We start from the raw sequence: 57,516 nt of genomic DNA on the forward strand, positions 1-57,516 counted from the left end.
ACGGCATCCATGTCCCACTTCGTGCGACGCCGCGACCTCAAAGCCGCACAAAGTGGGACACGCCCCGCCCACCGCCGCCCGCACGGCATCCATGTCCCACTTCGCGCTGCCAACGGCAGCCCAGAACCGCACCTTTCGGGACACGCCCCGCCAGAAGTGGGACGAGACGCCCGAACGCACGAATGCCCCGGATCCGCGGGCGTCCCACCACCGACGCGGACCCGGGGCACGGTTCGTGCGCCGGAGAACCGGAGCACGGGACGCGCCCCGAAGGGGACGCGTACGTGCCGCACCGCCCCGGGGCCGGCGAAGGGCGCCCGGGACGGCGGGGATCAGAGGCCCTGGGCCAGGCGGTAGTACGCCTGGTTCCAGCGCAGTTCGCTCTGGAAGCCGCGGACCGTGGTGTCGTCGTCGATGACGACGAGCTCGGTCTTGGCGATCTCGGCGAAGTCGCGGAACACTTCGATGCCCACGGCCGTCGTCATGACGGTGTGGTGGGCGGCGCCGGCGGCGAGCCAGCAGCCGGCCGAGGTCGCGAAGTCCGGCGCCGGCTTCCAGACGGCGCGGCCGACGGGGAGCTTCGGCAGGTCGGGGGCGTCGACGTTCTCGACGACGTTGGCGACGAGCCGGAAGCGGTCGCGCATGTCGCTCATCGCGACGACGAGCGCCGGACCCGCGTCGGCGGTGAAGACCAGGCGCACCGGGTCGTCCTTGCCGCCGATGCCGAGCTCGTGGATCTCCAGGCGCGGCTTCTTCGTCGTGAGCGACGGCGACACCTCGAGCATGTGGGCGCCGAGGATGCGCTCGTTGCCGGGGACGAGGTCGTAGGTGTAGTCCTCCATGAGCGAGGCGCCACCGGGGAGGCCCGCGCCCATGACGTTCGCGACGCGCACGAGGATCGCCGTCTTCCAGTCGCCCTCGGCGCCGAAGCCGTAGCCCTCGGCCATGAGGCGCTGCACCGCGAGACCCGGGAGCTGCTTGAGCGCGCCGAGGTCTTCGAACGACGTGGTGAAGGCGCCGAAGCCGCCCTCCTCCAGGAACGAGCGGAGGCCCAGCTCGATCGCGGCGCCGTCGCGCAGCGACTGGTGGCGCGCGCCGCCGGGAAGGAGCTCGTCCACGACGTCGTAGCTGTCGATGTACTCCTGCACGAGCGCGTCGATGTCGGCATCCGCCGCCTGCTCGACGGCCTCGACGAGCTCGTTGACGCCCCACGTGTTGACCTGCACGCCGAAGCGCAGCTCGGCCTCGGTCTTGTCGCCCTCGGTGACGGCGACGAAGCGCATGTTGTCACCGAACCGCGCGAGCTTGAGGGTGCGGGCGGCAGTCCACCCGGCGGCGGCGCGCTCCCAGTCCTCGATCTGCTGGCGGACGGCGGGGTTCGACACGTGGCCGACCACGGTCTTGCGGGCGACGCCGAGGCGCGTCTGGATGTACCCGAACTCGCGGTCGCCGTGCGCGGCCTGGTTGAGGTTCATGAAGTCGAAGTCGATGTCGTTCCACGGCAGCTCGACGTTGGCCTGCGTGTGCAGGTGCAGCAGCGGCTTCTGCAGCGCGTCGAGCCCTGCGATCCACATCTTCGCGGGGCTGAAGGTGTGCATCCACGCGATGACGCCGATGACGTCGTCGCGGCCGTTGATCTCGAGGGCCATGCGGCGGATGCTGTCGGAGTCCTTCAGCACGGGCTTCCAGACGACCCTCACCGGGAGGCCGGCGAGGCCCTCGACGACGGCCTGCGACTGCTCGGCGACCTGCTTCAGGGTCTCCTCGCCGTAGAGGTTCTGGCTGCCGGTGACGAACCAGACCTCGTAGCCGTCGAGGTCGTTCTTGAGCTTCGTGCGGGTCATGACTGTTCCTTTTCGGGTGATCAGAGGGATGCCACGGCGGCCGCCTCGACGGCGAGGCCTGCGCGGTAACGGTCGAGGTAGGCCGAGAATCCGGCGACGTCCGCCGGATCGGGGTCGGCGGTGATGATCGGCGCGTCGGCGAAGACGGCCTCGGCGAGGTACGTGTCGAGGTCGCGGCCGGCGCCGTCGGCGACGTATGCCGCGAGCACGGCCATGCCCCACGCCCCGCCCTCGGACGCGGTCTCGGCGACGGCGACGGGCGCGTCGAGCGCCGCCGCAAGGAAGCGCTGCGCGACCCCGGCGGTGCGGAACATGCCGCCGTGCGCGTACATCTTGTCGAGGCCGACGCCCTCGCGGTGGAGGACGTCCATGCCGAGCGCGAGCGTCCCGAAGACGCCGTACAGCTGCGCGCGCATGAAGTTCGGCAGCGTCAGGCGACTGTCGGGGGTGCGCACGACGAGGGGGCGCCCCTCGTCGAGCCCCGCGATGGGCTCCCCGGCGAGGTGGTTGTACGCCAGCAGCCCGCCGGCGTCGGCCTCGCCCTCCAGCGCCGCGGCGAAGAGCGCCGCGTAGGTGGCATCCGGGGTCTGCGTCACGCCGGCCGCGGCCGAGAACGCGGTGAACATGTTCGCCCACGCCGCCAACTCGCTCGCGCCGTTGTTGCAGTGCACCATCGCCACGGCGTCGCCCGAGGGCGTCGTCACGAGGTCGAGCTCGTGGTGCACCTCGCTGAGCGGACGCTCGAGCACGACCATCGCGAAGATGCTCGTGCCGGCGCTGACGTTGCCCGAGCGCGGCGCGACCGCGCCGGTGGCGACCATGCCGGTTCCGGCGTCGCCCTCGGGCGGGGCGAACGGGATGCCGGGACGCAGGGCTCCGGTCGGGTCGAGCAGGGCCGCCCCCTCAGGCGTGAGCGCCCCCGCGGCCGCCCCCGCGACGAGCACCTCGGGCAGCAGATCGGCGAGCGCGGGGACGCGTCCGGCGGCGAGGCCGTCGTAGCGCGCGACGAGGTCGGCGTCGTAGTCACGGGTGGCGGAGTCGATCGGGAACACGCCCGACGCGTCGCCGACGCCCAGCACCTTCTCGCCGGTGAGCTTCCAGTGGACGTAGCCGGCCAGCGTGGTGAGGAAGCGGATCTCGGGCACGTGGGGCTCGGCATCCACGACCGCCTGGTGCAGATGCGCGATCGACCAGCGGAGCGGGATGTTCACGCCCAGGAGCTCGGTGAGCTCGGCCGCCGCGACACCGGTGTTGGTGTTCCGCCAGGTGCGGAAGGGGGCGAGCAGCTCCCCGTCGGCGTCGAACGCGAGGTAGCCGTGCATCATCGCCGACACGCCCATCGCGGCGTACCGCTCGGGGGTGACGCCGTGCTTCTGCTGCACGTCGGCGACGAGCTCGGCGTAGGCGGCCTGCAGGCCCGACCACACGGCATCCAGCGAGTAGGTCCACAGCTTGTCGGTGTAGACGTTCTCCCACTCGTGGGAGCCGGTCGCGAGCACCTCGGCGTTCGGGCCGATGAGGCAGGCCTTGATGCGGGTGGAACCGAGCTCGATGCCGAGCGAGGCGCGGCCTTCGGTGATGTGCGCGTTCATCGGCGGTCGTCCGTGCTCTGTCCGTAGACGTTCTGGTAGCGGTTGTAGAGGGCGTCGATCTTGTCCTGCGGGATCGGGATGAGGGGGCCGGCCTCGCGCGCGATGTGCACCGTGCGGGCGACGTCCTCGAGCATGACGGCGGCCTTCACGGCATCCTTCGCGTTCGTGCCGATCGTGAAGGGGCCGTGGTTCTGCATGATCACGCCGCGCGAGCGGTGGCCGCGCAGGGTCTCGACGATCCCGCGACCGATCGAGTCGTCGCCGATGATCGCGAACGGGCCGACGGGGATGGGGCCGCCGAACTCGTCGGCCATCGCCGTGATGACGCAGGGGATCTCTTCGCCGCGCGCCGCCCACGCGACGCCGTAGGTGGAGTGGGTGTGCACGACGCCGCCGACCTCGGGCATGTTGCGGTACACGTAGGCGTGCGCCGCGGTGTCGCTGGAGGGGCTGCGCTCGGAGCCGGGGGTGCCGGGGAGCGCGGTGCCGTCGAGGTCGCAGAGGATCATGTTCTCGGGGGCGAGGTCGTCGTACGAGACGCCCGAGGGCTTGATGACGAACAGGTCGGCCCCGGGGACACGACCCGAGACGTTGCCGCCGGTCCAGACGATGAGGTTGTAGCGCACGAGCTCGGCGTGCAGTTTCGCGACGTCGGCGCGGACGGCGTCGATCGCCTCCTGCACCTCGGGCGTGAACGTGACGGCATCGGACACGCGGGGTCTCCTTCGACTCTGTCGGTGGCGGGTTCGCGTGTCATGTTACCGGTAACATGGCGCGTTGGCGAGAGATGGATGCCTCGCAGCTGTCACCCCGAGGATTCGGGGCGCGATTCTGCGTTCGGGGCGTGAAACGAGCGCCCCGAACGCAGGAATCCGCCCCAAACCCCGTGAAGGGGATGCCACGACCTGGCGGCGCGACGGGGCCGGACCGGCGCGGGCCGCGTAGCATCGGCGGGTGCTCGGCTTCGACGGCTCCCTCCCGCACCGCCCGCGGCGGATCGCCGTCGCGGGAGTCTCGGGCGTCGGCAAGACGACGCTGTCCCGACGTATTTCGGCCGTCACCGGCGCTCCGCACGTCGAGATCGACGCGCTGTTCCACGGGCCCGGTTGGACGCCCCGACCGGAGTTCCTCGACGACGTCCGCGCGCTCGTCGAGGAGGATGCCTGGGTGACGGAGTGGCAGTACTCGGATGCCAGGCCACTCCTGACGGCGCGCGCCGATCTGCTCGTATGGCTCGACCTGCCGTTCACGACGGTCACGCTCCCCCGCGTCGTCGCCCGCACGCTCCGCCGCCGCCTCGGCCGCGAGCCCCTGTGGAACGGGAATATCGAGCCGCCGCTGCACACGTTCTTCACCGACCCCGAGCACATCGTCCGCTGGTCGATCTCCACGCGCGGGAACTACCGGGAACGCCTCCCCGCCGTCGCGGCCCAGCGCCCCGAGCTGCCGATCGTGCGGCTGCGCTCGACGCGCGAGGTGGAGCGATGGCTGTCCGGCCCGCTCGCGGCATCGGTGCACTGAAGACGGGCTCGACTCCGGCATAACGGACCCGAGGAGGCCGCCTCGTCCGCCTCCACCCGGGTTTGGGGCGCGATTCTCCGTTCGGGGCGTGAAAGCGACGCCCCAACCGCAGGAATCCGCCCCAAACCCCGAAGGGATGCCACGCCCTGGACGCGCGCGCCCGAGCGTCAGCGCGGTGCGGCGGTCGACGCCCGCGGGACCAGAACCGGATCCGCCGGAGGAGCGGCGTCCTCGCCGAGCACGGTCGCCACGGCCTCCGCCGCCTCGCCCTCGACGTCGAGGCGCACCGTGGTGAGCGAGGGCGCGTAGAAGGCGGCATCCGGGTTGTCGTCGAAACCGGCGACGGCGACGTCGGCCGGAACCGCGAGCCCCCGCGCGGCGAGCCCCGCCATGAGCCCGAGGGCCATCTGGTCGTTGGCGACGGCCACCGCGGTGGCGCCGGCGCGCACGTGCGCGGCGACCGCGGCGGCGGCGACCGCACCGGACGCCGCGCTCCAGTCCCCCTCGACGCGCCCCTCCCGCGAGAGGTCGCGGCGCGTTATGGCGTCGGCCACGCCGGCCGTGCGGGCGAGGGCTTCGCGCCAGTCCGCGGGACCGGCGACCTCGACGATGCGGCGATGTCCGAGGTCGGCGAGATGATCCACGACGAGGGCGGCCGCGTGGCGTTGGCGGATTCCCCGCTCGCCGTACAGCGGCACGATCGGAACGTCGTACCCCTCGAGAGGAGTGGCGCGGTGCGCCGCGACGAGCACGATCCCGTCGACACCCTGGTCGAGCAGGTGGCGGACGGCGGCGTCGATGTCGGCCGGGTCGTCGGAGTCGGTGTACGCGGTCGAGATCCACCGACCCCGCGCCCGCGCGGCCCGCTCGAGCGCCGCGATGCCCGCCGACGGACCGTGCAGGACGGCATCGGATGCCACGACCCCGACGGTCCGGGTGAGACTCGTGCCCAGGGCGCGCGCGGCGTTGTTGACGCGGTAGTCGAGGGCGGCGACCGCCGCGAGCACGCGTTCGCGGGTGGCATCCCGGATGCCGGGATACCCGTTCAGCACCCGCGAGACGGTCTGCGTCGAGACGCCGGCGGCGTCGGCGACATCGCGCATGCCCGTGCGCTTGATCCCGCCGTCGCCGCTCATGGTCCTTCACAGTAGCGGCGCGATTCGATCCCGCAGGGGGCTATACTTGTATATACATGTTGACCTCCCGGCGATGACGCCGGTGGAGAGGAGCGGCCATGAGCGCCACGAAACGCCCCGCGACGACCGAGGAGCAGCCGTGCGCATCGGCCTCCTGACCAGCGGCGGCGACTGCCCCGGCCTGAACGCCGTCATCCGCGGCGCCGTCCTGCGCGGTTTCGCCGCGGGAGGACACGACTTCGTCGGATTCCGCGACGGATGGCGCGGAGCGACGACGGGCGAGCACGTCGTCCTCGATCGCGAACGCATCCGCGGCATCGCCAAGCAGGGCGGCACGATCCTCGGCTCCAGCCGCTTCAACCCGTTCGACAACGGCGGCGTCGAGCGGGTCCGAGAGAACTTCGCCGAGCTCGGCGTCGACGCCCTCATCGCGATCGGCGGCGAGGGCACGCTCGCCGCCGCGCAGCGCCTCGGCGACGGCGGCATCCACGTCCTGGGGGTACCGAAGACGATCGACAACGACCTCAACGGCACCGACTACACGTTCGGATTCGACACGGCCGTGCAGATCGCCACGGACGCGATGGACCGCCTCCGCACCACCGGCGACTCCCACGGGCGGTGCATGGTGGCCGAGGTGATGGGGCGGCACGCGGGATGGATCGCGTTGCACTCGGGCATGGCCGCGGGAGCGCACGCCATCCTCATCCCCGAGCGACGCACGACCATGACCGAGATCACGACATGGGTCGCCGACGCGCGGGCCCGCGGCAAGGCGCCGCTGGTCGTCGTCGCAGAAGGATTCATCCCCGATCAGGCCGATGATCCGCACTCGGAACGTGGACTGGACGCCTTCGGACGCCCGCGCCTCGGCGGAATCGGGGAACGGCTGGCGCCGCAGATCGAGGCGCTCACCGGGATCGAGACTCGGGCGACGACGCTCGGCCACATCCAGCGGGGCGGCGTGCCGTCGGCCTTCGACCGCGTGCTCGCGACCCGCATGGGCATGGCCGCGACCGAGGCCGTCCTGCGCGGAGAGCGCGACCGCATGGTGTCCCTCCGCGGAACCGCGCTCACGACCGTGCCCTTCGCCGAGGCGCTGGACGAGCTCAAGACCGTCCCCGCCGAGCGCTACGCGGAGGCCGAGGTGCTCTTCGGCTGAACAGGGGTGCGCAGAGGGGGCCCGGACCGTGCTGGTCCGGGCCCCCTCGGCATCCGTCGTCAGAGCAGGATCGTGAGCGGCGACTCGATGAGGGCCGCCAGACGGTCCAACCACCGCGCGGCGATCGCACCGTCCACCGGACGATGGTCGACCGACAGCGTCACGGTGACGACCGTCGCCGCCTCGAGCGAGCCGTCCGCTCCCACGACCGGACGCGCGGTGGCGGCGCCGACGGCCAGGATCGCCGCCTGCGGCGGGTTGATGATCGCGGCGAACTCGTCCACCCCGAACATGCCGAGGTTCGAGATCGAGAGGGTTCCGCCCTCGAGCTCGGACTGCTGCAGACGCCCCTCGTTGGCGCGGGCCACGGCATCCTTGATGGCGAGCGAGAGCGCGGTCAACGGCATCGACTCGATCGAGCGGAAAGTGGGCGTGACCAGGCCTCGCTCGCTCGCGACGGCGACGGAGACATCGGCGGTGTCGAACCCGACGACGGCGTCCTCCGTCCAGATGACGTTCATCTCCGGCACGTCGACGAGAGCGCGCGCGGCCGCCTTGACGAAGAAATCGTTCACCGAGACCCGGACCGACGACTGCTCGTTGATCTGCGCCCGCAGCGACAGCAGAGCATCCACGCGCAGGTGACGCGTGAGGTAGAAGTGCGGCGCGGTGCGCTTGCTCTCCTGCAACCGATTCGCGATGAGGCGGCGCAGCTTGGTGTGCGGCGTCGCCGTCCCCCCGGCCGGCACCGCCGCGGGAGCGGCCGCGGGGGCGGGTGTCGCCACCGGCGCGGCAGCCGGAGCGGGAGCCGCGGCGGCCGCCTCGACGTCGGCGCGGACGATCCGGCCGCGCGGTCCCGACCCCGTGACGCCGGACAGGTCGACGCCCTTGTCCGCCGCCACCCGACGCGCGAGCGGGCTCGCGAGGATGCGTCCCGCGGACGCCGACGACGGGGCGGAGACCTCGTCGGTGACGAGCGCGGGTGCGGCATCGGCCGGCGGCGCGGCGGGGGCCGCCATGTCCTCCGCGGCGAGGTCCGCCGACGGTGCCGTAGCCGAGCCGCTCGACACCGCCGGGTCTGTGTCCGCCGACTCGGACGAGGGAGCGGATGCCGCTCCCCCACCGAGCTGGGCGAGAAGCGCTTCCGCCTCGGCGGGGTCCTCGCCCGGGGCGAGGAGAATAGCGATCGGGTCACCGACGGGGACCATCGACCCGGATTCCGCCACGAGGGCGTAGATCACGGCATCCTCGTCGATCTCGATGTCGACGACGGCCTTCTCGGTCTCGACCGAGGCGACGGTGTCGCCGGCGGAGACGGTGGCGCCCTTCTCGACCGTCCAGAATTCCAGTGCCGCCGCGTCCGAGTCGGCGGACACCCCGGGCATGCGCAGGTAACGAGCCATGTCAGTGGTCCTCTCTCGCGGCTCAGACGATCGCCGTCAGCGCGGCGACGATGTCATCGGTGGTGGCCAGCGCGGCCGCCTCGAGCACCTTGGAGATGCTGGGCGACGACTCCGCGCCGGTGACGCGCTCGACGGGAGCGTCGAGCCAGTCGAAGTAGCGGCGCTGGATCTCGTCGGCGAGCCAGCCGCCGTACGACGTTCCCGTCGAGCCCTGCTCGACGATGACGACGCGGTTGGTCTTGCGGATCGATTCGCCGATGGTGTCCCAGTCGACGCTGGCCTTGTCGAGCCAGCGCAGGTCGATCACCTCGCCGTCGACACCCGCCTTCTCGACGGCCTCGACCGCGCGGTGCACCATCGACAGGTAGCTGATGACCGTCACCTGCGCGCCCTCACGGCGCACTGCGGCCTTGCCGAACGGCAGGCAGTAGTCGAGGTCCTTGGGCGCGTCCCCGACGGACTTGTACAGGTCGGCGTCGTGCTCGAGCACGGCGACGGGATCCTTCAGGCGCATCGCGGTGTTGAGGAGACCGACGTAGTCCAACGGCGACGACGGGGCGATGATGCGCCACCCGACCGAGGTGGCGAGGATGCCGGCGGGATCCATCGAGTGCTGCGACCCGTAACCGGTGTTGGTGCCGATCTTGATGCGCAGCAGCAGCGGCATGTCGTGGTCGCCGCCGAACATGTGACGGGCTTTGCCGATCTGGTTGAAGAGCTGGTCGGCGGCGACCCAGAGGAAGTCGGCGTACATCAGCTCGATGACCGGGTAGTAGCGGCCGTCGAGGGCGAGGCCGCCACCGAATCCGGTGAACGCGTTCTCGCTGATCGGGGTGCCCAGGGTGCGGTCGGGGAAGTCGTCCGAGAGGCCCTTCGTCGCGCCGCGGGAGCCGCCGTTGAGACGGTGCACGTCCTCGCCGAGGACGACGATCGAGGAGTCCTGCTCCATCCGGCGATGCATGACCTCGGCGATGACGTCGACGAACTTCTTCTCTTCGAGCTCGGACGCGGCGAACTCCGCGTTGTCCTTGACGGCCACGTCGGTGATCGCGGGGATCTCGCCCCGGATGCCGAGGTTGATGGTGTCGGTCGACGGCCACAGTTCGGCGCGCAGCCGCAGCTGCCCGGGCTTGCCGTTCGGGTCGGCCTCGACGACGGTCGAGCCGACCTCCTGCATGATCTTCTTCGCGCGGGTGCGCACGGCCTGCGCCTCGTCCGCACTCAGGATGCCGCGGCGCACGAGGTGCGATTCGACCAGGGCGATCGGGTCGCGGTCGCGCCAGCCCTTCTCCTCCTCCTTCGTCCGGTAACCGAACGCCGAGCCCGGGAAGGGGCCGTTCTGGTGGAAGAAGCGGTAAGTGTCGGCCTCCACGATCGTGGGACCGCCGCCGGTGCGCATGAGCTCGACGGCCTGCTGCATCGCGAGGTAGACGGCGAGGGTGTCCTGTCCGTCGACGCGCCAGCTCGGGATGCCGAAGCCGAGGCCGCGTCCCGACAGGCGCGCCTCACCGGTCGCCTCGGTGACGGTCGTCGACACGGCGTACTGGTTGTTCTCGATGAAGAAGCACGTGGGCGTCTTCCACGCCGAGGCGAGGTTGAAGCTCTCCAGCACCGAGCCGATGTTGACCGCGCCGTCGCCGAAGTACGTCACGGCGACGTTGTCGGTGCCCGCGTGCTGGTCCGCCCAGCCGAAGCCGACGGCGAACGGCACGGCGCCGCCCACGATCGCGTTGGTGCCCATCGCTCCGGCTTCGGTCCACTGCAGGTGCATCGACCCGCCGCGGCCCTTGCAGTACCCGTCGCGCAGTCCCGCGATCTCGGAGAGCGCGCGGTACAGGACCTCCCGCACCTCGGGCGAGAACTCCGCGGTCGCGTCGAATCCGCCCGGCTGGACGTGGCCGAAGGCCTTCGCCAGGAACTGGTGGTGTCCGCGGTGCGACCCGTTGACCTGGTCGGCGCTGACGAGGGGGAGGGCGGAGCCCACCGCGCCGCCCTCCTGTCCGATGGAGGAGTGGGCCGGGCCGTTGATCAGCTTCTGCCCGGCGAGCTCGAGCACGTACTCCTCGAAAGACCGGATGAGGTGGAGCTGCACCAGCATCGTCTGCAGGAGCACCGGGTCGGCGGCATCCCAGTCGGCCTTCGTCGTTCGCAGTTCGACCCACGGCGCCGCGGGCTCCAGCTTGATGGTCTCAGCCATGATCCTCATCCTCGATGAATCATCCGGCGCGCGTCGGCCGGACTGACGTCGGGACGACGCTGTCGGATAGGCTTTCGCGAAGCCGAGCGGACGTCGTCGTACCCGTTGTAAAAATACAATACAAGTATATACAAGGTTAGACGAGTTTGTCTCACTTGGCGACGACCACGAACGGCGACGCGCACACGGGCGATGTCGCGACCGCCGCACGGAAGGGGCATGGGGATGACCGAGAAGCTGGACCGCGACTCTGCGACACCGCTCTACATCCAACTCGCGGACGTGATCCGCGACAAGATCACCCGCGGCGAATGGGTACCGGATCAGAAGATCCCGTCCGAGAACGAGCTCAACCAGATCTACGGCATCAGCCGCATGACCGCGCGCCAGGTGCTGGCCCGGCTGGTCGACGAGGGCCTGCTCTTCCGCGTGCAGGGCAAGGGCACGTTCGTCTCGCGGCGCAAGATCAGCACCCGCTCGCCGTCGTACCAGGGCATCCGGGAGCAGCTCGAGCAGCAGGGCTACGCGACCGAGACCGAGGTGCTCGCGAGCGCGCTCGTGGATGCCGATGCCCGCGCGTCCACCGCACTGTCGGTGCCGGAGGGGACGCCGGTCTACAACATCCGCCGCCTCCGCCGCGTCGAGGGGCACCCGATCAGCCTGCACGAGTCGTTCGTCCCCCGGGCGCTCGCGCCCGAGATGCTGGACCGGGATCTCGCCCACGAGCAGCTGTGCACGGTGCTCGACCGCGACTTCGGCCTCCGCATGGCCGGCGTGACCGAGACCCTCGAGACGACCACCGCCTCGGCGTCGGTGGCGAAGCTGTTCGGTACGCGCGCCGGCACCCCCCTGCTCCTGCTGGAGCAGCGCATCGCGGCACCGGACGGCACCCCGTTCGAGTTCAGTCGCATCAGCTTCCGCGGCGACATGATCCGGCTCGAGTTCCACTACGACCTGACCTGAGACCGCGCATGACGAAGGCCCCGCCGCGGCGGGGCCTTCGTCATGTCGATGTTCAGGAGCGTGCGGCGAGGATCTTCTCGAGACCGTCCACGCCGATGACGCCGCGCCCGTCGCGCACGTCCAGGCCCGAGCGGACCGTGGCGGGGGTCCGCGCGTCGCCGACGACGTCGACGATCACCGCGGCGGCCGGGAACTCGTCCTCGGCGGTGAAGTGGCTCACGGTCACCACGTGGGCCATGCCCGCGGCTGCGGCGGCCGCGGCACCGGACTGCGAATCCTCGATCACGACGATCTCGTCCGCGGTCCGACCGAGCGACTCGGCCGCCAGGAGGTAGATGTCGGGTGCGGGCTTCTTCGCCGGCACGACGTCTCCGGCGAACACCCCGGCCATGCGACGGCGCGTCTCAGGGCCGACGACCGAGGCCAGCACGGCCTCCACGCTCTTCTCGGCGGACGTCGAGGCGCAGGCGACCTGCCACCCCGCATCGAGGGCCTCGGTGACGATGCGCGCGATCCCGGGCCGTCCGGGAAGGGCGCCGCCCTCGACCAGCTCGACGTAGATCTCGGACTTGCGCTTGTGCGCGCGGACGACGAGATCGTCGACCTCCTCGGAAGTGCCGAGATCGATCTCGGGATGCTGCGCCAGATACGCGCGCAGGCGCTCCTTGCCCCCGCCGATGCGCAGGAGCGGACCGTACTCCTCCGCGCTCCAGCGGAACGGCATCCCGAGCTCCTCGAAGGTGCGATTGAAGGCGACGAGGTGGCCGTCGAGTTCGGTGTCGGCGAGCACGCCGTCGCAGTCGAGGATGAGGGCGCGCCCGGTCATGCGGACACCGCCTGACGCGAGCCCGAACGGAACAGCGCGATGTGCTCGGTGACGACGTCCTCGACCGCGGCCCCGATCTGATCGAACAGGCGGACCGGCTCCCACTTGCCGGAACGCTCCGCGTCGGCGAGGTGGTCACGGGCGGCGTACATGTACGCGAGCTTCAACGCGGTCGAGATGTTGATCTTGGAGACTCCCGCGTCGATGAATCGCGCGAACTCCTCCCCCGACAGCCCCGTGCCGCCGTGGAGAACGATCGGGATGTCGGTGAGCGCCGCCAGCGCGGACACCCGATCGAACAGCAGGACCGGCGAGGCCTTGTAGAGACCGTGCGCGGTCCCGAGAGCGGGCGCGATGAGATCGGTGCCGGTCTCCTCGGCGACGGCGACGAGCTGCTCGTCGGGGTAGAAGTGCACGTTCGGGTCGTCCGACCCCACGCCGTCCTCGACACCCACGATGTTCTCGATCTCGCTCTCGACGTCGACGCCGGCCGCGTGCGCCTCCTCGACGACCTCAGCCGTTTCCTGGCGCGCGACGTCGAACGGGCGGTCGGACGCGTCGAAGAGCACCGACGACCAGCCGTGCGCGATGGTCTCCGTGATGACCGCGCGATCGGGGCAGTGGTCCAGATGCAGGGCGACGGGCACGTCGGCCGCGTCCGCGGCGGCGCGGGCGAGACCGGCGAGGACCTCGGCCCCGAAGTACTTCACGGTCTTGACCGACGTCTGCAGGATGATCGGCGATCCGGCGCGGTCGGCGGCGCGCACGACGGCGGCGATCGAGATGCCGTCCACGATGTTGACGGCGGGGATCGCGTAACCGTTCGCGCGCGCTTCGCGGGCGAGAAGCTTCGTGCTGGCGAAAGTCATTGGGGGTTCCCTCCTCGGGATCGGAGCGGCTCTGCTGCGATCGGTCAAACTAACAGTACAAGTATAGCCAACCCTATACAACTAGCTCGTCGCGACGCTTCCGACGGCGCGATCCGCGCGGGCGAGGACACGGTCGAACAGCCCGTCGTCCCAGCGCCCCGCGAGGACCAGCACGTCGGCGAGCGTCAGGCGGTCCCGCATGAACGGCAGCGCGCTCAGGGCCCACCGCGCGCGCTCGGCGGATACGGCGGGGCGCAACTGGGCGAACGTGGACGGCGCACCCCACGCGCGGAGAGCCGCGACCGGGAGCGCCGGGTCGGCCGCGAGGGCGCGCAGCGTCGTGACGTGCTCGTTCCGGCGCCCGAAGAAGTCCTCGATCGCCGGTGCCGCCGCGCCCCACCGGCGCATCTTGGCATCCACTGCCCGCCAGCACTCGTCGCCGAGCGCCCCCGACGGATCGACCGGATGCCAGACCGCCCGCACCCGCTCCTCGAGGTCGGCCGGGACGGCGAGATCGTCGGGATCGAGATCGAAGACGCGCTCATCGGTCAGCGCCACGTCCCACAGGGCCGCGGACAGGATGCTCGCGACGCCCACCTGAGCGCCGTGCAGATCGTGCGCCGCGCCCTCGGCCAGCGCGGACATGTCCAGGACGTGGCTGAACAGGTGCTCCACCCCCGACAGGGGCGCAGTGGTGCCGGCGTCGCCGATGACGAGTCCGCCGACGGTCAGCACGTCCACGAGCGCGGACAGACGATCCGCCGCGGTCGACGACGCGTCCGACAAACGCGGCGCGAGGTCGCGCACGGGGTCCACGAACCGGCCGTCGTACCGCCCATCGTCCATGCCGAGGGCGCACGCGAGGTACCAGTCGGCGGGCGAGGACCAGATGGCCACGGCATCCCCCACCCCGGCACGCGTCAGCTCGCTGGGCGCGTCCGCCACGATGTCGTGGTCGATGAGCAGGATGTCGGGCCAGCGACTGGGCACGGTGCGCTTGGCGCCCTTGCGCACGAGGACCGAGAGCGGGTCGGCGAAGCCGTTGACGCTCGCGGCGGTCTGCACGGCCACCAGAGGCACCTCGAGCGCCGCCGCGACGACCTTGCCCAGATCGCTCACGGTCCCCGACCCCACGGTGACCACCACGGCCGCGCCCGTCGCATCGGCGGTCACCGCGTCGACGGTGGCCTCGTCGAGCGTCACGCCGTGCGATCCGGACGGCACCCGCACCGTCCGACGCGGCCGGCCCGGTGACACGGCGGCCGCGACCGCGGCATCCACGTCCCCGCCGGAGAAGGTCTTCGGCACGCCGTCGGTGACGAGGACCACCTCGCCGGACGGAGCGAGCTCGTCGACCAGGGCCCCGAGACGACGGAGCGCGCCGGGTTCGGCGACGAGGCGCATCGCGCCGCCCGAGGAGGACGAAGCCCGTTCGGTGGGACTGAGCGAGGTCATGGGGGATCCTTTCCGGCGCCGCGGGCGGCGCGTCGGCATCAGTGGACGGCGAGGTCGACGTCGAGGAGGTCGTCGATGCGGTCGAGGACGAAGTCCGGGCGCTGCTCGAGGGGAGCGGCATCCAGGAGGGCGAGGTCGGTCTCGCCGGTGAGGACGAGGGCCGACCGCATCCCGGTGTTCTTCGCGAAGAGCATGTCGGTGGCGAGTCGGTCCCCCACCATGACCGAGGTCGCCGGGTCCAGGCCCGTCTCGGTCGCGATGATCTCCAGCAGGTCGCGGGACGGCTTGCCGAACACCGCTTCGCACTCGATCTGCGTCCCGGCGGTGATCGCCGCGGTGATGCAGGCCGCGTCCGGCTCGCCGCGCCCGCCCGGGAAGGGGCAGAAGCGATCGGGGTTCGTCGTGACCAGGCGCGCCCGCCGGTGGAACCACAGGGCGTCGAAGGCGATCTGCAGCTTGCGATAGTCGAAGGTGCGGTCGTACGACGACACGACGAGGTCGATGCGCTCGGGGTCGTCGCTCATCCGGATGCCGGCCTCCGCGAGCGCTTCGACCAGCGGGGTCTCCCCGATGGGGAAGACCGCCGCGTCGGGCATCGTGCGGCGGATCCACGACACCGTGGCCGCGAGACTCGTGTAGACGTCCGACACCTCGGTCGGGAGCCCGAGCCGGGTCAGCTTGCGGGCGTACTCGTCCGGCCGCTTCGTGGGGTTGTTGCTGCAGAAGATGACGCGCTTGCCGCGCTCGCGCAGCCCCTCGATGAGCCGCTGCGCACCGGGCAGGAGCGCCTCGCCCAGGTAGATCGTGCCGTCGAGGTCGAAGACGTACGACGCGAAGTCGGGGATCGGTCCGGTCGGGGTCATGCCACCGCCGCCCACCCGCGGGTGAGGTCGCGCGCGGCGCGCCACCCGGCATAGAGCTCGTCCGCGCGCCCGGCGTCGATCCGCGGCTCGAAGACCCGGTCGACGACGTACTTCGCCTGGACCTCCTGCAGATCGCGGTACACGCCGATCGAGAGACCGGCGAGCATCATCGCGCCGAAGATCGTCGCCTCCGAGTTCTTCGGGCGCACCACGGGGATGCCGAGCACGTCGGCCTGCAGCTGGCACAGGAGGTCGTTCTTCACCGCGCCTCCGTCGACCCGCAGCTCGGGGATCTCGAACGAGGAGCCGGTGACCGCGGCATCCACGAGATCCCGGGTCTGGTAGACCATCGACTCCACCGCGGCGCGGATGATGTGGAGGCGGTTGGTGGCGTTGGACATCCCGACGATCACGGCCCGCGCGGACGGATCCCACGTCGGGGCGGCGAGGCCGGTGAAGGCCGGGACGAGGTACACGCCCTCGGTGCCGGCGACCTGGCCCGCGTACCACTCGCTGTCGGGGGCGGCGTGGATGAGCTGGAGGTCGTCGCGCAGCCACTGCATCGTCTTGCCCATCGCGTAGACGACGCCCTCGGTCTCGTACATCAGCTCGCCGCGGATGTTCCAGGCCGCACTGGGCGTCAGTCCCTCGGGGCGGAACGGGGTCGGCCCGTTGTTGATGTTGAGGACGCCGGCCGTCCCGTACGTCATCTTGACCTGGCCCTGCGCGTGCGCGGCCTGCCCGAAGAGTCCGGCCTGCTGGTCGCCCAGGTTCGCGGCGATCGGCACGGGCGCGCCGAACGTGGCCTCGATCGTGCCGAAGTGCGCGTCGGACGGCAGGATCTCGGCGAGCATGTGGCGCGGGATGCGCATGCCGCGGAGGAGGTCGTCGTCCCAGTCGCAGGTCTCGAGGTTCATCATCATCGTCTGCGACGCGTTGGAGGGCTCCGTCACGAAGGACTCGCGCCCCGTGAGGTTCCAGATGAGCCAGGTGTCGACGGTGCCGGCGAGCAGCTCGCCGCGCTCGGCCCGTTCCTGCGCGCCGGGCACGTGGTCGAGGATCCAGCGGATCTTCGAGGCCGCGTAGAACGCGTCGGGCACGAGCCCCGTGCGCTCCTTGATGAGCGCGCCGAACCCGGAATCCACCCACTGCTGCACGATGCCGTCGGAGTGCCGCGAGGCCCACACGATGAGGTTGAAGATGGGGCGCCCGGTGTCCTTCTCCCAGACCAGGGCGGACTCGCGCTGGTTGGTGAGGCCCACGGCGCTGAGCTGCGCCGGGGTGATTCCGGCCTGGTTCATCGCCTCGCGCATGACGTCGAGCTGGGTGTGCAGGATCTGCATCGGATCGTGCTCGAGCCAGCCGGGCCGGGGCGAGATCTGCGTGAGTTCGGACTGGCCGAAGCCGAGGACGTTGGCGTCCTCATCGATGACGAACGCCCGAGCGCTCGTGGTTCCTTCGTCGATGCCGAGGATGTACTGCGTCACAATGTCCCACTTCGTCGGGGTGCGGTGGAGCCCGCGCGGCGTTCCGCGGGCAGGGCGGAGCACCGGTACGCGCGTGCGTACCGGTGCTCCGTGCGGGGGTCAGGCGACCTGGACCTTCTTGGTCCACCCCTTGGTCAGCTCGCGCGCGGCGGTCCAGCCCTCGTAGCGGGAGTCGGCCTCGTCACGGCTCATCTGCGGCTCGAAGACCCGGTCGACGACCCACTTGGACTCGAGCTCCTCGAGGCTGGAGTACACGCCGGTGGTGAGACCGGCGAGCAGCATGGCTCCGAAGATGGTGGCCTCGGCGTTCTTCGGCCGGATCACGGGCACCCCGAGCATGTCGGCCTGCAGCTGGCACAGCAGGTTGTTCTTCACGGCGCCGCCGTCCACGCGGAGCTCGGGGATGGTGAGGTCGGAACCCGCGAGCGCCGCCTCGACCACGTCGCGGGTCTGGAAGACCATCGACTCCACGGCGGCGCGGATGATGTGCAGGCGGTTGGTGGAGTTGCTCATGCCGATGAGGGCCGCACGCGCGTACGGGTCCCACGTGGGTGCCGCGAGTCCCGTGAAGGCGGGGATGAGGTAGACGCCCTGCGTGTCCGGAACCTGTCCGGCGTACCACTCGCTGTCGGGCGCGGCGTGGATGAGCTGCATGTCGTCACGCAGCCACTGCATCGTCTTGCCCATCGCGAAGAGCACGCCCTCGACCTCGTACGCGGTCTGGCCCTGGACTCCCCAGGCGAGGCTGGGGGTGAGTCCCTCGATGCGGCGCGGGGTGCTGCCGCAGTTGATGTTGAGGACGCCGGCGGTGCCGTATGTCATCTTCACCTGGCCGGGCGTGAACGCGGCCTGGCCGAAGAGGCCGGCCTGCTGGTCGCCGAGGTCGGAGCCGATGACGATCGGCGCGCCGAAGGTCGCCTCGATCGTGCCGAAGTTCGAGTCCGACGGGACGATCTCGGCGAGCATCCCGACAGGGATGTTGTAGTGGCCGAGGAGCTCCTCGTCCCACTGCAGGGTCTCGAGGTTCATCATCATCGTGCGCGAGGCGTTGGAGTAGTCCGTCTTGAATGACTTCCGCCCGGTGAGGTTCCAGATGAGCCACGTGTCGACGGTCCCGGCGAGCAGCTCGCCACGCTCGGCCCGTCCCTGCGCGCCCGGCACCTGGTCGAGGATCCAACGGATCTTGGATGCCGTGTAGTACGCGTCGGGGATGAGACCGGTGCGCTCCTGGATGAGGTCGCCGATCCCGGCATCCACCCAGCCCTGCACGATGTCGACGGAGTGCCGCGAGGCCCAGACGATGGCGTTGTAGATCGGGCGGCCGGTCTCCTTGTCCCAGACGATGCCGGTCTCCCGCTGGTTGGTGAGCCCGACCCCCGAGAGCTGGTCGGGGGTGATGCCGGCGTCGCGGAGCGCGGCGCGGATGACCTCGAGCTGCGTGTTGAGGATCTGCATCGGGTCGTGCTCGATCCAGCCGGGCCGCGGGTAGATCTGCGTCAGTTCGGCCTGACCGAACCCGACGACGGTGGTGTCCTCGTCGATGACGAAGGCACGCGCGCTCGTCGTTCCTTCGTCGATTCCCAGCAGGTATTTGACCATGGGTGCTCCCACTTCATCGTGTTGGAGGTGAATGCGTCGTCGGGCACGGGCACCGACGGCACGCTGAGGCTAATCTGGCATGACTTGTATAGTCAAGTATTGCCCTGTAAGTCGCAGGTCTCTACTCTGTGATCCGGTCGGTAGCGCCCGACCGAAGGCTATCCCTTTCCGCGCACACAACGACGTGAAGCCAAGGACACACATATGGACATCGACCTCTTCTCGATCCTCGCCGCCGCCGCCGGCGGCTTCTTCGGCGCCGCCATCGGCGCTCTGCAGGCGTTCATCTTCACCGGGATCATGGTGCTCATCGGGCTCGTGAGCCTGATCGCCGATCCTTCCTCGCCGATCCTCGGTTCGATCGCGTTCGGCCCCGCGTTCGGGCCGCACATCTCGTTCGCCGGCGGCGTGGCCGCCGCCGCATACGCCGCCCGCAAGCACGACCTGCTCGGCAAGGACATCGTCACGCCGCTGGCGAAGTTCGCCCAGCCCGACGTCCTGCTCGTCGGCGCGCTCTTCGGTGTGTTCGGCTACTTCCTCCAGAAGGTCGTGGCGATCATCCCGTGGTTCGGCACCCACACCGACGCGGTCGCCGTCACCGTCCTGACCTCCGCGCTCCTCGCCCGGATCATCTTCGGCCGCAAGGGCGTCTTCGCCCGGAACTCCTCCGGGGCGAGCGGCTGGGCGGCGTACTCGCCGTCGGACGAGGGACGCTGGATCGAGGGACAGGAGAAGTTCGTCCCGAACACCGTGCTCGGCCTCTTCGTCGGCGGACTCGGCGCCTTCGTCGCCATCACCATCGCGCAGAACGTCCCGTCGATCGCCGGAAGCGCCGCGACGTTCATGTTCGGCGTCTCGGCGGTGTCGCTGATCTTCCTGACGATCGGCATCCCGGTCCCGGTGACCCACCACATCACGCTGCCGGCGGGTGTCGCCGCGGTCACGTTCCTCCCCATCGTGGGCGGGCAGGCCTGGGCGGCCATGCTGATCGGCATCGTCGCGGGCGTCCTCGGTGCATGGGTCGCGGAGGTCTTCGCGCGTCTGTGGCTGGCCCACGGCGACACCCACATCGACCCGCCCGCCGCGGCGATCTGGCCGGTCACGACCCTCGTCCTGGGCGTCGCCGCCCTCTTCCCGGCGGTGAGCTGACACATGCCGCACGAGACCGGGGCCCCGCACCGCATCGACGCCGTCGCCCTGGACGTCGACGGCACCATCGCGGGCGCCGACCACGTCGTCAGCGCGCGCACCGCCGCCGCGATCGCCGCGGTCCGCGACGCGGGGCTCCCGGTCTTCCTCCTCACCGGCCGGTCGCGCCGCAGCGTTCTCGGACTCGCGCGCGAGCTCGGCCTGCGCAACCGCGTCGCCGCAGCGAACGGCTCGGTCGCCTTCGACCCCGTCACGGACGAGGACACGCGCGTGGCGCCGATGTCCCCCGTAGACGTCGCGGCGGCCGTCGCGCTCCACCGCTCCACCGGGCTCGCCCTGACGTGGTGGGAGCGCGACACCATCTGGGTGGATGCCGCCGGCCCCGCCGCGGACGAGTTGATCGCCCTGGGCGAGGCACCCGACGCCATCCGGGTCGGCGACCCGAGCGGCATCCGTCCGGACACCACCCTGAAGATGATGCTCCACGGCACGCCCGGCGCCCTCGACGCCGCGGCGCCCGAGGTACGCGCCGCCCTCCCGGACGCGGCACGCTCCATGGACACGTTCTGGGAGTTCGTGGCCCCGGACGCCCACAAATGGGCCGCGCTGCAGCACCTGCTAGACGGGCGGATCGACCCCGCGCACGTGCTCGGCATCGGCGACGGCGGCAACGACGTCCCGTGGCTGAGCCGCATCGGACACCCCGTCGCGATGGGCAACGCCCGCGACGAGGTCAAGGCGCTGGCCCGCCACCACACGCTCCACCACGCGGACGACGGCGCCGCGGTGGTCCTCGAAGAACTCGCCGCTCGACTCCCCCGCCCGCGACGCTGAAGGATCCCTCATGCCCTCCCCCCTGGACCTGTTCGCCCTGCCCGAGACCCTCCGCGACAGCGACCACGTGATCGCGACCTACGTGCTGGATCTGCCCGCCGAGGCCGACGCCCTCGCCCGCGCCACACGCTTCGCCGTGGGGCAGACGATCGGCACATGGCTTCCCGTTCCCGGGATCACCGACGACATGCGGGCGCGGCACGAGGCGCGGGTGGTGAGCGTCTACAGCCTGCCGCCCTCCGACACCACCCGCCTCGACGACCCCGCGCGCATCGGCTACGTCCTGCGCGTCGCGGTGCCCACCATCAACTTCGGCGCCTCGCTGCCGATGCTGCTGACCACGCTCCTCGGCAACGACTCCTCCACCTCGGTCGAGGCCAAGCTCGTCGACCTCGAGCTGCCGGAATCGTTCAGCGACCGCTTCGCCGGCCCGTCCTTCGGCGTCGAGGGGCTGCGCCGCCTCACCGGCGTGCACGATCGACCCCTTCTGCTGAACATGCTGAAGCCGTGCGCCGGAATGCCCCCGGAGGTCGCGCGCGAGGTGTTCTTCCAGACCGCGCTCGGCGGCATCGATCTCATCAAGGACGACGAACTCACCGCCGATCCGGAGTACTCCCCCGTCGTCGAGCGCGTCCGCCTGTTCATGCGCGCCGCACAGGAGGCCGCCCAGGAGACCGGCATCGAGACGATCTACGTCCCCAACGTGACCGATCGCCCCGATCGCATGCTCGACACCGCCCGTCGGGCCGTGGATGCCGGAGCCCGAGCCGTCATGGCGACCTACGCCACGGTCGGCTACGGCTCGCTGGAAGCGCTCGCCGAGACGGTCGACGTGCCCGTGCTGGCCCACTTCGCCGGCGCCGCCCCGTACTTCGAGGGACCGTCGACGGGCATGAGCGCTCCGCTCGCGATGGGCCTGCTCCCGCGCCTCGCCGGGGCCGATCTGGCGCTGGTCAGCACGCCGTACGGCGGTGCGACCATCCGCTCGCTGCCCTACCTGCGGACGGTTCACCAGATGCTGCTCCCCCGGCCGGGTCTCGCGCCGACGATGCCCGTCATCGGCGGCGGCGTCCACCCGGGAACCGTGGAGCGCTACGTCTCCGAGCTCGGCACCGACATCGTGCTCGGGGCCGGCGGCGCGATCCAGGGCCATCCCGGCGGAGCGGCCGCGGGCGTGCGCGCGATGCGCCGCGCGATCGACGCCGCCGTCGCCGGCACACCCGTGGAGGAGGCCGCGTCCGAGACGCCCGAACTCCGCGCCGCGATCGACGCGTGGGGCGTGCTCTGACCCACGGCGGTGTCTCCGCGGGGCCGGGACGACGGACGCGGGGGCGGCGCGACGCGCGTGCACCGGCCCGCCCCGCCCCGTCAGGCCGACCGCACCTCGGCGATCGTGGCGAGGAAGCCCGCGGCATCCACTCCGGCCCGTCCGAGGAAAACACCGTCCGGGATGCCGTGCGGCAGGGAGGCGGCGCGACCGGCGGCCGCGATGGCCGCGAACGTCCCCGGCCCGGCGCTCCCGCCGTAGATCACGCGCACGGGACCCGACCGCTCGGCCAGCAGCTCGCGCAGGCGCGCGATCACCCCGACGACGTGCGCGGGCGGGGCCGGTTCGGTGGCCCCGATGGCCCACGTGGGTTCGTAGGCCACCACGACGGGCGCGTCCGCGGGGATGCCGGCGAACGCCGCGTCCAGCTGCGGCCGGATGACACGTTCCAGGTCCACCCCGCGCTCGGGCTCGCCGACGATGAGGACCGGCGCGATGCCGGCCTCGGCGGCGGTGCGCGCCTTGGCCCCGAAGATCTCGGGCGTCTCCGCGAAGTACCGCACCCGCTCGGGGTGGCCGATCATCGCGACGCGGGCGCCGAGGCCCGCGAGGAGGTCGGCGTTGTCCTCGCCCGTGTAGGCACCGCTCGGGTAGGCCGAGACGTCCTGGGTGCCGACGACCACGCCCAGCGGGGCGAGCGCGTCGACGCCGCGCGTGAGGAGTGCGGCCGGCAGGCAGACGAAGACGCCCTCGCCGCGCTCCGGCGTGCGTTCGAGGCCTGCGCGCAGGGCGTCGAGCCAGGCGCCGGCCGTCTCACCGGTCAAGTAGCTCTTCGGGCTGCAGCCGACCATGGTCGCGGGCAGGGACATGAGACCTCCTCGTCCCTCCGGGCCGGCATCCACGCTCTCCCGAAGTTGTGTATCCTTGTATATACATCTTAGGTGCACCCGCGCCGCTCATGTCACCGTCAATGGAGAACGAGACATATGACCAGCTTCTCTCGCGCCGACGCCGCGCAGCTGACCGGCCGGACCTTCGACGTCCTCGTCGTGGGAGGAGGCATCAACGGTGTCGCGATCGCCCGCGACGCCGCCACCCGCGGACTGTCCGTCGCCCTCATCGAGCGCGGCGACCTCGCCGTGGGCACCTCGTCCTGGAACAGCCGCCTGATCCACGGCGGCCTCCGGTACCTCGAGCACGGCGAGATCCCCCTCGTGTACGAATCCCTTCACGATCGCGAATGCCTCTTCCGCATCGCGCCGCACCTGGTGACCCCGCTGCCCTTCGTCGTGCCGCTGTACGGCCACAACCACCTCCCCGGGTGGATGTTCCGGATCGGCCTGGTCATGTACGACATCCTGTCGCTGCGGAAGTCCGTCCCGGCCCACCGCTACCTGAGCCGCAAGGCCATCGACACCGAACTCCCCGGCCTCGACAAGGACCGCCTCTCCGGCGCGGTCCGCTACTACGACGGGCAGGTCACGTACCCCGAGCGCCTCGTCATCGAGACCGCCCTGTCGGCGGCCGACGCCGGCGCGGTCATCGGCACCTACATCGAGGCATCCGACATCCTGCGCGAGGGCACCCGCGTGGTCGGCGTCTCGGCGCGCGACCTCCTGACCGACGAGACCTTCGAGATCCGCGCGAGCGCCGTCGTCAACGCCGCCGGCCCCTGGGTTGACGAGCTCGGCCAGAAGCTCGGGATGCCGCGGCAGATCGGCGGCACGACGGGGACGCACTTCGTGGTCGATGCCTTCCCCGGCGCACCCGACGCCTGCATCTACTTCGAGGCGCGGTCGGACAACCGCGCGATCCTCGTGATCCCGTGGAACGGCCGGTACCTCATCGGCACCACCGACGACCGGTTCGACGGCGACCCGGGCGCCGTCCGCGGCACCGACGACGAGGTCGCCTACCTCCTCGCCGAGACCAACCTGCTCATCCCGACGGCGAACCTCACCGCCGACGACGTGCTCTTCACCTACACCGGCGTGCGCCCGCTGCCCTACCGACCCGGAGTCAAGGCCGGGAACATCCCGCGCAGCCACCTCATCCTCAGCCATGACGACGCTCCCGGTCTCGTGACGATCGTCGGGGGCAAGCTCACCCCGCACCTGAGCCTCGGGAAGCAGACGGTCGACAAGATCGCGCGCCACCTCGGGCGCACGCTGTCCCCCTCGCGGACGGCGCGGATGCCGCTCCCCGGGGCAGTGTCCGATCGCTGGTCGGGTGCGACCCAGGCGCGCCAGCGCCTGTCCGCCACTCTCCCGTGGGAGCCCGCGCTCGCCGAGCGACTCGTCGACGTGTACGGCGCCGGTGCGGCGGCCATCCGGGATCTCGCGGCGACGGATCCCCGCGCCGCCGAGGTGTTCGGCCACGGGCGCGGCGCCGTCGTCGCGGCCGAGGTGCTCCACGCGATCCGGGCCGAGGGCGCGGCGACCCTCGTCGACATCCTGCACCGGCGCACGCTCGTGGGACTGGAGCCCGCCCTGGGGACCGACGTCGAGCGACCCGTGGCCGAACTGGCCGCGCGCGAACTCGGCTGGGACCGGGCGCGGATCGCGGCGGAACTCGCCGCGCAGCGGACGTACATCGAGCGGCTGCAGGGCGGAGTCGCCCGTCCGCGCACCGCGGCCCCGACCACCGCAGAGACGAAGGGCTGAGTCCATGCCTCATTACGATCTGGTCATTCTTGGTGCGGGTCCCGGCGGGTACGTCGCAGCCGTGCGCGGCGCGCAGCTGGGGCTGTCGGTCGCGGTCATCGAAGAGAAGTACTGGGGCGGTGTGTGCCTGAACGTGGGCTGCATCCCCTCCAAGGCGCTGCTGCGCAACGCCGACCTCGCGCACACCTTCCACGCCAAGGCCGACCTGTTCGGCATCTCCGGCGACGTGCACTTCGACTTCGGCACCGCCTTCGACCGGTCCCGCTCGGTCGCGGCCGGTCACGTCAAGGGCATCCACTACCTGATGAAGAAGAACAAGGTCACCGAATACGAGGGCCGCGGTCACTTCACCGACGACCACACCCTCACCGTGACCAAGGCCGACGGGTCGACCGAGCAGGTCACCTTCGACAACGTCATCATCGCCACCGGCTCCACCGTCCGCCTCCTCCCCGGCGTCACCCTCAGCGAGAACGTCGTCACCTACGAGGAGCAGATCCTCACCCGCGAGCTGCCCTCCTCGATCGTCATCGTCGGCGCCGGCGCGATCGGCATGGAGTTCGCCTACGTCATGACGAACTACGGCGTGAAGGTCACGATCATCGAGTTCCTCGACCGCGCCCTCCCCAACGAAGACGCCGAGGTCTCCAAGGAGATCCAGAAGCAGTACAAGGGCTACGGCGTCGACATCCTCACCTCCACCAAGGTCGACTCCGTCACCGACCACGGCGACAAGGTCACCGTCACCTACACCGGCAAGGACGGCTCGCAGGGCTCCATCGACGCCGACCGCGTGCTCATGTCCATCGGCTTCGCCCCCAAGGTCGACGGGTTCGGCCTCGAGAACACCGGCGTGAAGCTCACCGAGCGCGGCGCGATCGACATCGACGACCACATGCGCACCAACGTCCCCCACATCTACGCCATCGGCGACGTCACCGCCAAGCTGCAGCTCGCTCACGTCGCCGAGGCCCAGGGCGTCGTCGCCGCCGAGACCATCGCGGGGGCCGAGACCCAGACCCTCGGCGACTACCGCAACATGCCCCGCGCCACCTTCTGCAACCCGCAGGTCGCCTCCTTCGGCCTCACCGAACAGCAGGCCCGCGATGCCGGACACGACATCAAGGTCGCGAAGTTCCCCTTCTCCGCCAACGGCAAGGCCAACGGCCTGGGCGAACCCGTCGGCTTCGTCAAACTCGTCGCCGACGCCGACACCCTCGAGCTCATCGGCGGCCACCTCATCGGCCCCGACGTCTCCGAGCTCCTCCCCGAACTCACCCTCGCCCAGAAGTGGGAGCTCACGGCCTGGGAGGCCGCGCGGAACGTCCACACGCATCCCACGCTGTCCGAGGCGCTCCAGGAGGCGTTCCACGGGCTGACCGGCCACATGATCAACGCCTGACGCGGCCACCAGTGTCGTCCGCGGGGTTCCCGCACACCTCGCAGAAGCCGAGACTGCACCCGCCTGACGAATTCACTGCACGCTGCGGTGGGGATGTCAGGCGGATGAAGTCTCGGCGCCAGGAAGGCCGGGCCTTGCCGCGGCCTACTCCCGCGCGCGGAGCGCGGCGACCTCGTCGTAGCGCGCGCGGATCGCGGGCCGGAAGTCCGGGTCGACGGCCCGGGCCGTCGCGACCGTCCAGTCCACCGGACCGCCGGCGAGCACCCCCGCGGCCTGGCGCGCGGCGCCGAGCGCGACGTATTCCCCCGCGGCCGGGACGACGATCTCGGCGTCGAACACCTGCGCCGCGATCCGCGCGACGGCCTCGTTCGCGGCGGCCCCACCGATGAGCAGCACGCGGCGCACCTCGACGCCCTGCGCCTGGATCGCCTCGAGCCCCACGGCCAGGCCGCTCAGCATCCCCTCGATCGCCGCGCGGGCGAAGTTCGGCCGGGTCGTGGATGCCAGGGTCAGGCCCGTCAGCGATGCCTGCGCGTGCGGCAGGTTGGGCGTGCGCTCCCCCTCGAACCACGGCACGAGCACCACGCCGTCGGCACCCGGCTCGGCCTGCAGCGCCAGCGCGCCCAGCTCGTCGTGCGAGACGCCCAGCAGACCGGCGAACGCGTCGAGCACCCGGGCGGCGTTGAGTGTCGCCACGAGCGGCAGGAATCGGCCCGTGGCATCCGCGAATCCGGCGACGGCACCGGAGGTGTCGCGGACGACATGATCGGTCACGGCGAAGACGGTGCCGGAGGTACCCAGCGACACCACGACATCGCCGACCCCCGCCCCCAGACCGAGCGCGGCACCGGCGTTGTCCCCGGCACCGGGCCCGACGAGCGCGCCGCCCGCGAGCGTCCCGGCGCTCTCCCACGGCTCGAGCACGCGCGGCAGCACCGCGTCGTGTCCCAGAGCGCGCACGAGCAGCTCGCGGTCGTAGCCGTCGGCTCCCCAGTACGCGGTGCCCGAGGCATCCGAACGGTCGGTCGTCAGCTCGGTGAAGTCGGCGTTGCCCGGACCGAAGCCGCGCAGGCGCCACGTGAGCCAGTCGTGCGGCAGCGCGACCGCGGCGACGCTCGCCGCGTTCTCGGGTTCGGCATCCCGCAGCCACCGGAGTTTCGTGGCGGTGAAGGATGCCACGGGCACGACGCCCGTGCGCTCGGCGTACGCCTCGGCCCCCACCTCGGCGATGAGGTCGGTCGCGGCCTGCGCCGAACGGGTGTCGTTCCACAGCAGCGCGTCGCGGATGACGCGCCCCTCCGCGTCGAGCGCGACCATGCCGTGCTGCTGGCCCGCGATCGACACCGCCGCGACATCGTCGAGGCCGCCCGCCTGCGCGATGGCATCCTGCAGCGCGATCCACCACGCCTCGGGATCGACCGATGTTCCAGCGGGGTGCGACGCGCGCCCCTCGCGGACCACCCGCCCGGTGTCGGCGTCGACCACGACGACCTTGCACGACTGCGTCGACGAATCGACTCCCATGACGAGCGCCATGCTCACTCCCTCTGTTCGCGCCGCAGCGGTGCGGCATCCCGTTCAGTGTCCAAGACACGCCGTCTCACGTGCGAGCGATGCGGCGTGTCTTGGACACTCGACGGAAAGAGGGGCCCGGATGCCGTGGCATCCAGGCCCCTCCCGGGATCAGCGTGCGCCGAGCAGGTGCTCGGTGGCGAGCTGCTGCAGACGGACGAAGCCGAAGCCCTTGCCGCCGAGGTACGCGTCGGTGTCGAAGTCCTCGTAGGCCGAGCGGTCCGCGAGCAGGTCGTCGTACGACTCGCCCTCGTTCAGGGTCGGCTGCGCGAGCTCGAGGACCTTCGCGGCCTCCAGCGCCTCCTGCACCTCGGGGTCGGCGCGGAAGGCTGCGGCCCGCTCCTTGAGCAGCAGGTAGGTGTTCATGTTCGCCGAGACCGAGTCCCACACGCCCGACTCGTCCTCGGTGCGCGAGGGCTTGTAGTCGAAGTGACGCGGGCCGTCGTAGGCGGGGACGCCGCCGGGGCCGCCGTTCTCCAGCAGGTCGACGAGCGCGAAGGCGTTGTGCAGGTCGCCGTGGCCGAAGACGAGGTCCTGGTCGTACTTGATGCCGCGCTGACCGTTGAGGTCGATGTGGAAGAGCTTGCCGTGGTAGAGCGCCTGGGCGATGCCGGCGGCGAAGTTCAGGCCGGCCATCTGCTCGTGCCCGACCTCGGGGTTGAGGCCCACGAGCTCCGGACGCTCGAGCGAGTCGATGAACGCGATCGCGTGACCGAGGGTCGGGAGCAGGATGTCACCGCGGGGCTCGTTGGGCTTCGGCTCGATGGCGAAGCGGATGTCGTAGCCCTTGTCGGTGACGTAGTCGCCGAGGAGGTTGACGGCCTCGCGGTAGCGCTCGAGCGCCTGGCGGATGTCCTTCGCGGAGTCGTACTCGGCGCCCTCGCGGCCGCCCCACATGACGAACGTCTTCGCACCGAGCTCGGCGGCGAGGTCGAGGTTGCGCAGCACCTTGCGGAGCGCGAAGCGGCGCACCTGGCGGTCGTTGGAGGTGAAGCCGCCGTCCTTGAAGACCGGGGCCGAGAAGAGGTTGGTGGTGACCATCGGGGTGATGATGCCCGTGGCATCCATCGCGCCCTTCAGGCGGTCGATCTGCGTCTGACGCTCGGCGTCGGTGGAGCCGAAGGCGAACAGGTCGTCGTCGTGGAACGTCAGGCCGTAGGCGCCGAGCTCGGCGAGCTTCTCGACGACGTGGACGACATCGAGCGGCTTGCGGGTGGGTCCGCCGAACGGGTCGGTGCCGTTGTAGCCGACGGTCCAGAGGCCGAACGAGAACTTGTCGTCACGGGTGGGGGTGGGCATTCCTGCTCCTTCGCATGGATGCGCACGGTGGTTCGCCGCCGCACGAGGTTTTGTTGGTCTTCACAACATATACCCCGGATGCCACGGCGTCCAGCCCCAGCGTCAGAGTCCGAGCGCTCCGTCCACCACGGCGAACACCTCGGGGTCCCACGTCAGCGCCCGCTCCCACGGGAGACCGAATCCCTCGGCGAAGAAGATGCTGTGCACGTGGTCGCGGAACGAGTGCCGGTCGACCTCGGGCAGCACCGCGGCGGGCACCTCGTCCGCGCGTCCGCTGGTCATCGACACGAGGCCGTCGTGCGGCCAGAGCTGCACCGGATCGGCCGCCACGGCGAAGTAGCCGGCGCCGATCGCGGTCACGGGGATGCCGTCGAGCACACCCGCCTGCGCGTCGCTCCAGCCGCGCAGGAATCGCCGCGACACCTCGGCCGCGGCGCCTTCGGAGTTGGCATCCGCGTACGGACGCGCCTCGGCGAAGATCTGCAGCGTCGCCGGGTCGCCGTGGGCGTCGGCCTCGGAGATCTCGCCGTCGAGCAGGTCGCCGAGCACCGACCCGTCCCACGGGGTTCCGAGCGTCACGAGACGCTCGACCCGCGGACCGTCGCCGCCCAGCTCGCGGATCGCCGCGCGCGAGAACAGCCCGCCCATCGAGTGACCGACGAGCGCGACGCGGCCGACGCCCTCCTCGGCGGCGAGATGCCGGAGGAACCCTGCCAGCGCGACACCGGCGTCGTCGACGCGGCCGACGGCGTTGATCGTGACCTCGGCCGGCAGCACCACCGGCACGTCGGAGAAACCCTGCCATCCGGCATCCTCCCGCACCTCCCCCGCTCCGATGCGGGCGGGAGCCGTGAAGACGCGGATGCCACGGGCGAGGAAGTGCGCGCGGAGGGCGGTCATCGTGTTGCCCGCCGCGAGCCCGGTCGCTGCCGCGTGCTCGGGGTCGGTGTAGGGCGTGATGGCGGCTCCGCCGGAGACGAGGACGACGGCATCGGTCATGCGCTCAGGCTATCGAGCCGCGCATGTCCGTTGAGTGTCCAAGACACGCCGTACGCCCTGTGGTCGATGCGGCGTGTCTTGGACACTCGATCAACGCGCGTCAGTGCGGCAGCGCCTCTTCGATCGCGGAGACGACCTCGGGGGCGTCCGGCTGCGTGCGCGGGCTGAACCGGACGACGCGACCGTCGGGGAAGACGACGAACTTCTCGAAGTTCCACGAGATGCGGCCCTTCTTGCCCTCGGCATCCGGGGTCCGCGTGAGCTCCTGGTAGAGCGGGTGGGCGCTGCGCCCGTTGACCTTGACCTTCTCGGACATCGGGAAGGTCACGCCCCACGTCGCGGAGCAGTACTCGGCGATCTTCTCTTCGTCGCTGAGCTCCTGCAGGAACTGGTTGCTCGGGAAGCCGATCACCGTGAACCCGCGGTCGGCGTACTTCTTGTGCAGAGCTTCGAGCGCTTCGTACTGCGGCGCGAGGCCGCAGCGCGAGGCGACGTTGACGACGAGCGCCGCCTTGCCCTCGGTGAGGGCGCCGAAGGTGGTCTGCTCGCCACGGATGGTGGTGATCGGGATGCCGGACAGGTCCATGCTCCGATTTTGACACCGGGCGCTATGGGTGGGCTTCGATTCCCCATAAACACGATCCGCGCGCAGAAACGCGCTGTCGTCGCGTTTATGGCCGCGGATCGCGTTTATCGCGAACTCGACGGCGGGGGCGGCACGGCGGACGCTGGGGCGGCGGGGGCGGGCGCGCCGGGCGCACGGCGGATGCGGCGGATGCGGATGCTGCGGCAGCAGCACGAAGCCCACGCCGGGTCTGCGGCTCCGACGGGCGGAGCCGCCTCGCGTCGAGACCACGGAACGACGCCGCCCACCGCGGCGCCGCCCCGCGGCATCCGGGTCAGCGGCTGGAGTAGCCGCCGTCGATCGGCAGCGAGACGCCGGAGATCATGCCGGCGCCGTCGCTGAGGAGGAACACGATGGGGGCGGCGATGTCGTCTTCGGTGGCCCACTTGTGCAGAGGCATCGCCTCGAGGAACGGCCCCTCGATGTCGGGGCGACCCCAGTACCAGGCCGACATCGGCGTCATGACGACCGTGGGGTTCACGCTGTTGACCCGGATGCCGTAGCCGCCGAGTTCGAGGGCGGAGACGCGCGTGATGTTGTCGAGCGCCGCCTTCGAGGATCCGTACGAGATGTGCCCGGTGAGCGCGACGAGGCTGGCCTGGCTGGAGACGTTGACGATCGCGCCGCCCTTGCCGACGCGGATCATCTCGCGCGAGGCGTACTTGGTCACGAGCAGCGACCCGCGGGCGTTGATGCTCATGACCTTGTCGAACACGTCGATGTCGGTGTCCATCGGGGTCGCGATCTCGCCGCCCCAGCCACCGCAGTTGACGACGCCGTACAGGTCGCGCCCTTCGATCGCGGCGCGGATCTCCTCCTCGGATTCGAGGTCGAAGACGACGGGCTCGGCGCCGGTCTCGGCGGCGATCGCCTCGACGCTGTCGGCGGTGCGCCCGGCCGCGAGAACCGTTGCTCCGGCCGCGACGAGGTGGCGCACGGTCGCCCCGCCGATGCCGCCGCCGGCTCCGGTGACGAGGATGGTGCGGTCGGTGAATTCGGTCATGGGAAGCTCTTTCGCGGGTCCTGAGGGCGGGGACGACGTCGATGTCGTCGCGGCCCATGATAACCACAGAATCACGCGGATGACTTCGGTGTCATGACGAATTGATCACGGGTGTTGACACCGGTGTCACGGTGGGCTTACCGTAACCGGAGTTCGACCGGCGGCCACCCCCGCCGGACCGCTTCACCGGCGCAGCACCGAGACGTGCGACGTCGCCCGGAAGGACACAACGCCGTGACCCACACCTCGGAGAACGCCGCGCCGATCGCCGCCGCGACCGTGCACCTCGACGACCTCGTCGACCGTGCCCGCCAGCTCGTGGCCGCCGGCGAGCGTCGGGTTCTCGGTCTGTGCGGAACGCCGGGCGCGGGCAAGTCCACCGTCAGCGACGCCCTGCTCGCCGCCCTCGGCGCCGACGCGGTCCTGGTCGGCATGGACGGTTTCCATCTCGCCAACGACGAACTCGTGCGCCTCGGTCGCCGCGACCGCAAGGGCGCTCCCGACACGTTCGACGTCGACGGCTACGTCGCCCTGCTCGATCGCATCCGCACCGGACACGAGGTCTACGCGCCGCGCTTCGACCGCGGCCTCGAGGAGTCGATCGGCTCGGCGGTGCTCGTCGGCGCCGGCGTCCCCCTCGTCATCACCGAGGGCAATTACCTGCTGCACGACGAGAACGGCTGGGATGCCGTGGCATCCCGCCTCGACGAGGTCTGGTACCTCGACATCGACGCGCACGCCCGCCGCGAGCGTCTCGTCGCCCGCCGTCTCTCCTACGACCACCCCTACGACGAGGCCGTGGCCTGGGTCCGCGAGGTCGACGAGCGCAACGCCGCTGTCGTCGAACGCGGTCGCAGCCGGGCCGACCTCGTCGTCACCGTCGCCGACGGCCCCGCCGGGGGCGTCGGCCACCACGAAGGAGCATCCTCATGAGCACCACCACGGCTGTGCCCGTGCTGCAGGCGCGGGGTCTGTCGCGCCAGTTCGGATCCGTTCGGGCCCTCAACAACGTCGACTTCGAGGTCTACCCCGGCGAGGTCACGGCCCTCATCGGCGACAACGGTGCCGGCAAGTCGACCCTGGTCAAAGCCCTCTCGGGCAACCTCGCGGTCGACGAGGGCGAGATCCGTTTCGACGGGTCGCCGATCGACATGTCGAACCCGCAGGTCGCCTCCTCCCTCGGGATCGAGACGGTCTACCAGGACCTCGCTCTCGCGCCCCACCTCGACCCGGTGCAGAACATGTACCTCGGCCGCGAGATCCGTCGCCCCGGTCTCGCCGGAGCCTTGGGCTTCATGAAGACCAAGGACATGGCGCTCGCCTCGCGCGCCGCCTTCGACGAGCTCGGCGCGACCGTGCGCTCCCTCACGTCGCCCGTGGGCGAGATGTCGGGCGGGCAGCGGCAGGCGATCGCGATCGCCCGGGCCGTGCACTGGGCCTCGCGGGTGGTCTTCCTTGACGAGCCCACCGCCGCCCTGGGCGTACGACAGACCAAGAACGTGCTCGAGACCATCCGCCGCGTGCGCGACAAGGGCATCGCCGTGGTCTTCATCTCGCACTCGATGCCCCACGTCATCGACGTGTCGGACCGCATCCAGGTGCTGCGCCTGGGCACGCGCGTCGCGAACATCCAGGCCGCGGACACCTCCATGGAAGAACTCGTCGGGCTCATGACCGGCGCCGTCACGAAGGACGACCAGAAGTGAGCGTCAAGACCCCTCCCACCGAGACCGTCGCCATCGGCACCCTCGACAACCAGAAGACCCACCCGGTGCGCGCGATCCTGCGCACCCAGGCTTTCCAGATCCTGCTGGTGCTGCTGGCGATCATCATCGTCTTCAGCATCATCGCGCCGGACTCGTTCGCGCAGTGGACCAACTTCCGCCTGATCATCCAGAACGCCTCGATCCTCGCCGTCCTCGCGGTCGGCATGACCTACGTCATCATCACCGCCGGCATCGACCTCTCGGTGGGATCGGTCCTGGTGTTCTCGGGTGTCGTCGCGGCCATCGTCATGCGGGCGATGGGCGGCGAGGGCTGGGGCGTCGCGATCGTCGGCATCCTGGTCGCCATCCTGAGCGGCGTGTGCTGGGGGCTCCTGAACGGCTTCCTCATCGCGAAGGCGAAGATCCCGCCGCTGATCGTGACGCTGGGGTCGCTGGGCATGGCGCTGGGGCTCGCGCAGATCCTCACCGGCGGTGTCGACATCCGCGACGTCCCCACCGTGCTGACCGTCTCGATCGGATACGGAAACGTCTTCGGCAGCGTGCCGATCATCAGCGTCATCGCGCTCGTGGTCGTCGTCATCGGCGCGATCGTGCTGCACTACACCCGCTTCGGCCTCTACACGCTGGCCGTCGGATCGAGCGAGATCGCCGCCCGTCGCGTCGGCGTCAAGGTCGACGCGCAGCTGATCAAGATCTACACGATCTCCGGTGCCCTGGCCGGGCTCGGCGGCATCCTGTCGCTCTCGCAGTTCTCCACGACCGCGATCGCGGGCCAGTCGCAGACCAACCTCAACGTCATCGCGGCCGTGGTCATCGGCGGGACCTCCCTCTTCGGCGGCGTCGGCACGATCATGGGCACCGTCGTGGGCCTGTTCATCCCCGCGGTCCTGCAGAACGGCTTCGTCATCACCGGCGTGCAGCCCTTCTGGCAGCAGGTGGCGGTCGGCGCGGTGCTGATCACGGCGGTCTACGTCGACCAGGTGCGCCGCACCGCCGCGACCCGCGGCAACTCGCAGACCCTCTGGCGCAAGTTCCTCAGCGGAGGTCGGCGCGGCTGAGCCGCGGCGGCATCCCTTCCTCACAAACCCTCCAACCCGACAACAAGAACGGTGATCACAATGAAGTGGAACAAGAAGGCGACCGCACTGGCGGTCTTCGGCATGGCAGCGACCCTGACCCTCGCGGGATGTTCCGGCGGGACCGCCTCGGGCGGTGCGTCCGGCGGATCCGACGGCGGCTACAAGATCGCGTTCGTGCAGGGCGTGGCGGGAGATGAGTTCTACATCTCGATGCAGTGCGGCATCCAGGCCGCGGCCGAGAAGGAAGGCGCCACCGTCACCACCCAGGGCCCGGAGAAGTTCGACCCGACCCTGCAGAAGCCCATCGTCGACGCCGTCGTCGCCTCAAAGCCCGACGCGCTGCTGATCGCCCCCACCGACGTGTCCGCGATGCAGGCCCCCATCGACGCGGCCATCGCCGCGGGCATCAAGGTCGTCCTCGTCGACACCACCCTGGACGACCCCTCCGGTGTCGTCTCGCAGATCTCCAGTGACAACGAAGGCGGCGGAGCCGCCGCGTTCGAAGCGATCCAGAAGGCCAACCCGGACGGCGGCAAGGTCCTCGTCGTCTCCACCGACCCCGGCGTGTCCACCACCGACGCCCGCGCGAAGGGCTTCGAAGACGCCGTCGCCAAGGACTCCAAGTTCGAATCCGTCGGCGTGCAGTACTCCCACAACGAACCCTCCACCGCCGCCGAGATCGTCACCGCCGCGCTGCAGAAGGACCCCGACATCGTCGGCATCTTCGCCGCCAACCTCTTCGCCGCCGAAGGCTCCGCCACCGGCGTCCAGCAGGCCGGCAAGCAAGGCGCCGTCACCATCGTCGGCTTCGACGCCGGCCCCGCCCAGGTCAAGGCCCTCGAAGCCGGCACCGTCCAAGCCCTCGTCGCCCAAGAACCCGCCACCATCGGCTCCGACGGCGTCACCCAGGCCATCGCCGCCCTCAAGGGCGACGCCACCGAAGCGAAGATCCAGACCGGCTTCACCATACTCACCAAAGACAACATCACCACCGACGGCAAGGACGCGGTCTACAAGTCCTCCTGCTGACCACCCCCGGATGCCGGGACCCCCACGCACGCGCGAAAGGGCCCCGGCATCCACCCCCCTCCCTCACCCGCGTGAGGAGTCAGAAACTGTCGCCACAGGGCATCCCCGGCGACAGAAAACGACCCCTCACGCACACGCCCTCGCCCCCGTACACGGAGCCCCGCATGACCGAACTCACCACCGCCGCCCTCGCCACCCTCGCGGCGGATGTCTCCGTACCGACGTACGACCGCGCCGCGGTGCGCCGGCGCGTCGTGCACTTCGGCGTCGGCGGGTTCCACCGGGCGCACGAGGCGATGTACCTCGACCGACTGCTCGAAGACGGCCACGGCGACTGGGGCCTGTGCGGCGTCGGCGTGCTGTCTTTCGACGCCGCGATGCGCGACGCGCTCGACGCGCAGGACGGCCTCTACACACTCGTCACCACCGCTCCCGACGGCTCGTCCAAAGCCCGCGTCGTCGGCTCGATCGTGGACTACCTCTTCGTCCCCGACGGCCCCGAGGCCGTGATCGCCACGCTCGCCGACCCCGACACCGCCATCGTCTCTCTCACCATCACCGAGGGCGGCTACGGCATCGACGACGCGACCGGGACCTACGCGCCGCGTGACGAAGCGACCCTCGCCGACCTCGACGGGGCCACCCCGCCCCGCAGCGTCATGGGGCTCCTCGCCGAGGGAGTGCGCCGGCGCCGGGATGCCGGCATCCCCGCCTTCACGGTGATGTCGTGCGACAACATCCAGGGCAACGGCCACGTCGCACGCGCGGCGCTCCTCGGCTTCGCGGAGCGGCGCGACGCGGCGCTCGCCGGGTGGATCGCCGAGAACGTGTCGTTCCCGAACTCCATGGTCGACCGCATCACCCCCGTCACCACCGACGAGACGCGCGCCGCCGTCGCCGAGGAGTTCGGCATCGACGACCGGTGGCCGGTGCGGTCGGAGTCCTTCGTGCAGTGGGTGCTCGAGGATGCCTTCCCGCTCGGCCGCCCGCCGTTCGAGCGGGCCGGAGTGCAGCTGGTCGACGATGTCGAGCCGTACGAACTCATGAAGCTGCGCCTGCTCAACGCCTCGCACCAGGCGATGAGCTACCTCGGCATCCTGTCGGGGGCCCACTACGTCCACGAGGTGTGCACCGACGAGCTGTTCGTCGCGTTCCTGAAGGGGTACATGCACGACGAGGCCATCCCGACGCTGCGCCCGGTACCGGGGATCGACCTCGACGCCTACTGCGACCAGCTGATCGCGCGGTTCAGCAGCGAAGCGATCCGCGACACGCTCGCGCGCCAGGTGGTGGACGGGTCCGACCGGCTCCCCAAGTTCCTGCTCCCCGTGGTGCGCGAGCAGCTCTCCACCGGCGGGCGCATCGACCACGCCGCCCTCGTGCTCGCGGCGTGGAGCGTCTTCCTCGAAGGCCGCACGGAGACGGGTGAGGAGACCCCCGCGGTGGACAGTCGTCTCGACGAACTGCGCGCGATCGTGGCCCACGACCCGGCGGCGCTGCTCGACTACGCGCCCGTCTTCGGCGATCTCGGGCAGGACGCGCGCCTGCGCACGGCGTATCTCGCCGCACGCGCGACGTTGGCCGAGCGCGGCGCGCGGGGCGCGATCGCCGAGATCACCGGCGGCTGAGGGCGACTCGCCGGCGCTGCCGCGGGGCCTCGACCCGGCGTCGAGCGTCGCTCACCGTCCCGGCAGACGCCCCAAGAACCCGGCGATCGCGGCACGGAACCGCTCCGGCTCCTGGTTGGCCTCGTTGCAGTGACCCGTCGCGTCGAACGCGACCAGCTCGGCATCCGGATGCCGTGCCACGTAGGCCACCGATCCCGAGAACGGCACCACGGGGTCGGTGCGGGCGTGCACGATGAGGGTCGGCAGGCGCGGCCCCGGTCGCCCCTCCCCCACCCAGGTCAGCGCTCGGGCGTCGACCGATTCGATGAGGCCGAGGGCACGGGCGCCGATCCGGCTGCGCAGAACGCGCATCGACGACGAGGCGATGGAGCGCGGGAGGCGCGCCCGGGTGACGGCGTTCTCGACCACCCGCGTCCAGTCCAGTGCCGGAGCGATCAGCACGAGACCCGTCACCGCCGCGCGATGCGTCGACCGTTCGACCGCGAGCATGGCGATCGTGCCGCCCATCGACCACGCGACCAGCACGATCTCGCGCGCGCCCCTCCCGATCGCGTAGGCGATGGCGTCGTCGACGTCACGCCACTCGCGCGTCCCGAGACTCGAGGGCAGGCTGTCGGCGGGCGCGCACTCGTCGTCACCGGCGTACGACACCACCAGAGACATCCACCCGGAATCGGTCGTCGCGGGCGCCGATCGCAGTGCGCCGTGGCGACTGGACCGCAGGCCGTGCACATGGATCGTCCACCGCCCGTCGGCCGCCGCGGGGTCACCGATCTCCCACGCGTCCGCGGTCCCGCCGCGCCGCAGCGGCACGGAGACGTGCCGCGTGGGCCCGACGTCCTCGGGGGCGTCGATGTTCTGCGTCGTCCACGCGGCGATGGAGACGCCGTCGCGCAGATCGTCGGGCCGGGCGAGGACCGACCGCACGACGCGATCACCGTCTCGGCGCACCACCTCGCCGACCATGACGTGCGTGCCGTCGTCGAGCCGAAGGCCGTAGGTGCCGGGCTCGAGACTCTCCACCGTCGTGGGGACGGAGACCGTGTCGCCCACGATCGTGACCGGCGCGAACACCTTCGGCGCCCGCGGCGCCACGAGACGGCGTGCCACGTATCCGGCGACGGCGGTGTGCACGACCGCGACGGCGGCCGCGGCGAGGCCGAGGCCGATCAGGACCGCACGCACCACTTTCAGACTCCCTCTCTCGGCGGACCCCGGAATGCCCATCCGGCGCCCCTGTCGACCGTAGCCGCCCGCGAGGACCGGATCAGAGTCCGCAGGACTCCCGCTCGATGAGCGAGACGTCGATGACGGTGACGTCTTCGAGCCCCGGCCCCCCACCGGGCTGGAGCCGCGCGAAGATGCGTTCCGCGGCGAGTGCGCCGATGCGGCGCGGGTCCTGGTCGATGACGGTGACCGAGGGCGTGAGCGTGTCGGCCATCGGGAAGTCACCGAAGCCCACGAAGGGCATCGGCCGCCCGCGGAGCACGTGGGCGAGGGCCATCGACGAACGCGCGTTCGCCGAGAAGAGGGCCGTGGGCGGATCGGTGAGGGTGCGAAGGCCGTCGACAGCGGATGCCGCCGACGCACGGTCCGAGACGCGAGAGACGACGAGTCCCTCGTCGACGGCGACGCCGGCCTCATGCAACGCGCGGCGCCAGCCTTCGACGCGGTTGGTCTCGGTGGACAGGTGCACCATGTCGCCGACGTACGCGATGCGCCGGTGTCCGTGCGAGAGCAGGTGGGTGGTCGCCAGGTGCGCACCGGCCTCGTCGTTCTCGGTGAACGTGTCGGTGGACAACCCCACGGGCGCGCGGTCGACGAAGACGATGGGGGTGTGGCCGCGCCAGCGTTCGAGCCACGAGTGGTCGGTGCCGACGGGCGCGATGACGAGACCGGTCAGCTGCCGGCCCAGGAGCGACTCCAATGCCGGGCGCTCGTCATCCGGGTCCTCGCCCAGGCTCGTCACGAGCGTCGAGAGCCCGCGACGCCGTGCGGTGTCCTCGACCGCTCGGGCGATCGCGGCGAAGAACGGATCGACGACGTCGGGAACGGCCACCCCGATGACCGAGGCCCGCCCGGCGCGGAAGGTGGTCGCCAGGGCGTTGGGGACGTAGTTGAGCTCGCGCATCGCGGCCTCGACGAGCGCGCGGGTGTCGGGAAGCACGTGGGGGTCGTCGTTGAACACGCGCGACACGGTCTTGGTGCTCACCCCGGCCCGCTGGGCGACGTCACGCATCGTGGTCACGAGACACCTCCGGGGTGTGGGCGGGTGAAGGCTTCGACTGGCAACCCTATCCGGCACGCGCCGGTGCCCTTCCCGACCGCGACGCGCGACGAAACCGCCGATTGCGACGCGGGAGCCGATCCCGCCCGCCGGACAGGTCGGCCCGCTTCCCCCGCGTGCACCCGCGGGGGAACGGCCGCATGCCGGGCGGGCGGGATCACCTCAGCGGCCGTCGACGGCGTCGGCGAGCTCGCGCAGGCGCGGCAGGGCGCGGCCCGAGAGCAGCTCCTCGCGACGGTCGGCGTCGATGGAGAGACTGTCCTTCCACAGCGACCGGCCGGCCATCGCACCCGAGGCGCCGTGGGCGACGGCGGTGCGCACCTGCGCGATGAAGGTCTCGTGGTCGACGCCGGCGGAGAGCACGGCCCACGGCACGCCCTGGGCGGCCGCGGTCACGCGCGCGCTCGCCTCGGCCGAACCGGGGTACTGCAGCTTGAGGATCTTCGCGCCGCACGCCACGGCCAGGGCTGCGCCGTCGACGACGAGGTCGGCGAACTTCTCCTTGTACTCCTCGTCGCTCTCCCCCTCGAGCTGGTAGGTCAGCAGCTCGACGATGAGGAGCAGCCCTTCCTCGTCGCACGCCTTCACCAGGTCGCGGATCTCGTGCGCGACGCGAGAGTCGGCATCCTGCTTGTCGGGGCGGGTGTACCAGAGCATCTTGGCCACGTCGGCGCCCTGCTCGCGGATGGAGTGCGGCGTGGTGCCGGGGACGTAGCGCGTGTACTTGAGGCCGTCGACCGTCTCGGCACCCGAGGCGTCGAGACCGACGACGAGGGCGGTGTCGCGGGCGAGCACGCCGTCGTCGACGATCTGCGGGAGGGCGACCTCGGGGTCGAGCAGGATCGCGGGGGCGTGGTTCGCGAGGTGGCGCACGAGGTCGGCCTTCACCTCGGCGAGCTCCTCGCGGGTGATCGCGTCGGAGCCGTTCGGGGCGTCCTTGATGGCGGCCTTCATGCCGTTGCGCTGATCGGCGGCGACGATGAGCATGTGGCCGTCGGGGGTGCTGATGGACTGGAGCGCGCGGCGCTCGAGGGTGGTGAGTTCGTTCATGATCTTCTCTTCTCTGGGGTTCTCGCGCGCGGGTGGGCGCGGGTGTTCAGGAGGGGACGGATGCCGAGACGAGGCGTCGCGCCATGTCGGCGGCTCCCCACGCGACGTCCTGTTCGCGGGTGGACAGGGTGGGGTTCGGGAGCACCTCGGCGCGGGCGCGGCGGACGGAGGCCATGCCCGCCCAGCCGCCGGTGAGGGTGGAGTGGGTGGCGGGGGCGACCTCGCGGTCCATCGCGGCGATGAGGGCGGCGATCTCGTCGTTGCTGTGCCGCAGCACCGCCCCGAAGATCTCGGCGGGGCTCGCCTCGGTGTGCAGCGTCAGACGCAGCACGCCGTCGTCGTTGCGGGCACCGGTGACCTCGATCGCGCCGGCCGGGAGCCCGCCCTCGGAGGGAAGGGCCATCACCGCGGCGTCCAGGGCATCGCGTCCGGCGCGATCGCTGATCCCCGCGGCGTGCAGCGCCCGGCGCAGCAGCAGCCCGGTCTTCACTCCGGCGACGAGCACGTGCTTGCCGGGCACGACGTGGCGCACCTCGTTGATGAGGGCCTCGGCGAGCCGCCGGCGAGCGGCGAAGCCGAGGGGGCGGTCGAGCACCCGCAGCAGCACCTCGGCCGTGCCGAGCGAGACGTGGTATCCGTCGGCATCCAGGGTGCCGTTGGCCTGGGCTGCGACGAGGTGGTCGTGCCCTGCGACCGTGAGCGCGGCGCCCGCGACACGGGGTCCGAAGGCGCCGGATGCCGTCCCCCAGGGCAGTCCGCCACCCCGCAGCGGCGGCAGCAGAGCGTCGTCGACGCCCAGAGCGTCGAGCATCGCGGGCCAGGCCGCGCCGGAGTCCTGGTCGATGAGACCGGTGCGCGAGGCGAGCGAGAGCTCGAGCGCCACGTCGCCGCCGAGGGCCGCGACGACGAACTCGGGGAGGTCGAGCCAGCGGAGCCCCACGAGGTCGGTGCCCTGGTCGCGCAGCCACGCGAGCTTCGCGACGCTCACCTGAGCGCCGAGCGGCAGGCCCGTGCGGCCGGCGAACTCGTCGCGCACCTCGGCGGGGAAGGCGGCGATCTGCTCCCACCCGCGCGGGTCGAACCAGGCGAAGCCGGGGGCTGCGGCCCGGCCGTCGGCGTCGATCAGGATGCCGGTCTCGCCCATGCCCGCGACGGCCAACGACGTCAGCGGCTCCGAGGTGAGAGCAGCCAGGTCGGCATCCACGAGGTCGATCAGCGTCCGGACGGCGGTGAGGAGATCGTCGGCGTCGAGGTCGGTGGTTCCGCCCGGGCCGACACGCCACGGCGTCGGCACCTGCGCTCCGGCGATCTCTGCGCCGGCGTCGTCGATCACGAGCATCTTGATGCCCGTGCTGCCGAGGTCGATGCCCGCGTGGAGGCGCGACGCAGCCGGAATCATGTCACCGGTGTCTCGCATGAGCGGCCGTCCTTTCCGGAACTTCCTCGAGTCCCGGAATTTCAAGCATGACACCGGTGACTTGCTACGTCTATGGTGGAGGTATGCCGTCGTCGTGTCAAATGCCCGATCCGCTCGCCGTCGTCGTCGCCGGTCCCGCCGGAAGCGGCAAGAGCACGCTGGGCCGGGCGATCGCCGCGCGGCTGCGCGCTCCGCTCGTCGACCTCGACAGCGTCACGACGCCGCTGCTCGAAGCGCTCCCGGCCGACGCCCTCGGCGGACACTGGCTCACCTCGTCCCACGCCGCGGCGATCCGCTCCGGTCGATACGCGGCACTACGCGCGACGGCATCCGACGCACTCTCCACCGCGGGCAGCGTCGTCGTCGTCGCGCCCTTCACCGCGGAGCTGTCGGGCGGCGACGACTGGCACGCCCTGCGCGACGCGCTGCGCCCCGCCGAGCCCGTGGTGATCCGGGTCGACGGCGATCCCGCCGTGCTCGCGTCTCGGCGCCACGCGCGCGGCGCCGCGCGGGACGTGCACCGTCCCGACACCCCCGCCGTCGCGCCCGCGATCCCCGTGATCGCCGTGGATTCCGAGCTCACGACCGCCCAGCAGCTCGCCCGTGTGCTCCCCGCACTCGGTCTGAGGCGCCCGGTCGACCGCGATGCCGCGGTCTTCGCGCGCGAGTTCGACGCGGTGCTGTTCGACCTCGACGGCACGCTCGTCGACTCCACGGCATCCGTCGTGCGTTCCTGGCGCCGCTTCGCCGAACACTTCGACGTGTCGATGGAGGCTCTGCACGCCAACCACGGCCAGCCCGCGCGCACGCTCGTGGGCCATCTCCTGCCCGCCGATCGGCACGCCGAAGCGCTCGCGCACGTGACCGATCTCGAGGTGGCGGATGCGGTGGGCCTGCGGCCGATCCGCGGCGCGGCGGAGTTCTTCGCGTCGGTGCCGCCCGAGCACCGCGCCATCGTGACCTCCGGCTCGGTGCCGATCGCCACCGCGCGCCTGGCGGCGGCGGGCTACGAGCGTCCCGCGGTGTTCGTCACCGTCGATGACGTCGTGAACGGCAAGCCCGACCCGGAGCCGTTCCTCCTCGCCGCCGAGCGCCTGGGCGTCGACCCGGCGCGCTGCCTCGTCGTCGAGGACGCCCCGGCCGGCATCGCCGCGGCCCGCGCCGCGGGGTGCGCGGTGATCGCCCTCACCGGCACGACCGCCGAGGAGGAGTTGGCCGCCGACCTGGTGGTGGACGGTCTGGATGCCGTGCGACTCGAGCTCACGCCGGCGGGGGCCCTGCGGCTGGTGCCGGCCTGACCCGGGAGTCGCGCGCGATGCTCCGCCGCCGGCGCCCGATCTTCACGCGCGACCGGCTCAGCCGTCGCCCGGGTGCGGAGCGAGTCGAGTGAGTCGCGTGCGGCCGGGCACGCGAGCGTAGTCGACCAGGTACACGCGCTGTCCGGGCCGGAGGCGCTCGATGAGATCGGTCAGCGGAACACCTGACACGAAGTCGTCCTCACTGACTGACTGCGGGTCGTGGTCGGCCACGAGGAACACGGGCGCGCATTCGATGCCCTCGATCGCGTGAATCCTCGCCATGAGAGCAGTCTGAAGCCCGCACCGGCACCGGCACCACCCCGCCACCGGAGGCAGATGCGGTCGGCTACCGCGTCGCCCGCTCCAGAAGCTCCAGCACGTGCACGTACGACTCCCCCGTCGCCTTCGTCATCCCCAGCTCGCACGTGCGGTTGCACGACGCGTGCGCATCGGCTTTCCACCCGACGACCTCCGCGGCCTCGGGAGCGGTCGCCGCCTCGGTCAGCTCGGGATGCAGCATCCCACGGTCGCCCGCGTAAGCGCAGCAGCCCCACGCGTCGGGCACGCGCACCTCGCTCGCCACGGCCTCCCCCACCAGCCGCAGCGCCGGGTCGATGCCCAACTGCGTCGACGAGCACGTCGGGTGCAGCGCGAGCAGCTCTGCCACCGGTGTCGGCGTGAGGCGCGGAAGAAGAGCGGATGCCGCGAAGGCCACGGCATCCATCACCGTCACGCCCTCGTCGCGCAGCGTCGCCGCGAACCCCTCGGTGCAGCTCGACGCGTCGCACACGACCGGGAGGGCGCCGTCGCGCGAGGCCGCGCGCACCGCGGCGCGGACCCGCTCCGACATCGTGGCGTGCCCCTTCGCGTACCCCTTCGACGACCACGGCGTGCCACAGCACAGCGCGTCGATCCCGTCGGGCACCACCGCCGCGACCCCGGCCCGCTCGAGCAGGCGCGTGAACGCAGCGGTCGCACCGATCCCGTCGGCGGGCCCGAACATGCTGCCCACGCACGCGGGCAGGAACACCGCCACCGGCTCGACGCCCGGCGCACCGACCCGCGAACCGAGCGACCGACGAGACGGTCCGCCGCCCGGCAGCTCCGCGGCGTATCGCGGCACCGTGTCGGTTCCGAGCACCGCGCGGGCGGCATCCGTCACCGCGCGCACGGCAGGCGTGGGCAGAGCCGACGCCACGCTCAGGGCGGCGGCTCCCGCCCGCGTCACCGCTCCCCATCCCGTCGCCGCGGCGGACCAGCCCGCGGCGAGCACGGGGTTGGCGTCCTCGCGGCGGAAACGCTTCATCAGCGTCCCGGTGTTGATGAGCACGGGGCACGCGGTCTGGCACATGCCGTCGACGGCGCAGGTCTGCACGCCGTCGTAGTCGTAGTCCTTCGCCAGCTCCGCGACGAGGGCCCCGTCGCCGCGCTCGCGGGCGGCGGCCGAGGCGCGCCGCACGACGATGCGCTGCCGCGGGGTGAGCGTGATCGAGCGGCTCGGGCACACCGGTTCGCAGTACCCGCACTCCACGCACCGATCGGCCTCGGGCTCGATCGACACCGGCGTCTTGAGGTTCTGCATGTGCGCGGTCGGGTCGTCGTCGATGATCACGCCCGGATTCAGGATGCCGCTCGGGTCGAGCAGACGCTTCAGCTCGACCATCACGTCGTACAGTTCGTCGCCGTACTGCCGCCGCACGTACGGCGCCATCGCGCGACCCGTGCCGTGCTCGGCCTTGAGGTTGCCGCCGGCGTCCAGCACCAGGTCGACCATCGCGTCAGTGAAGCCCTCGAACCGGCCGAGCGCCCGCGCCCCCTCCAAGCGGTCGGTGAGCATGAAGTGGATGTTGCCGTCCTTGGCGTGGCCGAAGATCACACTGTCGGTGTAACCGAAGCGCCCGAACAGCTGCTGCAGGCCCTCGCACGTGTCGGCGAGGCGCTCGACGGGAACGACCACGTCTTCCAGCAGCGCGGTGGTCCCCGAGGGACGCGCGCCGGCGACCGAGGCGTAGAGGCCCTTGCGGAACTTCCAGGCCGCCGCCCGATCGGCCGCGTCGCTCGAGAAGACGACGGGGTCCAGCAGCGGCTGCTCCGCGAGAACGCGCACCCCGGCGTCCGCGAGGTCTCGCAGCGCGAAGACGTCGTCCGCGTGGTACTCGACGAGCAGCGCCGCCTGGGTCGTGGCCTCGAAGCCGTGGATGGCGGCGGGAGTCCCGGCCAGACGCTGTCCGACGCGGAGGGAGGTGGCATCCATCAGCTCCAGCGTCGCCGCGCCCGTCGCCACCAGCGCCGGCAGCGACCGCGTGGCCGCGTCGAGCGTCGGGAACACCGCGAGCGTCGTCGCGATCGCGGGACGGATCGGCACGGTGCGGAAGGTCGCCTCGGCGACGAACGCGAGCGTGCCCTCGGAGCCGACGACCAGGTGCGCGAGGAGCGCTGCGGGGGTGTCGAAGTCGAGGAACGCGTTGAGGGCGTACCCCATGGTGTTCTTCATCGCGAACTGGCGCTCGATGAGCGCGACGCTCGCGGCATCGCCCACGACCCGCTCGCGCAGGCGCATGAGCCCCTCCACCAACGCCGGCTCCCGCTCGTGCAGCAGGCGATCGGCGTCCGGGGCGGCCGTGTCGATGACGGTTCCGGATGCCAGCACCAGCACGAGACCGTCGAGCGTGCGGTACGAGTTCTCCACCGTCCCGCAGGCCATGCCGCTGGAGTTGTTCGCCACGACGCCGCCGATGGTGCACGCGGCCTCGCTCGCCGGGTCGGGGCCGAGACGATGCCCGTGCCGGAGCAGCCGCGCGTTGACCTGCCGCACGGTCGCGCCGGGCTGCGAGCGCACGCGCCGCCCGCCGTCGAGCACCTCGATGCGCCCGAACCCCTGGCGCACGTCGACGAGCAGTCCGTCGCCCGACGACTGCCCCGACAGGCTCGTGCCGCCCGAGCGGAAGGTGACCGGGGTGCGGGATACCGTGGCCGCGCGCAGGATCGCGCCGACCTCGGCCGCGTCCGCGGCGACGATCACGGCAGCGGGGGTGAGCAGGTAGTGCGAGGCGTCGTTGGCATAGGCGACACGGTCGATCGCCCGGGTGCGGATGCGCGAGGGGTCCGAGACCGCCGCGGCGATCGCGGGGGCGAGGTCGGTCGCGGCGACGGTCATGCCGGCTCCTTCGGACTCAGCGGACGACGCACGACGAGAGGGCTCGCTCACGCCTCGCCCTCCGGTGTCAGGACGCGGTCGAGGTCGGGGTCGGTCTCCACCCGGGTCCGGATGCCGTGCGGCGGCCCCGAGACGAGAGTCGACGCGTGCGCGACGGCGTGCGCTCCCCACTCCGCGGCCGACGCGGCGGCGACCGCGAGCGGGTCAGCTCCGGCGGCAGACGCGGCGGGCGTGCGCGAAAGGCCGAGGAGGAACCCCGCGAGAGCGGCATCCCCCGCTCCGGCGGTGTTGGCGACGTAGGGGGCCTCGGAGCACGCGAACACCGCGCGCTCGGCGGTGACGGCGACGAGTCCGTCGGCCCCGAGGCTCGCGAGGACCGTGTCGACGCCTCGCGCGACGATCTCGCGCGCCGCGGCGACGACGTCGCCGAGGGTGTGGAGCGGCCGCCCCACCGCCGCCGCCAGCTCCTCGGCGTTCGGGGTGAGCAGGTCGATGCCGGCGGGGTCGGCCAGGACGGCGTCGAGGGCGGCGCCGCTGGTGTCGAGGGCGACGCGCGCCCCGACCTCGCGCGCCAGGGCCCGCACGATGCCCAGGTCGATGAGGTCGGCGGTCCCCGCGAGCTGCGGCAGGCTCCCCGAGATGACGAGCCACGACGCACCGCGCGCCGCGAGCTCCCGACGGAGCATCTCGACGGTGGCCTCCCAGGCCTCGGTCGTCAGCGGCGGGGTCGGCGCGTTGACCTTCGTCGTGATCCCCTCGGCGTCGATGATCGACGTGTTCACGCGGGTCGCTCCGGGCACCTCGACGATGCGCAGCAGAGGAGCGGTGAGACCGCACCGGGCGAAGCGCACGTCGTCGGCGCCGAGCACGACCACCGCGACGGCGTCGGCCCCGCCGGCGGCCAGCGCCGCCGCGACGTTCACGCCCTTGCCGCTGACCTCCCGCGTGTAGCTGTCGGCGCGGGCGAAGGTGCCGCGGCGCAGCGCACCGACCCGGTAGGTCGCGTCGATCGCGCCCGCGGCGGTGAGGGTGACGAACCCGCTCATGCGCGCACTCCCGCGATGTCGGGCGTCTGCACGCTCCGGCCCGTGATCACGTCGAGCAGGCGGTGCACTTCCGCGGCGACCGCGGCGCGGCCGGGGGTGAGCCAGCGGCGGGGGTCGATGGCATCCGGATCCCGCTCGAGCTCGTCGCGCACGGCCGCCGTCAGCACGGTGTTGAGGTGCGTGCCGATGTTGATCTTGCGCATCCCGGCGCGCACGGCCCCGTCGATCCCGGCGTCGGCGACCCCGCTGGACCCGTGCAGCACGAGCGGCACGGGAAGGGCCGCGGCGAGCTCGGCGATGAGGTGCTCGTCGAGCCGGGCGCTGCGCTCGCGCATCGCGTGTTCGCTGCCGACCGCGACGGCGAGAGCGTCGACACCGGTCGCCTCCACGAAGCGCACGGCCTCGGCGACGTCGGTGCGCACGCCCGGGGCGTGGGCGCCCTTGCCGCCGATCTCGCCGAGCTCGGCCTCGATCCACGCCCCGGCGGCGTGCACGCGCACGGCGACGGCGGCGGTGCGCTCGAGGTTCTCGGCATCCGTCCTGTGGGCGGCGTCGAACATGACCGATCGGATGCCGACGGCCAACGCCTCATCGACGAGCGGCTCGTCGGTCGCGTGGTCGAGGTGCACCGCGACGGGAACCCGTGCGGACTCGGCCAGACGCAGAGCGGCGGACGCGGCCGGGGCGAGCCCGCCGTGGAACGCGATGGCGTTCTGCGACAACTGCAGTATCACGCCGCTGCCGGCTGCCTCGGCCCCCGCGACGATCGCTTCGGCGACCTCGAGGGTGATGAAGTTGAAGGCCCCGACCGCGCGGTGCGCGGCGAGCAGTTCGGGCATGTCGCTCAGCGGCACGGCGGTGTCTCTCTTGTTCGGGTCATCCCCGTGCGTGAGGGGTCGTTTTCTGTCGCCGGGGACGCCCCGTGGCGACAGTTTTCGACTCCTCACGCGGGTGAGGGAGGGGGGTGGATGCCGGGGCCCTTTCGCGCGTGCGTGGGGGTCCCGGCATCCGGGGGTGGTCAGCAGGAGGACTTGTAGACCGCGTCCTTGCCGTCGGTGGTGATGTTGTCTTTGGTGAGGATGGTGAAGCCGGTCTGGATCTTCGCTTCGGTGGCGTCGCCCTTGAGGGCGGCGATGGCCTGGGTGACGCCGTCGGAGCCGATGGTGGCGGGTTCTTGGGCGACGAGGGCTTGGACGGTGCCGGCTTCGAGGGCCTTGACCTGGGCGGGGCCGGCGTCGAAGCCGACGATGGTGACGGCGCCTTGCTTGCCGGCCTGCTGGACGCCGGTGGCGGAGCCTTCGGCGGCGAAGAGGTTGGCGGCGAAGATGCCGACGATGTCGGGGTCCTTCTGCAGCGCGGCGGTGACGATCTCGGCGGCGGTGGAGGGTTCGTTGTGGGAGTACTGCACGCCGACGGATTCGAACTTGGAGTCCTTCGCGACGGCGTCTTCGAAGCCCTTCGCGCGGGCGTCGGTGGTGGACACGCCGGGGTCGGTGGAGACGACGAGGACCTTGCCGCCGTCCGGGTTGGCCTTCTGGATCGCTTCGAACGCGGCGGCTCCGCCGCCCTCGTTGTCACTGGAGATCTGCGAGACGACACCGGAGGGGTCGTCCAGGGTGGTGTCGACGAGGACGACCTTGATGCCCGCGGCGATGGCCGCGTCGATGGGGGCCTGCATCGCGGACACGTCGGTGGGGGCGATCAGCAGCGCGTCGGGCTTCGAGGCGACGACGGCGTCGACGATGGGCTTCTGCAGGGTCGGGTCGAACTTCTCCGGGCCCTGGGTGGTGACGGTGGCGCCTTCCTTCTCGGCCGCGGCCTGGATGCCGCACTGCATCGAGATGTAGAACTCATCTCCCGCCACGCCCTGCACGAACGCGATCTTGTAGCCGTCCGCGCCGCCCGAGGCGGACCCCGACGAGGCTCCGCCGGAGCAGCCGGCGAGGACGAGGGTGGCTGCGGCGCCGAGGGTGGCGAACGCGAGAACCTTCTTGTTCCACTGCATTGTGATTGCCTGTTCTCTCTTGGTTGATTCCGGATGCCGGGCCTCAGCCGCGGCGTCCTCCGCTGACGAACTTGCGCCAGAGGCTCTGGGTGTTGCCGCGGGTCGCGGCGGTGCGGCGCACCTGGTCGACGTAGACGGCGGTGATGAGCACCGCGCCGACGGCGACCTGCTGCCAGAAGGGCTGCACGCCGGTGATGACGAAGCCGTTCTGCAGCACGGCCGGGATGAAGAGGCCGACCACGGTGCCGAAGATCGTGCCGACGCCGCCGAAGAGCGACGTGCCACCGATCACGACGGCCGCGATGACGTTGAGGTTGGTCTGCGACTGGCCGGCGATCGCCGTGGTCGAGAATTGCGACAGGGCGAGGATGCCGGCGAGTCCGGCGAGCCCTCCCGACAGCGTGTAGACCGAGATGAGGTGCCGGTCGACCTTGACGCCGACGCGACGGGCGGCGAGTTCGCTCGATCCGACGGCGTAGGTGTAGAGGCCGAACTTCGTGAAGTGCAGCACCACGGCGCCGATGACGACGACCACGAGCGCGATGACGCTGATGATGGGCAGCGACCCGAAGACGTTTCCGTATCCGATCGAGACGGTCAGCACGGTGGGGACGTCGCGGATGTCGACACCGCCGGTGAGGATCTGCGCGAGCCCCAGCGCCATGCCGAGCGATCCCAGCGTCACGATCAGCGGCGGGATCTTCGCCTTCGCGATCAGGAAGCCGTTCAGCAGTCCCCAGCACACGCCGCTGACGATCGAGACCAGGATGCCGATGGTGGCGACGCCCCACCCTTCGCCGCCGAGCGCGCGCATCGTCAGCGCCGACACGACGCCCGAGAACACGAGCACGGAGCCGATCGAGAGGTCGATGCCCGAGGTGATGATGATGTACGTCATCCCGACGCCGAGGACGGCGAGGATCGAGGCGTTCTGGATGATCAGGCGGAAGTTCGACCACTGGGCGAACGAGTCCGGCGCGAGCGCGCTGAAGATCAGCACGATGACGATGAGGATGAGCAGGATCTGGAAGGCCTGGGCCTTCAGCAGCCCGACGAAGAAGTTCGGCTTGGTGTCCTCGAACGTGCCGATGGCCACCGTCTCGGTGGGAGGGGTGGTGCTCATTTCTGGTCGTCCTTCGTGACGGCGCCGGTCATGAGCCCGACGAGTTCTTCCATGGAGGTGTCCTTCGCGGGGATGTTCGCCACGCGGGTGCCCAGGCGCAGCACCTGGACGCGGTCGCAGACCTCCATCACGTGGGGCATGGAGTGCGAGATCAGCACGACCGCGATGCCCTTGTCGCGCACGCGCCGGATGGTCTCCAGCACGTTCTTCGTCTGGCGTACGCCCAGGGCCGCGGTCGGCTCGTCGAGGAAGACGAGGCGACCGGCCCAGTGCACCGCGCGGGCGATCGCGATGGCCTGGCGTTGACCGCCCGACATCTCCCCCACGGGGGAGGTGAGCGAGCGCACGGTCGCACCGAGCTCGTCGAACGCGGCCCGAGAGGCCACGGCCATGTCCTTCGTCTTCATGAATCCCAGGGCCCCGGCGAGGCCCGGGCGGCGGATCTCCCGCCCCAGGTACATGTTCTGCACAGGGTCCAGGTGCGGAGCGAGAGCGAGGTCCTGATAGACGGTCTCGATCCCGAGCGAGGAGGCGACCTGCGGGTTGGTCATCTCGATCGGCTCGCCGTCGAAGAGGATCTCGCCCTCGTCGACGGCGAGGTTGCCCGACAGCGCCTTCACGAGCGTCGACTTGCCGGCGCCGTTGTCACCGATGAGAGCGGTGACCTCGCCGGGGTAGACCTCGAAATCGACGTTGCTGAGGGCGCGGACATGACCGAACTGACGCGACAGGCCGCGTGCCTGCAGCACCGGGACGGCCGTATTGACTGACGACATCGTCAGCTCCTTTCCGTGGTGAGAAGAGGGGAGGAGAGGAACGTCTCGGCGACGTCCTCGAAAGAACGGGGGTCGACGGCGAACGCCGCGAAGAGGGCGGCGCCGTACGCGGTGCCCTCGTCGTGCGTGGAGACCGTGACGGCGGGCAGCAGCGCTGAGCGCGACCGGACGACGGATGCCATCGACGACCAGCCGCCGGTGAGCACCGTCGAGGTGGGCGGGGCCACTTCGCGGTCCATGACGGCCATGAGCTCGGCGAGCATGTCGTTGCCGTGGCGCAGAGAGGCCGCGAACAGCTCCGCGCGGCTGAGTCCGTCGCTCTGCGCGACGATCTTCAGCACGCCGTCGTCGTTGCGGGCACCCGAGACGGCGAGCCCCGTGTCCGAGACGGTGCCGTCTGTGGGGAGCCCCATGGTCTCGTCGTCGATGCGGGCGCGGCCCACGGCATCCGTGATCCCGAGCAGCTGCAGAACGCGGCGCATCAGCAGGCCCGACTTGGTCCCGGCCAGCAGCACGTACTTGCCGGGGATGACGTGGCGGACGCAGTTGATGCCGGCGCGCGCGAGGCGCTCCCGGGCGTCGAACGGCAAGGTGTCGTCCAGCACGCGCACGAGGGCTTCGGCGGTGCCCATCGAGTCGTAGAGCTGTCCCGTGTGGGTGGCGCCGACGGCGACGGCGGAGACGAGGTGGTCGTGCCCCGCGACCGTGAGCGCCGCACCCTGGAAGCCCGGGGGCAGCTGCGGGTCGGTGATCGTCCCGACCGCCTCCCCCGCGCTGACGAGCGTTCCCAGGATCGTCTCGTCCACGCCGAGCACGTCGAGCGCGGCCCGCCACGGGGTGCTGTCGTCCTGGTCGATGAGCCCGGTGCGCGACACGAGCGAGTACTCCGCGACGCGGGGCCCGCCGAGCGCGTGCACGACGTACTCGGGGACGTTGAGGAAGGTCGTCCCCTCCAGCGCCACCCCCTCGTCGCGCAGGTGCAGGAGCTTGGAGACGGATGCCAGGGGCCCGACCGGCAGTCCGGTGCGCCCGAGGAACTCGGCGCGGAACGCGTCGGGCGTCGCCATGATCTGCTCGGCGCCACGCGGGTCGAACCACGCCATGATCGGCGCGAGCGGTGCGCCCTCGGCATCCAGCAGCACACCCGCTTCGGCCATGCCCGACACCCCGAGCGAGAGGATGCGGTATCCGCCCTCCAGGGCCGCATCGGCCTCGGAGGCGAGATCGCGGACGACAGCGATGGCCTGCGCGGCGGTCATCTCGGCCCGGCCGTGGTCGAGGTTCGTCCAGGGCGAGCGCCGGCTCACCACGAGCACCTGGCGCCCGTCGGGGGTGGCCACCAGCAGCTTGGTGCTGGTGGAGCCCATGTCGACGCCGACGACGTAATCGCTCATCGCACCTCACCCGCGCGGAGGGTCCCGGGCCAGCCGGCACCGGGGGCGGCGACGAGCACCTCGGCGGCGCCGGTCAGACGCCAGGGGCCGAAGGCGTGCGGGACGGCGTAGACCTGGCCGCGCTCGACGTCGACCGAGGCCGCGTCGGACACCAGCGCACCGGAACCCTCGCCTACGAGCACGACCGCGAAGCCGGCCTCGCGCGACACGGTCTCCCCCGCGGCGTCGAAGAGGCGGAAGTACGGGTCGGCGACCGACGGCAGCAGAGACCGGAAATCCGCCCCCGCCGGCGTCGTGCCGACCGTGCTGACCAGGGCGTCGAGAGACGCGGCATCCAGCTTCCGGGTCGACACCGAGGGCATCACGGCGTCGAAGCCGAGATCGAGGTGCGACTCCTCGCGGGTCGAGGTCGTCACCGACCACTCGAGCAGGATCGAGAAGTCGGTGGGTTCCTGCACCTCGGCGACGAAGATGCCGCCGTCGATCGCGTGCACCGTGCCGGCGGGCACGAGCACGCCCATGCCGGGGCGCACCACGACGCGGTTCATGCGCGACAGCATCCATTCGCTGTCCTGCGCGTCGCGGCGGCGGTCGAGCTCGTCGCGGTCGACGTCCTCGTTCCAGCCGACGTGCACGGCGCAGTCATCCTCGGTCTCGAGCACGTACCAGGCCTCGGTCTTGCCGTAGGGGCAGTCGAGGTGGGCGCTCGCGAACCCGCGGTCGGGGTGCACGTGGACGGGGAGGCGCTGACGCGCGTCGAGGAGCTTGACCAGGATGCCGAGATCCGCGGCATCCCGTCCGCCGCGGGCACCCACCCACGCGGCGCGGTCTCCCGCCACGAGGTCGCGCAGGACGTCGCCCTCGTCGGTGACGGCGAGACCGATCTCGTCGGAGCCGAAGCGGGAGACGGTCGACCCGAGCCACTCCTCGGGCTGGCGGTCGGTCTCGGGCGTGATTCCGCGCAGCGCCGCGATGCGGTCGCCACCGAGATAGAAGTGCTGCACGGGGTTGGGGGGCAGCAGGACGGGCTTCATCGCGTCGCTCCGATCGGGTCGAGGGGAAGGGACGGGGCGACCTCGCCCGAGCCGCGGGGCACGAGACGCGTGGGCACGACGATGCGTGCGGGGGCCTCGTCGGGGCGCGCGGCCCGCTCGCGGAGGCGGCGGAACGCCGCGGCCCCCAGCAGGCGCGGGTCGTGGTCGACGTAGGTGATGCCGGGTTCGAGCACCTCGGCGAGGGTGAAGTCGCCGAACGAGACGAGGGCGGGCATGGCGAGACCTCGCGCGCGGATGGCCCGCACGGTGGCGATCGCCGCGAGGCTGGTGGCGCACAGCAGCGCGGTGGGGGCGTCGTCGCGTTCGAGCAACGGCGACGCCTCGGCGGCCTCACCCGAGCGGAACCGCTCGTGCGTCACCACGAGCGAGGGGTCGAAGGGAATTCCCGCGGCCTCCAGCGCCGAGCGGTAGCCGGCCAGACGGTCGCTCACCGTGGGGTAGGGGACGTCTTCGCCCATGAACGCCACGCGGCGGTGTCCGTGCGCGATGAGGGCGGAGGTGGCTTCGGCTGCGGCGCCGAAGTCGTCGATGACGACCGCGTCGATCCCGGCCCGGACGCGGTCGATGGTCACGACCGGGAAGCGCGCACCGAGGCCGGCCAGCGTCGAGGCGGGCATGGCGACGGGGGCGACGATGAGGCCCGCGAGGCGGTGCCCGGTCAGTCGGTCCAGCTGCGTGCGCTCGCGGGCCGGGTCGTAGCCGGTGCTGGCGAAGATGACGTTCAGTCCGTCAGCGACCGCGAGCTCCTCCACGACGCTGACGAAGGCGGCGAAGAACGGGTCGGAGATCGCGTCGATCAGGATGCCGATGGTGTCGGCCGCCCGACGCTTGAGTTCGCGGGCGCTGCGATCGGGCACGAAGCCGAGCGCACGCACGGTCTGCAGCACGCGGTCGCGGGTGCCGGGCAGCACGCCCGCCTCGTCGTTGATGACACGCGACACGGTCTTGGGGCTGACGCCCGCGGCCGTGGCGACGTCGATGAGACGAGCGCGGGGACGCACCGCGGCGGCTGCGCCGACCGCGGGTGCGGTCATCAGCTCGTCGTGCGTCATCGCTTCTCCGACATCGTTGTCATCTGGCCCGAAGTCCCGGGGCGGGCTTCGATGGAGTCATCCTGAGGCTAGACAGACAACGTTGTCAAGTCACGGATCGATCTCGCATGACATCGATGTCGAGGTCGAGCTTCCACGACTCCCCCGGCGCGAGCGCGCGTAGCAGTCCGGCGGCACGCGCGTCGGCCCGCCCGAGGATCGTCGCCGCCGTCGCCGGCTCCACCCCCAGCACGACGCCGTCGTCCTGCGCCACCCGCCACTGGAACATCGCCGGCAGCACCGTGGTGTCGAACGAGATCCGGATGCCGAGCCCCGACGCCGCCGTCACCTCCGCACTCACCCTCCGGCCACCGGGAAGCTCGTGGTGGAACACCTGCTCGGGGTAGTCGGCGACCGGCACGGGGAACTCCGCCCAGGTCGCCGCCCCGGCCTCCGCCGCCGCGTCGCGCGGATGCACCCGCACCGCCGGCGAGCGCATCCGCGTGCCGGCGTCCACCAGCGGCCACCCGAGGTTGACGTGGTAGAGCACCATGGGCTCCACCGCCCGCGCGCCGCGGTTGACGATCTCGTCGTGCACCTCGATGCGCGCCTCTCCCAGCGGCACCCGGATGCGTCGCCGCAGCTCGAGGTGCGCGCCCAGCACGCTCGCCTCCACGATCGTCGCCTCCACGACGACGGCGTCGCCCTCGACCTCGGCCCGGCGGACGGATGCCGAGAGCCCGCTGTAGCGACCGTGCTGCGGATGGGCGCCCTCGGCGTCCGTGGACGGCGGACCGAACGACAGCAGGCCGCAGGTGGTGAGGAGCCCTCCCCCGAACGACGCGCCGAAGCCCGCCGAATCCGGGCGGGGCCACCCCGTCGGCGACACCCAGGCCAGGGGCACGCCGCGGTGCCGCACCTGGCCGAGGTCGAGACCGCGGTCGGGCAGCAGCTCGATGTCGAGCTCCCCCGCGACGATCCGCAGGCGTCGGGTGCCGGCATCCGGCCCGTCGGTCCTGACCGACTGCTCGATACCCGCCAACTGCGCGGTGGCGCCCGCGCGCCGGAGCGCCTCGTCGATCGTCGATCCGTACAGCTCGCCCATGAGCCCCGCCTTCCTCGCCGTGGTGCGCTTCACGCTAGCAGCGATTGACAACGTTGTCTTGTGCCCCGCATACTGACCGTCGAGCGCAGAGCCGCGCCCCGAACCGACGTCTCGGAGACCCATACCCCATGTCGAAACCCCGCCTCAACCGCCTGTTCAACGCGCGCTCCGGCCGCGCTCTCGACGTCGCCGTCGACCACGGCGCGTTCCACGAGCACCACTTCCTCACCGGCATCGAAGACATGGCGAAGACCGTCGCGACACTCGTCGACGCCGGCCCCGACGCCGTCCAGCTCACCCTCGGCCAGGCCCCGCTGCTGCAGTCGGTGCCCGGCAAGCAGAAGCCCGGACTGGTGCTGCGCACCGACATCGCCAACGTCTACGGCGACCCGCTGGAGTCCCCCCTGCACAGCGTCCTCGTCCCGGATGCCATCCGGGTCGCGGTCCGCCTCGACGCGGTGGCCGTGTGCGTGAACCTCCTCGACCTGCCCGGCGAGCCGCAGATCCGCGAGCAGTGCATCCGCTCGATCCTGGCGCTGCGCACCGACGCCGAGACCTACGGGATGCCGCTGATGATCGAGCCCCTCGTCATGCAGACCAAGCCGGGGTCCGGTGGCTACGGCGTCGACGGCGACACCGCCAAGATCGTCACCCTCGTGCGCCAGGCCCGCGAGCTCGGAGCCGACCTCATCAAGGCCGACCCGACCGACGACATCACGGACTACCACAAGGTCATCCAGGCCGCCGGGGACACCCCCGTGCTCGTGCGTGGCGGCGGGCGCGTCGACGACCGCACGCTCCTGGAGCGCACGAAGGCCGTCCTCGAGCAGGGCGCCCGCGGCATCGTCTACGGCCGCAACGTCATCCAGCACGACGACCCCGCCGGCATCACCGCCGCGCTCATGGCGGTCGTCCACGACGACGCGTCGGTCGACGAGGCTCTGACCCTGATCGGCGGTGCCGCATGACCGGCAAGAAGATCGGCGTCGGCATCATCGGCGGCGGCCTCATGGGCCGCGAGATCGCCGCGGCTCTGCGCCGCTGGCCCGCCCTGATCGATCACCCCGCCGAGCCCGAGCTCGTCGCCGTCTGCGACATCAACCCGGCGGCGCTTTCGTTCTTCGAGCGCATCGACACGGTGCAGCTGACCACGACCGACCACCACGAGTTGCTGGCCGACCCCCGTGTCGACGTCGTCTACATCGCCGTGCGCCACGACCTGCACGAGCGCCTCTACGTCGACACCGTCCGCGCGGGCAAGGCCCTGCTGGCCGAGAAGCCGTTCGGGATCGACCGGGCGGCCGCCGACGCGGTCGTCGCCGCGATCGGCGAGAACCCGGAATCGTTCGTGCGGGTGTCGAGCGAGATGCCGTTCTTCCCCGGCGCCCAGTGGGCCGTCGACTACGTGAAGTCCGGCGCTCTCGGCCGCATCGTCGAGGCGACCTGCTCCTTCCTGCACTCGAGCGACATCGACGTGAACAAGCCCCTCAACTGGAAGCGGCAGAAGCAGTTCTGCGGCGATGCGGGCGTGCTCAACGACCTCGGCATGCACACGTGGCACGTGCCGCTGCGGCTGGGC

The 57,516-nt window shown here is 71.3% G+C and carries 49 protein-coding genes (1 of these 49 running past the window's edge); 16 read left to right on the top strand and 33 right to left on the bottom strand.

Features of this window, described 5'->3' with window-relative positions:
• Window positions 1–332: 332 nt before the first annotated feature.
• From araA to QM517_RS08050, 3 genes are read right to left on the bottom strand one after another with little or no spacing between them, the layout of a single operon-like run.
• A complete protein-coding gene (gene araA, locus QM517_RS08040; RefSeq protein ID WP_283286436.1) occupies window positions 333–1,844 on the bottom strand; it encodes an L-arabinose isomerase in 1,512 nt (503 codons plus the stop codon).
• 20 nt (window positions 1,845–1,864) lie between these two features.
• Window positions 1,865–3,436: a xylulokinase gene (locus QM517_RS08045; protein ID WP_283286437.1), complete on the bottom strand. Its 1,572-nt coding sequence runs from the start codon at window positions 3,434–3,436 to the stop codon at window positions 1,865–1,867.
• A complete protein-coding gene (locus QM517_RS08050; protein WP_283286439.1) occupies window positions 3,433–4,149 on the bottom strand; it encodes an L-ribulose-5-phosphate 4-epimerase in 717 nt (238 codons plus the stop codon). Before QM517_RS08050 ends, QM517_RS08045 begins: the two co-directional genes overlap by 4 nt.
• Before the next feature lie 241 nt (window positions 4,150–4,390).
• On the opposite strand from QM517_RS08050, the gene QM517_RS08055 reads away from it, so the two are divergent.
• The gene (locus tag QM517_RS08055; RefSeq protein ID WP_283286441.1) at window positions 4,391–4,957 is read left to right on the top strand and encodes an AAA family ATPase; all 567 of its coding nucleotides are present in this window, start codon (window positions 4,391–4,393) and stop codon (window positions 4,955–4,957) included.
• 167 nt (window positions 4,958–5,124) lie between these two features.
• Here QM517_RS08055 and QM517_RS08060 read toward each other — a convergent pair whose 3' ends face one another.
• Window positions 5,125–6,093: a LacI family DNA-binding transcriptional regulator gene (locus QM517_RS08060; RefSeq protein WP_077052513.1), complete on the bottom strand. Its 969-nt coding sequence runs from the start codon at window positions 6,091–6,093 to the stop codon at window positions 5,125–5,127.
• Window positions 6,094–6,232: 139 nt separating this feature from the next.
• Between QM517_RS08060 and QM517_RS08065 the strand changes: the two genes are divergently transcribed.
• Window positions 6,233–7,255, top strand: coding sequence for a 6-phosphofructokinase (locus QM517_RS08065; protein ID WP_283286442.1), 1,023 nt, complete (start codon window positions 6,233–6,235; stop codon window positions 7,253–7,255).
• A 59-nt stretch (window positions 7,256–7,314) separates the two neighbouring features.
• Here QM517_RS08065 and QM517_RS08070 read toward each other — a convergent pair whose 3' ends face one another.
• Together QM517_RS08070 and QM517_RS08075 are read right to left on the bottom strand one after the other, a co-directional pair.
• Window positions 7,315–8,658, bottom strand: coding sequence for a dihydrolipoamide acetyltransferase family protein (locus tag QM517_RS08070; RefSeq protein WP_077052515.1), 1,344 nt, complete (start codon window positions 8,656–8,658; stop codon window positions 7,315–7,317).
• A gap of 22 nt (window positions 8,659–8,680) precedes the next feature.
• The gene (locus tag QM517_RS08075) at window positions 8,681–10,855 is read right to left on the bottom strand and encodes an alpha-ketoacid dehydrogenase subunit alpha/beta (RefSeq protein WP_283286444.1); all 2,175 of its coding nucleotides are present in this window, start codon (window positions 10,853–10,855) and stop codon (window positions 8,681–8,683) included.
• Window positions 10,856–11,080: 225 nt separating this feature from the next.
• Between QM517_RS08075 and QM517_RS08080 the strand changes: the two genes are divergently transcribed.
• Complete coding sequence (locus QM517_RS08080; protein ID WP_283286446.1) at window positions 11,081–11,818, top strand: GntR family transcriptional regulator; 738 nt, start codon at window positions 11,081–11,083, stop codon at window positions 11,816–11,818.
• Between the two features lie 52 nt (window positions 11,819–11,870).
• On the opposite strand, the gene QM517_RS08085 is transcribed toward QM517_RS08080, so the two are convergent.
• The 6 genes from QM517_RS08085 to QM517_RS08110 form a co-directional block, all read right to left on the bottom strand.
• A complete protein-coding gene (locus tag QM517_RS08085) occupies window positions 11,871–12,644 on the bottom strand; it encodes an HAD-IA family hydrolase (RefSeq protein ID WP_283286448.1) in 774 nt (257 codons plus the stop codon).
• Window positions 12,641–13,513: a class II fructose-bisphosphate aldolase gene (locus tag QM517_RS08090; protein ID WP_283286450.1), complete on the bottom strand. Its 873-nt coding sequence runs from the start codon at window positions 13,511–13,513 to the stop codon at window positions 12,641–12,643. Before QM517_RS08090 ends, QM517_RS08085 begins: the two co-directional genes overlap by 4 nt.
• 81 nt (window positions 13,514–13,594) lie before the next feature.
• Window positions 13,595–14,968 carry an iron-containing alcohol dehydrogenase gene (locus tag QM517_RS08095; protein WP_283286452.1) on the bottom strand — a complete coding sequence of 458 codons (1,374 nt, stop codon included), beginning with the start codon at window positions 14,966–14,968 and terminating at the stop codon, window positions 13,595–13,597.
• Window positions 14,969–15,006: 38 nt separating this feature from the next.
• Window positions 15,007–15,831 (bottom strand): HAD-IIA family hydrolase, encoded by an 825-nt coding sequence (locus QM517_RS08100; RefSeq protein ID WP_283286454.1) that lies wholly within the window; start codon window positions 15,829–15,831, stop codon window positions 15,007–15,009.
• Window positions 15,828–17,318, bottom strand: coding sequence for an FGGY family carbohydrate kinase (locus tag QM517_RS08105; RefSeq protein WP_283286455.1), 1,491 nt, complete (start codon window positions 17,316–17,318; stop codon window positions 15,828–15,830). The genes QM517_RS08100 and QM517_RS08105 overlap by 4 nt, the downstream gene beginning before the upstream one ends.
• A gap of 99 nt (window positions 17,319–17,417) precedes the next feature.
• Complete coding sequence (locus QM517_RS08110) at window positions 17,418–18,917, bottom strand: FGGY family carbohydrate kinase (RefSeq protein WP_283286458.1); 1,500 nt, start codon at window positions 18,915–18,917, stop codon at window positions 17,418–17,420.
• Between the two features lie 204 nt (window positions 18,918–19,121).
• Here QM517_RS08110 and QM517_RS08115 point away from each other — a divergent pair, with 204 nt between their 5' ends.
• From QM517_RS08115 to QM517_RS08125, 3 genes are read left to right on the top strand one after another with little or no spacing between them, the layout of a single operon-like run.
• Window positions 19,122–20,066, top strand: a complete 945-nt coding sequence (locus QM517_RS08115; RefSeq protein ID WP_283286460.1) for a hypothetical protein — start codon at window positions 19,122–19,124, stop codon at window positions 20,064–20,066.
• A gap of 3 nt (window positions 20,067–20,069) precedes the next feature.
• The gene (locus QM517_RS08120; RefSeq protein ID WP_283286463.1) at window positions 20,070–20,900 is read left to right on the top strand and encodes an HAD-IIB family hydrolase; all 831 of its coding nucleotides are present in this window, start codon (window positions 20,070–20,072) and stop codon (window positions 20,898–20,900) included.
• A gap of 10 nt (window positions 20,901–20,910) precedes the next feature.
• Complete coding sequence (locus tag QM517_RS08125; RefSeq protein ID WP_283286465.1) at window positions 20,911–22,188, top strand: RuBisCO large subunit C-terminal-like domain-containing protein; 1,278 nt, start codon at window positions 20,911–20,913, stop codon at window positions 22,186–22,188.
• A gap of 80 nt (window positions 22,189–22,268) precedes the next feature.
• Here QM517_RS08125 and QM517_RS08130 read toward each other — a convergent pair whose 3' ends face one another.
• Window positions 22,269–23,036, bottom strand: a complete 768-nt coding sequence (locus tag QM517_RS08130) for a triose-phosphate isomerase family protein (RefSeq protein ID WP_283286467.1) — start codon at window positions 23,034–23,036, stop codon at window positions 22,269–22,271.
• 117 nt (window positions 23,037–23,153) lie between these two features.
• On the opposite strand from QM517_RS08130, the gene QM517_RS08135 reads away from it, so the two are divergent.
• Both QM517_RS08135 and lpdA read left to right on the top strand, forming a co-directional pair.
• Window positions 23,154–24,830, top strand: a complete 1,677-nt coding sequence (locus QM517_RS08135; protein ID WP_283286469.1) for a glycerol-3-phosphate dehydrogenase/oxidase — start codon at window positions 23,154–23,156, stop codon at window positions 24,828–24,830.
• Between the two features lie 4 nt (window positions 24,831–24,834).
• On the top strand, window positions 24,835–26,232 hold the full coding sequence (gene lpdA / locus QM517_RS08140) for a dihydrolipoyl dehydrogenase (protein WP_283286470.1): 1,398 nt from the start codon (window positions 24,835–24,837) through the stop codon (window positions 26,230–26,232).
• Between the two features lie 144 nt (window positions 26,233–26,376).
• On the opposite strand, the gene xylB is transcribed toward lpdA, so the two are convergent.
• The 5 genes from xylB to QM517_RS08165 form a co-directional block, all read right to left on the bottom strand.
• Window positions 26,377–27,768, bottom strand: a complete 1,392-nt coding sequence (xylB, locus tag QM517_RS08145) for a xylulokinase (RefSeq protein WP_283286472.1) — start codon at window positions 27,766–27,768, stop codon at window positions 26,377–26,379.
• A 147-nt stretch (window positions 27,769–27,915) separates the two neighbouring features.
• The gene (gene xylA, locus QM517_RS08150) at window positions 27,916–29,103 is read right to left on the bottom strand and encodes a xylose isomerase (RefSeq protein ID WP_160897364.1); all 1,188 of its coding nucleotides are present in this window, start codon (window positions 29,101–29,103) and stop codon (window positions 27,916–27,918) included.
• Between the two features lie 102 nt (window positions 29,104–29,205).
• The gene (locus QM517_RS08155) at window positions 29,206–30,102 is read right to left on the bottom strand and encodes an esterase/lipase family protein (RefSeq protein WP_283286475.1); all 897 of its coding nucleotides are present in this window, start codon (window positions 30,100–30,102) and stop codon (window positions 29,206–29,208) included.
• 100 nt (window positions 30,103–30,202) lie between these two features.
• Window positions 30,203–30,688 (bottom strand): glutathione peroxidase, encoded by a 486-nt coding sequence (locus QM517_RS08160; protein WP_160897362.1) that lies wholly within the window; start codon window positions 30,686–30,688, stop codon window positions 30,203–30,205.
• Window positions 30,689–31,001: 313 nt separating this feature from the next.
• Complete coding sequence (locus QM517_RS08165; protein ID WP_160897361.1) at window positions 31,002–31,730, bottom strand: SDR family oxidoreductase; 729 nt, start codon at window positions 31,728–31,730, stop codon at window positions 31,002–31,004.
• 234 nt (window positions 31,731–31,964) lie between these two features.
• On the opposite strand from QM517_RS08165, the gene QM517_RS08170 reads away from it, so the two are divergent.
• From QM517_RS08170 to QM517_RS08190, 5 genes are all read left to right on the top strand, one after another.
• A complete protein-coding gene (locus QM517_RS08170; protein ID WP_283286478.1) occupies window positions 31,965–32,663 on the top strand; it encodes a nucleoside/nucleotide kinase family protein in 699 nt (232 codons plus the stop codon).
• Entirely contained in the window at window positions 32,660–33,436 is a 777-nt protein-coding gene (locus QM517_RS08175) for an ATP-binding cassette domain-containing protein (RefSeq protein WP_160897360.1), read from the top strand. The genes QM517_RS08170 and QM517_RS08175 overlap by 4 nt, the downstream gene beginning before the upstream one ends.
• A complete protein-coding gene (locus QM517_RS08180) occupies window positions 33,433–34,515 on the top strand; it encodes an ABC transporter permease (RefSeq protein ID WP_160897359.1) in 1,083 nt (360 codons plus the stop codon). The genes QM517_RS08175 and QM517_RS08180 overlap by 4 nt, the downstream gene beginning before the upstream one ends.
• 60 nt (window positions 34,516–34,575) lie before the next feature.
• Complete coding sequence (locus QM517_RS08185; protein ID WP_283286482.1) at window positions 34,576–35,565, top strand: ABC transporter substrate-binding protein; 990 nt, start codon at window positions 34,576–34,578, stop codon at window positions 35,563–35,565.
• Between the two features lie 164 nt (window positions 35,566–35,729).
• Window positions 35,730–37,193, top strand: a complete 1,464-nt coding sequence (locus tag QM517_RS08190) for a mannitol dehydrogenase family protein (protein WP_283286484.1) — start codon at window positions 35,730–35,732, stop codon at window positions 37,191–37,193.
• 51 nt (window positions 37,194–37,244) lie between these two features.
• Here the strand turns inward: QM517_RS08190 and QM517_RS18635 are convergent, their stop codons facing one another.
• The 4 genes from QM517_RS18635 to QM517_RS08210 form a co-directional block, all read right to left on the bottom strand.
• Window positions 37,245–38,381 (bottom strand): alpha/beta fold hydrolase, encoded by a 1,137-nt coding sequence (locus tag QM517_RS18635; RefSeq protein ID WP_283286485.1) that lies wholly within the window; start codon window positions 38,379–38,381, stop codon window positions 37,245–37,247.
• A gap of 79 nt (window positions 38,382–38,460) precedes the next feature.
• Window positions 38,461–39,432: a LacI family DNA-binding transcriptional regulator gene (locus QM517_RS08200; RefSeq protein ID WP_283287308.1), complete on the bottom strand. Its 972-nt coding sequence runs from the start codon at window positions 39,430–39,432 to the stop codon at window positions 38,461–38,463.
• 210 nt (window positions 39,433–39,642) lie between these two features.
• Window positions 39,643–40,530 (bottom strand): hypothetical protein, encoded by an 888-nt coding sequence (locus tag QM517_RS08205; protein WP_283286487.1) that lies wholly within the window; start codon window positions 40,528–40,530, stop codon window positions 39,643–39,645.
• A 46-nt stretch (window positions 40,531–40,576) separates the two neighbouring features.
• Window positions 40,577–41,947 (bottom strand): FGGY family carbohydrate kinase, encoded by a 1,371-nt coding sequence (locus QM517_RS08210; protein WP_283286489.1) that lies wholly within the window; start codon window positions 41,945–41,947, stop codon window positions 40,577–40,579.
• Window positions 41,948–42,048: 101 nt separating this feature from the next.
• Here QM517_RS08210 and QM517_RS08215 point away from each other — a divergent pair, with 101 nt between their 5' ends.
• Complete coding sequence (locus QM517_RS08215) at window positions 42,049–43,245, top strand: HAD-IA family hydrolase (RefSeq protein WP_283286491.1); 1,197 nt, start codon at window positions 42,049–42,051, stop codon at window positions 43,243–43,245.
• A gap of 57 nt (window positions 43,246–43,302) precedes the next feature.
• On the opposite strand, the gene QM517_RS08220 is transcribed toward QM517_RS08215, so the two are convergent.
• The 11 genes from QM517_RS08220 to QM517_RS08270 all read right to left on the bottom strand — a co-directional run bounded on the left by QM517_RS08220 (window position 43,303) and on the right by QM517_RS08270 (window position 55,937).
• Window positions 43,303–43,527, bottom strand: a complete 225-nt coding sequence (locus QM517_RS08220; protein WP_160897514.1) for a hypothetical protein — start codon at window positions 43,525–43,527, stop codon at window positions 43,303–43,305.
• Between the two features lie 64 nt (window positions 43,528–43,591).
• Window positions 43,592–46,402, bottom strand: a complete 2,811-nt coding sequence (locus QM517_RS08225; protein ID WP_283286493.1) for an FAD-binding and (Fe-S)-binding domain-containing protein — start codon at window positions 46,400–46,402, stop codon at window positions 43,592–43,594.
• Between the two features lie 47 nt (window positions 46,403–46,449).
• Window positions 46,450–47,448 (bottom strand): PfkB family carbohydrate kinase, encoded by a 999-nt coding sequence (locus QM517_RS08230; RefSeq protein WP_283286495.1) that lies wholly within the window; start codon window positions 47,446–47,448, stop codon window positions 46,450–46,452.
• Window positions 47,445–48,302: a class II fructose-bisphosphate aldolase gene (locus QM517_RS08235; RefSeq protein ID WP_283286497.1), complete on the bottom strand. Its 858-nt coding sequence runs from the start codon at window positions 48,300–48,302 to the stop codon at window positions 47,445–47,447. Before QM517_RS08235 ends, QM517_RS08230 begins: the two co-directional genes overlap by 4 nt.
• A 164-nt stretch (window positions 48,303–48,466) precedes the next feature.
• Entirely contained in the window at window positions 48,467–49,453 is a 987-nt protein-coding gene (locus QM517_RS08240) for an ABC transporter substrate-binding protein (RefSeq protein ID WP_160897511.1), read from the bottom strand.
• Between the two features lie 43 nt (window positions 49,454–49,496).
• Window positions 49,497–50,576: an ABC transporter permease gene (locus tag QM517_RS08245; protein WP_283286500.1), complete on the bottom strand. Its 1,080-nt coding sequence runs from the start codon at window positions 50,574–50,576 to the stop codon at window positions 49,497–49,499.
• The gene (locus tag QM517_RS08250; protein WP_077049617.1) at window positions 50,573–51,352 is read right to left on the bottom strand and encodes an ATP-binding cassette domain-containing protein; all 780 of its coding nucleotides are present in this window, start codon (window positions 51,350–51,352) and stop codon (window positions 50,573–50,575) included. The genes QM517_RS08245 and QM517_RS08250 overlap by 4 nt, the downstream gene beginning before the upstream one ends.
• A gap of 2 nt (window positions 51,353–51,354) precedes the next feature.
• A complete protein-coding gene (locus tag QM517_RS08255; RefSeq protein ID WP_283286503.1) occupies window positions 51,355–52,746 on the bottom strand; it encodes an FGGY-family carbohydrate kinase in 1,392 nt (463 codons plus the stop codon).
• On the bottom strand, window positions 52,743–53,780 hold the full coding sequence (locus tag QM517_RS08260; RefSeq protein WP_283286505.1) for a phosphoheptose isomerase: 1,038 nt from the start codon (window positions 53,778–53,780) through the stop codon (window positions 52,743–52,745). The genes QM517_RS08255 and QM517_RS08260 overlap by 4 nt, the downstream gene beginning before the upstream one ends.
• Complete coding sequence (locus tag QM517_RS08265) at window positions 53,777–54,853, bottom strand: LacI family DNA-binding transcriptional regulator (protein WP_283286506.1); 1,077 nt, start codon at window positions 54,851–54,853, stop codon at window positions 53,777–53,779. Before QM517_RS08265 ends, QM517_RS08260 begins: the two co-directional genes overlap by 4 nt.
• Before the next feature lie 85 nt (window positions 54,854–54,938).
• A complete protein-coding gene (locus QM517_RS08270) occupies window positions 54,939–55,937 on the bottom strand; it encodes an aldose 1-epimerase family protein (protein ID WP_283286507.1) in 999 nt (332 codons plus the stop codon).
• 128 nt (window positions 55,938–56,065) lie between these two features.
• Between QM517_RS08270 and QM517_RS08275 the strand changes: the two genes are divergently transcribed.
• Together QM517_RS08275 and QM517_RS08280 are read left to right on the top strand one after the other, a co-directional pair.
• Window positions 56,066–56,905 (top strand): class I fructose-bisphosphate aldolase, encoded by an 840-nt coding sequence (locus QM517_RS08275; RefSeq protein ID WP_077049621.1) that lies wholly within the window; start codon window positions 56,066–56,068, stop codon window positions 56,903–56,905.
• Window positions 56,902–57,516, top strand: partial view of a Gfo/Idh/MocA family protein gene (locus tag QM517_RS08280; RefSeq protein ID WP_283286509.1) — the 5' portion only. It continues 540 nt past the right edge of the window; only the first 615 of its 1,155 coding nucleotides appear in the window; its start codon is at window positions 56,902–56,904; the stop codon falls past the right edge of the window. The genes QM517_RS08275 and QM517_RS08280 overlap by 4 nt, the downstream gene beginning before the upstream one ends.

It is taken from the genome of Microbacterium sp. IEGM 1404, assembly GCF_030056775.1.
Lineage (GTDB): Bacteria > Actinomycetota > Actinomycetes > Actinomycetales > Microbacteriaceae > Microbacterium.

Coding starts and splice junctions, on each gene's coding strand:
- QM517_RS08225 (WP_283286493.1), bottom strand. CDS start 46,402: ATGACCGTCGCCGCGACCGACCTCGCCCCCGCGATCGCCGCGGCGGTC.
- QM517_RS08240 (WP_160897511.1), bottom strand. CDS start 49,453: ATGCAGTGGAACAAGAAGGTTCTCGCGTTCGCCACCCTCGGCGCCGCA.
- QM517_RS08110 (WP_283286458.1), bottom strand. CDS start 18,917: ATGGTCAAATACCTGCTGGGAATCGACGAAGGAACGACGAGCGCGCGT.
- QM517_RS08130 (WP_283286467.1), bottom strand. CDS start 23,036: ATGTCCCTGCCCGCGACCATGGTCGGCTGCAGCCCGAAGAGCTACTTG.
- xylA (WP_160897364.1), bottom strand. CDS start 29,103: ATGCCCACCCCCACCCGTGACGACAAGTTCTCGTTCGGCCTCTGGACC.
- QM517_RS08210 (WP_283286489.1), bottom strand. CDS start 41,947: ATGCGAGACACCGGTGACATGATTCCGGCTGCGTCGCGCCTCCACGCG.
- QM517_RS08165 (WP_160897361.1), bottom strand. CDS start 31,730: ATGACCGAATTCACCGACCGCACCATCCTCGTCACCGGAGCCGGCGGC.
- QM517_RS08275 (WP_077049621.1), top strand. CDS start 56,066: ATGTCGAAACCCCGCCTCAACCGCCTGTTCAACGCGCGCTCCGGCCGC.
- QM517_RS08070 (WP_077052515.1), bottom strand. CDS start 8,658: ATGGCTCGTTACCTGCGCATGCCCGGGGTGTCCGCCGACTCGGACGCG.
- QM517_RS08200 (WP_283287308.1), bottom strand. CDS start 39,432: ATGCGTGACGTCGCCCAGCGGGCCGGGGTGAGCACCAAGACCGTGTCG.
- QM517_RS08155 (WP_283286475.1), bottom strand. CDS start 30,102: ATGACCGATGCCGTCGTCCTCGTCTCCGGCGGAGCCGCCATCACGCCC.
- xylB (WP_283286472.1), bottom strand. CDS start 27,768: ATGGCGCTCGTCATGGGAGTCGATTCGTCGACGCAGTCGTGCAAGGTC.
- QM517_RS08085 (WP_283286448.1), bottom strand. CDS start 12,644: ATGACCGGGCGCGCCCTCATCCTCGACTGCGACGGCGTGCTCGCCGAC.
- QM517_RS08075 (WP_283286444.1), bottom strand. CDS start 10,855: ATGGCTGAGACCATCAAGCTGGAGCCCGCGGCGCCGTGGGTCGAACTG.
- QM517_RS08100 (WP_283286454.1), bottom strand. CDS start 15,831: ATGACCCCGACCGGACCGATCCCCGACTTCGCGTCGTACGTCTTCGAC.
- QM517_RS08250 (WP_077049617.1), bottom strand. CDS start 51,352: ATGTCGTCAGTCAATACGGCCGTCCCGGTGCTGCAGGCACGCGGCCTG.
- QM517_RS08175 (WP_160897360.1), top strand. CDS start 32,660: ATGAGCACCACCACGGCTGTGCCCGTGCTGCAGGCGCGGGGTCTGTCG.
- QM517_RS08125 (WP_283286465.1), top strand. CDS start 20,911: ATGCCCTCCCCCCTGGACCTGTTCGCCCTGCCCGAGACCCTCCGCGAC.
- araA (WP_283286436.1), bottom strand. CDS start 1,844: ATGACCCGCACGAAGCTCAAGAACGACCTCGACGGCTACGAGGTCTGG.
- QM517_RS08080 (WP_283286446.1), top strand. CDS start 11,081: ATGACCGAGAAGCTGGACCGCGACTCTGCGACACCGCTCTACATCCAA.
- QM517_RS08230 (WP_283286495.1), bottom strand. CDS start 47,448: ATGAGCGGGTTCGTCACCCTCACCGCCGCGGGCGCGATCGACGCGACC.
- lpdA (WP_283286470.1), top strand. CDS start 24,835: ATGCCTCATTACGATCTGGTCATTCTTGGTGCGGGTCCCGGCGGGTAC.
- QM517_RS08270 (WP_283286507.1), bottom strand. CDS start 55,937: ATGGGCGAGCTGTACGGATCGACGATCGACGAGGCGCTCCGGCGCGCG.
- QM517_RS08260 (WP_283286505.1), bottom strand. CDS start 53,780: ATGAAGCCCGTCCTGCTGCCCCCCAACCCCGTGCAGCACTTCTATCTC.
- QM517_RS08095 (WP_283286452.1), bottom strand. CDS start 14,968: ATGACCTCGCTCAGTCCCACCGAACGGGCTTCGTCCTCCTCGGGCGGC.
- QM517_RS08160 (WP_160897362.1), bottom strand. CDS start 30,688: ATGGACCTGTCCGGCATCCCGATCACCACCATCCGTGGCGAGCAGACC.
- QM517_RS08190 (WP_283286484.1), top strand. CDS start 35,730: ATGACCGAACTCACCACCGCCGCCCTCGCCACCCTCGCGGCGGATGTC.
- QM517_RS08220 (WP_160897514.1), bottom strand. CDS start 43,527: ATGGCGAGGATTCACGCGATCGAGGGCATCGAATGCGCGCCCGTGTTC.
- QM517_RS08120 (WP_283286463.1), top strand. CDS start 20,070: ATGCCGCACGAGACCGGGGCCCCGCACCGCATCGACGCCGTCGCCCTG.
- QM517_RS08245 (WP_283286500.1), bottom strand. CDS start 50,576: ATGAGCACCACCCCTCCCACCGAGACGGTGGCCATCGGCACGTTCGAG.
- QM517_RS08255 (WP_283286503.1), bottom strand. CDS start 52,746: ATGAGCGATTACGTCGTCGGCGTCGACATGGGCTCCACCAGCACCAAG.
- QM517_RS08045 (WP_283286437.1), bottom strand. CDS start 3,436: ATGAACGCGCACATCACCGAAGGCCGCGCCTCGCTCGGCATCGAGCTC.
- QM517_RS08060 (WP_077052513.1), bottom strand. CDS start 6,093: ATGAGCGGCGACGGCGGGATCAAGCGCACGGGCATGCGCGATGTCGCC.
- QM517_RS08265 (WP_283286506.1), bottom strand. CDS start 54,853: ATGACGCACGACGAGCTGATGACCGCACCCGCGGTCGGCGCAGCCGCC.
- QM517_RS08205 (WP_283286487.1), bottom strand. CDS start 40,530: ATGAACGAACTCACCACCCTCGAGCGCCGCGCGCTCCAGTCCATCAGC.
- QM517_RS08115 (WP_283286460.1), top strand. CDS start 19,122: ATGGACATCGACCTCTTCTCGATCCTCGCCGCCGCCGCCGGCGGCTTC.
- QM517_RS08135 (WP_283286469.1), top strand. CDS start 23,154: ATGACCAGCTTCTCTCGCGCCGACGCCGCGCAGCTGACCGGCCGGACC.
- QM517_RS08215 (WP_283286491.1), top strand. CDS start 42,049: ATGCCCGATCCGCTCGCCGTCGTCGTCGCCGGTCCCGCCGGAAGCGGC.
- QM517_RS08185 (WP_283286482.1), top strand. CDS start 34,576: ATGAAGTGGAACAAGAAGGCGACCGCACTGGCGGTCTTCGGCATGGCA.
- QM517_RS08090 (WP_283286450.1), bottom strand. CDS start 13,513: ATGACTTTCGCCAGCACGAAGCTTCTCGCCCGCGAAGCGCGCGCGAAC.